General features: G+C 57.4%; 63 protein-coding genes and 1 pseudogene (2 of these 64 cut by a window edge). 32 read left to right on the top strand and 32 right to left on the bottom strand.

Features of this window, described 5'->3' with window-relative positions:
• Positions 1–458, top strand: partial view of an NnrU family protein gene (locus WD823_RS06930; protein WP_368428754.1) — the 3' portion only. The gene continues 118 nt to the left of window position 1, outside the view; 458 of the gene's 576 nt are visible here — the last part of the coding sequence; its start codon lies off the left edge, out of view; the stop codon is at positions 456–458.
• On the opposite strand, the gene WD823_RS06925 is transcribed toward WD823_RS06930, so the two are convergent.
• Positions 451–1206 (bottom strand): Mut7-C RNAse domain-containing protein, encoded by a 756-nt coding sequence (locus tag WD823_RS06925; protein ID WP_368428753.1) that lies wholly within the window; start codon positions 1204–1206, stop codon positions 451–453. The genes WD823_RS06930 and WD823_RS06925 overlap by 8 nt on opposite strands.
• Between WD823_RS06925 and rtcA the strand changes: the two genes are divergently transcribed.
• A complete protein-coding gene (rtcA, locus tag WD823_RS06920) occupies positions 1192–2400 on the top strand; it encodes an RNA 3'-terminal phosphate cyclase (protein WP_368428752.1) in 1209 nt (402 codons plus the stop codon). The two genes, WD823_RS06925 and rtcA, sit on opposite strands and share 15 nt — an antisense overlap.
• Positions 2401–2639: 239 nt before the next feature.
• On the opposite strand, the gene WD823_RS06915 is transcribed toward rtcA, so the two are convergent.
• The 3 genes from WD823_RS06915 to WD823_RS06905 all read right to left on the bottom strand — a co-directional run bounded on the left by WD823_RS06915 (position 2640) and on the right by WD823_RS06905 (position 3517).
• Entirely contained in the window at positions 2640–2834 is a 195-nt protein-coding gene (locus WD823_RS06915; RefSeq protein ID WP_368428751.1) for a hypothetical protein, read from the bottom strand.
• A 66-nt stretch (positions 2835–2900) separates the two neighbouring features.
• Entirely contained in the window at positions 2901–3305 is a 405-nt protein-coding gene (locus tag WD823_RS06910; RefSeq protein ID WP_368428750.1) for a putative toxin-antitoxin system toxin component, PIN family, read from the bottom strand.
• The gene (locus WD823_RS06905) at positions 3302–3517 is read right to left on the bottom strand and encodes a ribbon-helix-helix protein, CopG family (protein ID WP_368428749.1); all 216 of its coding nucleotides are present in this window, start codon (positions 3515–3517) and stop codon (positions 3302–3304) included. The genes WD823_RS06910 and WD823_RS06905 overlap by 4 nt, the downstream gene beginning before the upstream one ends.
• Before the next feature lie 272 nt (positions 3518–3789).
• Here WD823_RS06905 and WD823_RS06900 point away from each other — a divergent pair, with 272 nt between their 5' ends.
• Complete coding sequence (locus tag WD823_RS06900) at positions 3790–5256, top strand: LVIVD repeat-containing protein (protein ID WP_368428748.1); 1467 nt, start codon at positions 3790–3792, stop codon at positions 5254–5256.
• Between the two features lie 155 nt (positions 5257–5411).
• Here WD823_RS06900 and WD823_RS06895 read toward each other — a convergent pair whose 3' ends face one another.
• The 3 genes from WD823_RS06895 to WD823_RS06885 form a co-directional block, all read right to left on the bottom strand.
• Positions 5412–5666 carry a glutaredoxin domain-containing protein gene (locus WD823_RS06895; protein ID WP_368428747.1) on the bottom strand — a complete coding sequence of 85 codons (255 nt, stop codon included), beginning with the start codon at positions 5664–5666 and terminating at the stop codon, positions 5412–5414.
• A gap of 93 nt (positions 5667–5759) precedes the next feature.
• A complete protein-coding gene (locus tag WD823_RS06890) occupies positions 5760–6236 on the bottom strand; it encodes a YHS domain-containing (seleno)protein (RefSeq protein ID WP_368428746.1) in 477 nt (158 codons plus the stop codon).
• Positions 6237–6295: 59 nt separating this feature from the next.
• The gene (locus WD823_RS06885; protein ID WP_368428745.1) at positions 6296–6859 is read right to left on the bottom strand and encodes a carboxymuconolactone decarboxylase family protein; all 564 of its coding nucleotides are present in this window, start codon (positions 6857–6859) and stop codon (positions 6296–6298) included.
• Positions 6860–7015: 156 nt separating this feature from the next.
• On the opposite strand from WD823_RS06885, the gene WD823_RS06880 reads away from it, so the two are divergent.
• From WD823_RS06880 to WD823_RS06870, 3 genes are all read left to right on the top strand, one after another.
• Complete coding sequence (locus WD823_RS06880; protein ID WP_368428744.1) at positions 7016–7945, top strand: cupin domain-containing protein; 930 nt, start codon at positions 7016–7018, stop codon at positions 7943–7945.
• Positions 7946–8424: 479 nt separating this feature from the next.
• Positions 8425–8607, top strand: a complete 183-nt coding sequence (locus WD823_RS06875; RefSeq protein ID WP_368428743.1) for a hypothetical protein — start codon at positions 8425–8427, stop codon at positions 8605–8607.
• Between the two features lie 216 nt (positions 8608–8823).
• Complete coding sequence (locus tag WD823_RS06870) at positions 8824–9426, top strand: DUF1080 domain-containing protein (RefSeq protein WP_368428742.1); 603 nt, start codon at positions 8824–8826, stop codon at positions 9424–9426.
• A 136-nt stretch (positions 9427–9562) separates the two neighbouring features.
• Here WD823_RS06870 and WD823_RS06865 read toward each other — a convergent pair whose 3' ends face one another.
• Together WD823_RS06865 and WD823_RS06860 are read right to left on the bottom strand one after the other, a co-directional pair.
• Positions 9563–12058 carry an ABC transporter permease gene (locus WD823_RS06865; protein WP_368428741.1) on the bottom strand — a complete coding sequence of 832 codons (2496 nt, stop codon included), beginning with the start codon at positions 12056–12058 and terminating at the stop codon, positions 9563–9565.
• A 3-nt stretch (positions 12059–12061) separates the two neighbouring features.
• Entirely contained in the window at positions 12062–12739 is a 678-nt protein-coding gene (locus WD823_RS06860; RefSeq protein ID WP_368428767.1) for an ABC transporter ATP-binding protein, read from the bottom strand.
• A 10-nt stretch (positions 12740–12749) separates the two neighbouring features.
• Between WD823_RS06860 and WD823_RS06855 the strand changes: the two genes are divergently transcribed.
• The gene (locus WD823_RS06855) at positions 12750–13355 is read left to right on the top strand and encodes an arylesterase (protein ID WP_368428740.1); all 606 of its coding nucleotides are present in this window, start codon (positions 12750–12752) and stop codon (positions 13353–13355) included.
• Positions 13356–13480: 125 nt separating this feature from the next.
• Here the strand turns inward: WD823_RS06855 and WD823_RS06850 are convergent, their stop codons facing one another.
• The 3 genes from WD823_RS06850 to WD823_RS06840 all read right to left on the bottom strand — a co-directional run bounded on the left by WD823_RS06850 (position 13481) and on the right by WD823_RS06840 (position 15694).
• The gene (locus WD823_RS06850; protein WP_368428739.1) at positions 13481–13723 is read right to left on the bottom strand and encodes a hypothetical protein; all 243 of its coding nucleotides are present in this window, start codon (positions 13721–13723) and stop codon (positions 13481–13483) included.
• A 160-nt stretch (positions 13724–13883) separates the two neighbouring features.
• On the bottom strand, positions 13884–14300 hold the full coding sequence (locus WD823_RS06845) for a CBS domain-containing protein (protein WP_368428738.1): 417 nt from the start codon (positions 14298–14300) through the stop codon (positions 13884–13886).
• Between the two features lie 158 nt (positions 14301–14458).
• Positions 14459–15694, bottom strand: a complete 1236-nt coding sequence (locus WD823_RS06840) for a sorbosone dehydrogenase family protein (protein ID WP_368428737.1) — start codon at positions 15692–15694, stop codon at positions 14459–14461.
• 380 nt (positions 15695–16074) lie between these two features.
• Here WD823_RS06840 and WD823_RS06835 point away from each other — a divergent pair, with 380 nt between their 5' ends.
• The gene (locus tag WD823_RS06835) at positions 16075–16407 is read left to right on the top strand and encodes a cupin (RefSeq protein WP_368428736.1); all 333 of its coding nucleotides are present in this window, start codon (positions 16075–16077) and stop codon (positions 16405–16407) included.
• A 98-nt stretch (positions 16408–16505) separates the two neighbouring features.
• Here WD823_RS06835 and WD823_RS06830 read toward each other — a convergent pair whose 3' ends face one another.
• Both WD823_RS06830 and WD823_RS06825 read right to left on the bottom strand, forming a co-directional pair.
• Entirely contained in the window at positions 16506–16694 is a 189-nt protein-coding gene (locus WD823_RS06830; protein WP_368428735.1) for a twin transmembrane helix small protein, read from the bottom strand.
• Between the two features lie 141 nt (positions 16695–16835).
• Positions 16836–17072 (bottom strand): hypothetical protein, encoded by a 237-nt coding sequence (locus WD823_RS06825; RefSeq protein ID WP_368428734.1) that lies wholly within the window; start codon positions 17070–17072, stop codon positions 16836–16838.
• Positions 17073–17343: 271 nt separating this feature from the next.
• Between WD823_RS06825 and WD823_RS06820 the strand changes: the two genes are divergently transcribed.
• On the top strand, positions 17344–18963 hold the full coding sequence (locus WD823_RS06820) for a rhodanese-like domain-containing protein (protein ID WP_368428733.1): 1620 nt from the start codon (positions 17344–17346) through the stop codon (positions 18961–18963).
• A 29-nt stretch (positions 18964–18992) separates the two neighbouring features.
• On the opposite strand, the gene WD823_RS06815 is transcribed toward WD823_RS06820, so the two are convergent.
• A complete protein-coding gene (locus WD823_RS06815) occupies positions 18993–19169 on the bottom strand; it encodes a hypothetical protein (protein ID WP_368428732.1) in 177 nt (58 codons plus the stop codon).
• 44 nt (positions 19170–19213) lie between these two features.
• Between WD823_RS06815 and WD823_RS06810 the strand changes: the two genes are divergently transcribed.
• The 3 genes from WD823_RS06810 to WD823_RS06800 are packed head-to-tail and all read left to right on the top strand — an operon-like array spanning position 19214 to position 21774.
• On the top strand, positions 19214–20512 hold the full coding sequence (locus WD823_RS06810; protein WP_368428731.1) for an MFS transporter: 1299 nt from the start codon (positions 19214–19216) through the stop codon (positions 20510–20512).
• Between the two features lie 14 nt (positions 20513–20526).
• Entirely contained in the window at positions 20527–21000 is a 474-nt protein-coding gene (locus WD823_RS06805) for a TerB family tellurite resistance protein (protein ID WP_368428730.1), read from the top strand.
• An 18-nt stretch (positions 21001–21018) separates the two neighbouring features.
• Positions 21019–21774 carry a PD-(D/E)XK nuclease family protein gene (locus tag WD823_RS06800; RefSeq protein WP_368428729.1) on the top strand — a complete coding sequence of 252 codons (756 nt, stop codon included), beginning with the start codon at positions 21019–21021 and terminating at the stop codon, positions 21772–21774.
• Positions 21775–21832: 58 nt separating this feature from the next.
• Here the strand turns inward: WD823_RS06800 and WD823_RS06795 are convergent, their stop codons facing one another.
• Positions 21833–22495 (bottom strand): peroxiredoxin, encoded by a 663-nt coding sequence (locus WD823_RS06795; RefSeq protein WP_368428728.1) that lies wholly within the window; start codon positions 22493–22495, stop codon positions 21833–21835.
• A gap of 151 nt (positions 22496–22646) precedes the next feature.
• On the opposite strand from WD823_RS06795, the gene WD823_RS06790 reads away from it, so the two are divergent.
• The 7 genes from WD823_RS06790 to WD823_RS06760 all read left to right on the top strand — a co-directional run bounded on the left by WD823_RS06790 (position 22647) and on the right by WD823_RS06760 (position 26932).
• A complete protein-coding gene (locus tag WD823_RS06790) occupies positions 22647–22919 on the top strand; it encodes a hypothetical protein (RefSeq protein WP_368428727.1) in 273 nt (90 codons plus the stop codon).
• Between the two features lie 14 nt (positions 22920–22933).
• Positions 22934–23500: a murein L,D-transpeptidase family protein gene (locus WD823_RS06785; protein ID WP_368428726.1), complete on the top strand. Its 567-nt coding sequence runs from the start codon at positions 22934–22936 to the stop codon at positions 23498–23500.
• A 156-nt stretch (positions 23501–23656) separates the two neighbouring features.
• Positions 23657–24676 carry a class I fructose-bisphosphate aldolase gene (locus WD823_RS06780; protein WP_368428725.1) on the top strand — a complete coding sequence of 340 codons (1020 nt, stop codon included), beginning with the start codon at positions 23657–23659 and terminating at the stop codon, positions 24674–24676.
• 292 nt (positions 24677–24968) lie between these two features.
• Positions 24969–25229 (top strand): hypothetical protein, encoded by a 261-nt coding sequence (locus tag WD823_RS06775; RefSeq protein WP_368428724.1) that lies wholly within the window; start codon positions 24969–24971, stop codon positions 25227–25229.
• Positions 25230–25305: 76 nt separating this feature from the next.
• Positions 25306–25791, top strand: coding sequence for a DM13 domain-containing protein (locus WD823_RS06770; RefSeq protein WP_368428723.1), 486 nt, complete (start codon positions 25306–25308; stop codon positions 25789–25791).
• A 68-nt stretch (positions 25792–25859) separates the two neighbouring features.
• Complete coding sequence (locus tag WD823_RS06765) at positions 25860–26120, top strand: DUF5062 family protein (RefSeq protein ID WP_368428722.1); 261 nt, start codon at positions 25860–25862, stop codon at positions 26118–26120.
• The gene (locus tag WD823_RS06760; protein ID WP_368428721.1) at positions 26117–26932 is read left to right on the top strand and encodes a hypothetical protein; all 816 of its coding nucleotides are present in this window, start codon (positions 26117–26119) and stop codon (positions 26930–26932) included. Before WD823_RS06765 ends, WD823_RS06760 begins: the two co-directional genes overlap by 4 nt.
• Before the next feature lie 38 nt (positions 26933–26970).
• Here the strand turns inward: WD823_RS06760 and WD823_RS06755 are convergent, their stop codons facing one another.
• The 3 genes from WD823_RS06755 to WD823_RS06745 form a co-directional block, all read right to left on the bottom strand.
• Positions 26971–27279 carry a hypothetical protein gene (locus WD823_RS06755; protein ID WP_368428720.1) on the bottom strand — a complete coding sequence of 103 codons (309 nt, stop codon included), beginning with the start codon at positions 27277–27279 and terminating at the stop codon, positions 26971–26973.
• Positions 27280–27595: 316 nt separating this feature from the next.
• Positions 27596–28096: a Slp family lipoprotein gene (locus WD823_RS06750; RefSeq protein ID WP_368428719.1), complete on the bottom strand. Its 501-nt coding sequence runs from the start codon at positions 28094–28096 to the stop codon at positions 27596–27598.
• Positions 28097–28131: 35 nt separating this feature from the next.
• Positions 28132–28650 (bottom strand): Slp family lipoprotein, encoded by a 519-nt coding sequence (locus WD823_RS06745; protein WP_368428718.1) that lies wholly within the window; start codon positions 28648–28650, stop codon positions 28132–28134.
• A gap of 259 nt (positions 28651–28909) precedes the next feature.
• Here WD823_RS06745 and WD823_RS06740 point away from each other — a divergent pair, with 259 nt between their 5' ends.
• Positions 28910–30289 (top strand): alpha/beta fold hydrolase, encoded by a 1380-nt coding sequence (locus tag WD823_RS06740; RefSeq protein ID WP_368428717.1) that lies wholly within the window; start codon positions 28910–28912, stop codon positions 30287–30289.
• A 38-nt stretch (positions 30290–30327) separates the two neighbouring features.
• Here the strand turns inward: WD823_RS06740 and WD823_RS06735 are convergent, their stop codons facing one another.
• Both WD823_RS06735 and aceB read right to left on the bottom strand, forming a co-directional pair.
• Positions 30328–31422, bottom strand: coding sequence for a ketopantoate reductase family protein (locus WD823_RS06735; protein WP_368428716.1), 1095 nt, complete (start codon positions 31420–31422; stop codon positions 30328–30330).
• The gene (gene aceB, locus WD823_RS06730) at positions 31422–33026 is read right to left on the bottom strand and encodes a malate synthase A (RefSeq protein ID WP_368428715.1); all 1605 of its coding nucleotides are present in this window, start codon (positions 33024–33026) and stop codon (positions 31422–31424) included. The genes WD823_RS06735 and aceB overlap by 1 nt, the downstream gene beginning before the upstream one ends.
• A gap of 340 nt (positions 33027–33366) precedes the next feature.
• Between aceB and WD823_RS06725 the strand changes: the two genes are divergently transcribed.
• From WD823_RS06725 to WD823_RS06715, 3 genes are all read left to right on the top strand, one after another.
• Complete coding sequence (locus WD823_RS06725; RefSeq protein ID WP_368428714.1) at positions 33367–34380, top strand: LysR family transcriptional regulator; 1014 nt, start codon at positions 33367–33369, stop codon at positions 34378–34380.
• Positions 34381–34464: 84 nt separating this feature from the next.
• A complete protein-coding gene (locus tag WD823_RS06720) occupies positions 34465–35241 on the top strand; it encodes a DUF3014 domain-containing protein (RefSeq protein WP_368428713.1) in 777 nt (258 codons plus the stop codon).
• 14 nt (positions 35242–35255) lie between these two features.
• Entirely contained in the window at positions 35256–35705 is a 450-nt protein-coding gene (locus WD823_RS06715; protein WP_368428712.1) for a hypothetical protein, read from the top strand.
• Between the two features lie 77 nt (positions 35706–35782).
• Here WD823_RS06715 and ggt read toward each other — a convergent pair whose 3' ends face one another.
• The gene (gene ggt / locus WD823_RS06710) at positions 35783–37372 is read right to left on the bottom strand and encodes a gamma-glutamyltransferase (RefSeq protein WP_368428711.1); all 1590 of its coding nucleotides are present in this window, start codon (positions 37370–37372) and stop codon (positions 35783–35785) included.
• Between the two features lie 65 nt (positions 37373–37437).
• Complete coding sequence (locus WD823_RS06705; RefSeq protein ID WP_368428710.1) at positions 37438–38133, bottom strand: SOS response-associated peptidase; 696 nt, start codon at positions 38131–38133, stop codon at positions 37438–37440.
• Positions 38134–38287: 154 nt separating this feature from the next.
• Between WD823_RS06705 and WD823_RS06700 the strand changes: the two genes are divergently transcribed.
• From WD823_RS06700 to WD823_RS06680, 5 genes are all read left to right on the top strand, one after another.
• On the top strand, positions 38288–38728 hold the full coding sequence (locus WD823_RS06700; RefSeq protein WP_368428709.1) for a hypothetical protein: 441 nt from the start codon (positions 38288–38290) through the stop codon (positions 38726–38728).
• Positions 38729–38749: 21 nt separating this feature from the next.
• The gene (locus tag WD823_RS06695; protein WP_368428708.1) at positions 38750–39217 is read left to right on the top strand and encodes a glycine zipper family protein; all 468 of its coding nucleotides are present in this window, start codon (positions 38750–38752) and stop codon (positions 39215–39217) included.
• Between the two features lie 286 nt (positions 39218–39503).
• On the top strand, positions 39504–40808 hold the full coding sequence (locus WD823_RS06690) for a TolC family protein (protein WP_368428707.1): 1305 nt from the start codon (positions 39504–39506) through the stop codon (positions 40806–40808).
• Positions 40805–43939: an efflux RND transporter permease subunit gene (locus tag WD823_RS06685; protein WP_368428706.1), complete on the top strand. Its 3135-nt coding sequence runs from the start codon at positions 40805–40807 to the stop codon at positions 43937–43939. Before WD823_RS06690 ends, WD823_RS06685 begins: the two co-directional genes overlap by 4 nt.
• 175 nt (positions 43940–44114) lie before the next feature.
• Entirely contained in the window at positions 44115–44747 is a 633-nt protein-coding gene (locus WD823_RS06680) for a DsbA family protein (RefSeq protein WP_368428705.1), read from the top strand.
• 45 nt (positions 44748–44792) lie between these two features.
• Here the strand turns inward: WD823_RS06680 and WD823_RS06675 are convergent, their stop codons facing one another.
• The 4 genes from WD823_RS06675 to WD823_RS06660 are packed head-to-tail and all read right to left on the bottom strand — an operon-like array spanning position 44793 to position 48680.
• On the bottom strand, positions 44793–45818 hold the full coding sequence (locus WD823_RS06675; protein ID WP_368428704.1) for an ABC transporter ATP-binding protein: 1026 nt from the start codon (positions 45816–45818) through the stop codon (positions 44793–44795).
• Between the two features lie 27 nt (positions 45819–45845).
• Complete coding sequence (locus WD823_RS06670; protein WP_368428766.1) at positions 45846–46658, bottom strand: carbohydrate ABC transporter permease; 813 nt, start codon at positions 46656–46658, stop codon at positions 45846–45848.
• The gene (locus tag WD823_RS06665; protein ID WP_368428703.1) at positions 46655–47518 is read right to left on the bottom strand and encodes a carbohydrate ABC transporter permease; all 864 of its coding nucleotides are present in this window, start codon (positions 47516–47518) and stop codon (positions 46655–46657) included. The genes WD823_RS06670 and WD823_RS06665 overlap by 4 nt, the downstream gene beginning before the upstream one ends.
• A complete protein-coding gene (locus tag WD823_RS06660; protein WP_368428702.1) occupies positions 47508–48680 on the bottom strand; it encodes an ABC transporter substrate-binding protein in 1173 nt (390 codons plus the stop codon). The genes WD823_RS06665 and WD823_RS06660 overlap by 11 nt, the downstream gene beginning before the upstream one ends.
• A 990-nt stretch (positions 48681–49670) precedes the next feature.
• Here WD823_RS06660 and WD823_RS06655 point away from each other — a divergent pair.
• Complete coding sequence (locus WD823_RS06655; protein ID WP_368428701.1) at positions 49671–50807, top strand: AAA family ATPase; 1137 nt, start codon at positions 49671–49673, stop codon at positions 50805–50807.
• On the opposite strand, the gene WD823_RS06650 is transcribed toward WD823_RS06655, so the two are convergent.
• The gene (locus WD823_RS06650; RefSeq protein WP_368428700.1) at positions 50797–51612 is read right to left on the bottom strand and encodes a pirin family protein; all 816 of its coding nucleotides are present in this window, start codon (positions 51610–51612) and stop codon (positions 50797–50799) included. The genes WD823_RS06655 and WD823_RS06650 overlap by 11 nt on opposite strands.
• A gap of 304 nt (positions 51613–51916) precedes the next feature.
• Here WD823_RS06650 and WD823_RS06645 point away from each other — a divergent pair.
• Positions 51917–52162 (top strand): annotated as a pseudogene (locus tag WD823_RS06645) (cold shock domain-containing protein).
• Between the two features lie 67 nt (positions 52163–52229).
• On the opposite strand, the gene WD823_RS06640 reads toward WD823_RS06645, so the two are convergent.
• The 4 genes from WD823_RS06640 to WD823_RS06625 all read right to left on the bottom strand — a co-directional run bounded on the left by WD823_RS06640 (position 52230) and on the right by WD823_RS06625 (position 54051).
• Positions 52230–52541, bottom strand: a complete 312-nt coding sequence (locus WD823_RS06640) for a hypothetical protein (protein ID WP_368428699.1) — start codon at positions 52539–52541, stop codon at positions 52230–52232.
• Positions 52542–52783: 242 nt separating this feature from the next.
• Positions 52784–53074 (bottom strand): BON domain-containing protein, encoded by a 291-nt coding sequence (locus tag WD823_RS06635; protein ID WP_368428698.1) that lies wholly within the window; start codon positions 53072–53074, stop codon positions 52784–52786.
• 139 nt (positions 53075–53213) lie between these two features.
• Positions 53214–53750 (bottom strand): hypothetical protein, encoded by a 537-nt coding sequence (locus WD823_RS06630; RefSeq protein WP_368428697.1) that lies wholly within the window; start codon positions 53748–53750, stop codon positions 53214–53216.
• A gap of 22 nt (positions 53751–53772) precedes the next feature.
• On the bottom strand, positions 53773–54051 hold the full coding sequence (locus WD823_RS06625) for a hypothetical protein (protein ID WP_368428696.1): 279 nt from the start codon (positions 54049–54051) through the stop codon (positions 53773–53775).
• Between the two features lie 415 nt (positions 54052–54466).
• Between WD823_RS06625 and WD823_RS06620 the strand changes: the two genes are divergently transcribed.
• Both WD823_RS06620 and WD823_RS06615 read left to right on the top strand, forming a co-directional pair.
• Positions 54467–54922: a hypothetical protein gene (locus tag WD823_RS06620; RefSeq protein ID WP_368428695.1), complete on the top strand. Its 456-nt coding sequence runs from the start codon at positions 54467–54469 to the stop codon at positions 54920–54922.
• Positions 54923–54933: 11 nt separating this feature from the next.
• A protein-coding gene (locus WD823_RS06615; protein WP_368428694.1) for an NRDE family protein crosses the window boundary here: on the top strand, positions 54934–55142 show its 5' end (the start). 613 nt of this gene lie beyond the right edge of the window; 209 of the gene's 822 nt are visible here — the first part of the coding sequence; its start codon is at positions 54934–54936; its stop codon lies beyond the right edge, outside the window.

Raw genomic sequence — 55142 nt, 5'->3', positions numbered from 1 at the left:
TCTATTCGCTGGTCTCGCTCTTGGGGTTTGTGCTGATTGTCTGGGGGTATGGCCGGGCGCGCGTGGGCGCGGCTGAGTTATGGAGTTCACCTTCCTGGCTGCATAACCCCGCGTTGTTGCTCATGTTGTTGTCGTTCATTCTGTTTGCCGCGGTGTATGTGCCGCGCAACCGCATCAAGACCTCGATCGGGCATCCGATGGTCGCGAGCGTCGTGGTGTGGGCCTCGGCGCATTTGCTGACGAACGCGCGCGCGGCGGATTTGGTGCTGTTCGGGGCTTTTCTTGCCTGGTCCGCGATCGACTTCCGATCCTCCCGACGGCGGGACCGCTTGGCCGGAACCGGTGCGCCGGCCGGAACCTGGGCGAACGCCGCGGTGGCGGCGGTGATCGGTTTGGCCGTCTGGGTGTTGTTCCTGATCTACTTGCATTCCCGGTTGATCGGCGTGCCGGTCATCTGACCGGATCGGGCGGTGCCGCGAAGTAATCGCGCAGCTTCTCCATGCGGTTGAAGTGACTGCCTTTCCAGTACGCCTGCCCGCAGTCCTGGCAGCGCCGAAACCGGTGGTAATATTTTTTCGTCTTCGGTTCCAGTTGGGGCAGCACCGCTTCCTTGTCTACGTCCTCCAGTGCGCCGTTGCAGCGCAGGCAGCGGGTGAAGGGGCGCAGGGCGCGGTACAGGTCCAGGCGCGCGAGGATTTCTCTTACCTGTTCGCGGGGTTTGACGGCGCGCACGAAGTAGCCGTGGGTGATGATTTTGTGTTGCAGCAGGGCGCGGTCGCGCGTTAGCACGATACGCTTTTCCTGGCTTGCGATCCGCGCCACGTCCCGGTCGGTGAAGTCGTTGCGGTAAATCGCATCGAAGCCCAGCAGCCGCAGGTAGCGCGCCAGTTGACCGAGGTTGGCGTCGACGACGAAGCGGGGGTGGCGCAGGGGCTTGTCCCGCAGCCGGATCAAGGGGCTGACGTCCAGGCTCTCGAACACCGGATAGACGCTGAGGCGATCGTCCGCCTGGACGATATAGGAAAAATCCACCGACCGGCCGTTGACCAGGATCAGTTCCACTTCGGTGTGCGGCACGCCGCAGGATTCGATCAGGTCCTTGACCGAGGTGCGGCGCGTGAGCGCGTGGGTAAAAGCAGTCTTGCGCCGCTCCGGCGGCAGAAAGTCGTTCAGCTCCTCGTAGAAACGTAATTGCACCTGGGCCATGGACCGGATGCCTCCCGGCGGGGTGAGCCGGATCACAGTATAAAAGCGCACCGCAGGCCCAGTCATGGCGCTGAAATAAAATTAAAGGAGCTGGGAGGTATTGTGGCAAAAACCTTGCCCGTGTCGGTGGTGGAACCACAGGGCCCGCAGGATAATACCGGCGGCATGCGTGAAATAAACGGTTCCTACGGCGAAGGCGGCGGGCAGCTTCTGCGCACGGCGTGCGCGCTTGCCGCCATCACCGGCGCGCCGGTACGGTTGCGCGACATCCGCGCGCGGCGCGTGCCGCCGGGCCTCGCGCCCCAGCATCTCACGGCGGTCAAGGCCGTCGCGGCTCTGTGCGACGCCCAGGTCGAGGGACTGGAGTTGCGATCACCGGAGCTGGTCTTTCGCCCGGGTAAATTGCATGGCGGGGAATTCCGCTTCGACGTGGGGACCGCCGGCAGCGTCACGCTGGTGTTGCAGGCGCTGCTGCCGGCGGCGCTCGCCTGCGGCGCGCCGGTGCGCATTCACCTGAGCGGGGGCACCGACGTCCGCGCCGCGCCGCCGCTGGATTACCTGCGCTTCGTGCTGCTGCCCTTGCTGGCGCGCATGGGCGCGGAAGTGGAGTTCACGCTCCAGCGGCGCGGCTACTATCCGCGCGGCGGCGGCGAGGTGACGGTGGTGCTGCGGGCAGGCCGCCTGAATGGTCTGCGCCTCGAAATGCCGGGAGCGGTGCAGGAAATTCGCGGTATCGCGCATGTGTCCAATTTGCCGGCGCATATTGTCGAGCGCATGCGGCAGACGGCGGCGCGGATGCTCGCCGATACCGCCCATGCCGAAATCGAGCAACAGGTACTGGGCCGGGATCAGGCGTTCGGGCAGGGTGGGGCCATCGTGCTGTGGGCGCGCACGGCGCACGCGCTGCTCGGCGGCGCGGAGGTGGCGCAACGCGGCGTGCCGGCGGAGCGCATCGCCGGGACCGCGGCGCAGGCACTGCGCGATGAACTCGCCGCCGGCGCGACGCTCGATCTCCACGCCTGCGACCAGATGCTGATTTATTGCGCGCTGGCGCAAACCCCGTCGTGTTTCCTGGCGCGCACGCTCTCGTCGCATGCGCAGACCACGCTCTGGTTGTTGCCGCAGTTTTTGCCGTTGCGCGTGAGCACCCGGCCGGTGGGTGGCTGTATCCGGGTGGACGTGGCGCCTGGCTGACTGTATGAAAAAAATAGGCTGCGCTGTACCGCATGACCGTTCGGCGCCGGAATAAAACCTCCGGACTGATTAATCAAAAAATGCAGGGCGCGCCCTGCGCACCGATCGATAAAATGGTGCGTGGGACTTGCAGCCCGGGGCGCAACAAAACCCGTTGCACCCGTTCGGCGGCGTGAACACACGTTAAGTGTGTTCACGAAAACCCCGCCTCACCCTACATCGAATTATTCAGACCTTCCTTAGGCGGTACCATGATCAATAACCCACCCTGCATTTCGGCTTAAGTAAGCGCCATTCGGGTCAGAGAGGAATTTTTCCTGATATTCCCGGCTGATGATATTTCGGTAATCCATTAAGAGCCAGGCTTGATTTTCCAAAACCCACCCCAACCAACTCCACCCCGGATGCTTCCGGCCGTTGAGCTTGAGGCCCACGGGCCGGGTTTCCGACTCCTTTCCCCCCACGCTTCGCATCACCGCATCCGCTTTTGAAATTATCGGTTATCCGGTACCCGTCAGTCTTTGCCAAAGCTCGCGCGGTGAGAGCATCGGCATTCCTTCGATCTTGCTGAGATTTAATAGCCCCTTGTCGCCTGTAACGAAAACATCGGCCTTGGCGTAGAGGGCGCAGGCGATAATCGGAACGTCATCGGCATCGGAAACCGATACGCCTAGTGGAGCAGTTGCCGCGGGCGCTTGTTCGAATTCGCGCAGTTTCCTGTCGAGTTCATGCCACAGATCTGTCGGCACACGAAATTTGGTTGTCAGCACTCGGCGCAGTTCCTCGCGTACCGGCTCACCGAGCAGAACCTCATGCCCGATCAGGGCGCGATCCAACAGGTCACGGCACAGTCCATGACCCATCAACGCACTGGCCAATACATTGGTGTCGAAGAAGATCCTCAAGAGATATTCCGGAAGAAATCCTCATCAGTCAGATAGCCCGCCGCTTCCGCGTAGGGCCGAAGCTTGTCGCGGATTCTGTCCAGTTCGCGTACAAGTATGTGCCGACGCAGCAGTTCGCGCGCAACCTCGCTTTTTGTCTTGTGTTGCGCTTTGGCGAGCCGGTTGAGTTCGCGCTCCAGTTTGTCGTCAAGACGTATCGTTAAGGTGCCCATCGGGTTTCTCCAGTATCCGCTCATTGTAAGACATTGTAACACACAAACCGTAGGTTGCCCTTAAATCGGACGACGATAGCAGAAAGCCAAGTTCCGCTCCCGGATGCTTCCGGCCGTTGAGCTTGAGGCCCACGGGCCAGGCTTCCATCTTTACTACCGGCACGCCCGCCCGCAGGGGTAAAGTGGTGGCGTCAGACCATGCCATGGAAACCCCATGTTCCATGCGGCGCTCCGGTTACCTGAGACTAGCCAAACTATTGGAGGGACACGTAATGAGAATAAACACATTTATAAAACCATCCCTCTCAGTAAACATTTTGGCGACCGTCGTAGCCGGATTGCTGGCATTGCCGCTGATGGCCCCGAAGTACCTCGAGGCGGCAACGCCGGGCAAGAAGACGGCCGAGTCCAAGAACATGAGCTTGGTCGGGCTTCACGATCTGCAGGCGCGCAGCGCCTATCAGCCCGTCATTCAGGAACAGGACGGGAGATGGATCGCTTATGTCGGTCACCACAGCGGCAGTGCGCCGAATACGCTGCTGCCGGGAGCGCCCCGGCAAACCAACGGGGTCTCGATCGTCGATGTAACGGTTCCGGCGAAGCCGGTTTATTTACACCACATACCGGGTGCCGGGGGCGCGCAGATGGTGCAGACCTGCCGCGGGGCGGAGCTCCCGCGCGGCGATGCCGCGAAAACGTACCTGCTGCGCAGCAATGGCAATGTGGATCATCAGATCTACGATGTCACCAATCCCCGCGCGCCGGTGTTCGTCACCACCGTGATCGCCGGCGGCCATGCCACGCACAAGAACTGGTGGGATTGCAACAGTGGCATCGCCTACATCAACTACGACGGCCGACAGCTGGGATGGAAGACAAGCCGGCAAACCTGGGTCGTTGATCTCGGCGATCCGGCGCATCCCAAGGTAATCCGGGTGTTCGGATTGCCCGGTCAGGAGCCGAAAGGTTCCGCCGCCGTGGCGCCCGCGGGCGCGCATGAAGCCACTTTGTCTGCGGACGGGTCGCGGCTTTATATCGCCTACGGGACCAGCCACAACGGCGTGGTTCAGATCGTGGACGTGGCGAAGCTGCTGAACTGTCGCCCGAGTTGCCCGGACTCACCGACGGTGGGCGAACTGCTGTTCCCGCAAGTCGGCCGGTTTGACATGCCCGCGTTCTGGGGCGGGCATACGGCGGTGGCCATGATCGGCATGGACGTGCCGGAGCTGGCGAAATTCGGGCAGGGAACCCCGCGCGATTTTCTGGTCGTGGTCTCAGAATCCACATCCGATGAATGCGCGGAGCCCACGCAGCACCCGGTGTTCCTGGTGGAGATCACCGATGAGGCGCGCCCCATGCCGGTGGCCAACTACCAGATGGAGGAGTCGAGCGGGAATTTCTGCACGCGCGGTGGACGCTTCGGCGCGCACTCGATGAACTGGTCGCGCAACCCGGACTTCGACAAAAGGCTTATCGTCGCTTCGTGGTTCAATGCCGGAGTGCGCGCGATCGACGTGCGCAATCCGTTCCAGCCGCTGGAAGCCGGTTTTTTTATCCCGGCCGTCACCGCCAACACGGACACCCGCAATGGCAAGGTCGCCATCCAGACCAATAACGTTGAAATCGACAATCGCGGGTATATCTACCTCGCGGATCGGGCCAACACCGGGCTGCATATCGTCAGACTGACCGGGCCGGCCGCGCAGATCGTGCAGCGACCGTTAAAGCGGCCGAAGTGATTTTAAAAATACTCACCCACCAATTATCTCTACCGGTCCAATTAACTCCGCCTCTCCGGATGCATCAGGCTTGAGATTGGGATTATTGTATTTGTAAGCGCATTCGACGTCGCCAGGGCGAGGCGCTAAGAGGTAGAGATGTGCGTCTATGTGGATCAGCCAGCAAGCATCGATGTCAGCCGGCCATCCCTGATCAGCAAGGCCAATTCGGTATAACCACCGATGAACCGATCTCCGATAAAAATTTGTGGGACGGTTCGTTGCCCGGTCCTGGTTACCAGCTCGCGTTCGATATTCGACTGCGTCGTGAGATCGACTTCATGGAAGGCGAGTCCACGATCCTTCAGCAGACGTTTCGCAAGGCTGCAATAGCCACACGGCGTTCTGCTGTAAATGGTGATATCGCTCATGGCTGCCTCTCGCATTACCTGGGTTGCTTGCCGATCTCTCCCGAAGTACCGCCGGTTATCCGTTTAAAGTCGGGTGACCGGCGGAATACCGCTTCAGTTCTTCAGCGACTTCGGATCCTTGTCCTGGATCTCGGGCCACTTGGCATTGGCCTGTGACAAATGGCCCGGAATGTCTGACAGCCACTTCTTCTGCACGTCCTTGTTGAGGTTCAGGTACAACTTGCCATCGACGATCCGCCATGCCTGCGGGTCCACGTCGAGCTTGAGGCCCATCGCCGTGCCCATGGCGCAGAAACCGCCGAACTGCGGAACGTAGCGACGCGGGTCCTGCTGGAAGGCATCGCGGTTGGCGACCGATGCAAAGCGATAGATCACGCCGTCGTGCGCGACCGTGATGCCAGCCTTCCCGCGTGTTGGCGCGCCCGCTTTGAAGTAGGCGATCGGGTCGTATCCGTGCAGGGCTACGTCGTTGGCATCGGCATTTTTATCGATTGGCGCCGCGCCGGCACTGGCGCTGACAATCAACAGGGCTGTAAGCAACAATCCGGACATCTGATATTTCGGTTTCAAGTGTCACCTCGATTCAATGGACTGGTTAGGGTTGATATAACGTGTACCCGCGTCGCAACTTACGCCGCGTCGTTCCAGCGCTCGGGCTCGAAAGTGGCGTCGAGCGGAGTGTCGGTTATGTGGTTCATGTAGTTCGAGAGCGTTTTGAGCGCGATTCCGGTAATCACCTCGAGCACCGCCCGTTGGTCAAAACCGGCGGCGTAAAACGCGGTCACCGCGGCCGGCGCGGGACGTCCGCGGGTTTCCACCATTTCGCGGGTGAAACGGGCCAGCGCGTTCAGGCGGGCGTCGGGCAAATCGCGGCGCGCACGGAGTGCATCGATGACCTTGCCGTCGGCCTTCACCAGATTACGGGCCACGAACGAATGCGCGGCGGCGCAGTAGTCGCAGCCGTTTACGATACTGGCGCTGATCAACACCACTTGCTGCTCGACCGGGCTCAGCGATGCCTGCTTGAACTGGTCGCTGAGCGCCAGATACCCGTACAGCGCCGCCGGCGCCTCCGCCAGATGGGCGTACAGATTTGGAATGAACCCCATGGTTTTTTCGAGTTTCTCAAACGCAGGCTTGGCTGCGGCCGGCGCCGTGGCCGAGGTATGAAGTGGAAATTTCTGGTACGACATGGCTGTCTCCTTTCTATGAAAGTGAATGTTGAATTTAAAGTCCTGAAGTACATGGTCCTTCTGTGACCGAACGATACCGGGGAAATTCTGGACTGACGATATCGATCCGTCCTAATAACTTGTCTAATCGTCCAAATAGAGCTAGAAAGTGGATCGATGGGAATCCTCGATACCGTTTTCCGGGATATGGCTGTGACGGGCGGCGTCTTTGCCCGCTGCGCCTATCATGGCGACTGGCAGATGGCGCTCGAAGCCCGGGGCGGACAGATGCTGTTTCATGTCATCAAGGACGGCGGGACCGAATTCGAGTTGCTACCGGAGCACCGCAGGCAGCGAGTCTCACTGGCCACCGGAGACATCGTCGTGCTGCCCTATGGCGATGCGCACCGGCTCTGGCGTGGCGAGTCCCAGCCCGTTATCCCCAAGGCGCTGGCCGTGCCTGACCTCAATCGTTTCACCAATCTCGACGACAAAAAGTCAGGCGATCCCACGGTCTTTCTCTGTGGGTATTACCAGCTGGATCAGCTCCGGTCGCACCCCTTGCTGCGTCGCCTGCCGCGCGTGATGCATATCCGCGCCGGGCATGACGCTGGTCAAATGGCCAGTATCATCGCCCTCATCGATCGTGAAGCACACACGAGCACCGATGGATCACAAACGATCATGAACCGCCTCACCGAGCCGTTGCTGATTTATCTCCTGCGGGCATGGACACAACAACAGCAAACGCCCGTGGGCCTGCTCGCCGCATTCGCCGATCCCGTGGTCAGTCGCGCGCTCGCCGCCATGCACAGCAAGCCCGAGCACCGCTGGACGGTGGCGATTCTGGGACGCGAGGCGCGGGCCTCGCGCGCCAAGTTCGCCAAGCGTTTTCAGGACCTGCTCGGTTATGGTCCCATCGAGTATCTCAAGCAACTTCGCATGACCCGCGCCATGGAACTGTTGCGCGATACCCGAATGCCACTCGCCCGGATCGCCGAGCAGAGCGGATACGAGTCCGCCGCCGCGTTTTCCAAGGCGTTCAAGAAACACACCGGTCTCTCACCACAGCAATATCAGCGTGGTCAACTCATCGCCAAGCGCTAGAAGTTTGCAGTTGCTATCGCTTTTGAGATTGCCGGAGTCGGATTACCGCTTTCATTAATAAATATTCGAGTAAACCGCATCAACTGAAGTGTAAGGCGATTTAAAAAAATCACTCCGCTGTTTTAAACCGGATCTGCCAACTCCCCCACCGGATGCTTAAGGCTATTGACCTTGAGGCTGATGGGCAGTGCCGCCATCCCCCTTTCCCGTCACGTCGGGGGCGCCGCGCCCGCCGTCCGTTCTCGCCGCCGACCTTGCCTATCAGGGGGTGACGGAAGAATGAAATACTCATATTTTTCGCACACTTAGCATGTGTCCATGCCATCCCCGGCAGGTTGTTAATGACGCATGGCGTAATCGAATTACCGCGTCTTTACGCGCTGCCGTTTTGAGCGCACAGTATTGCCGCGCAGGGAGGCTGGATTGGTATCCTTGCTATATATCAGTTCTAACCACAACATTTATTTAGGAGCATTAGCATGAAGAAGTTATTGACGGGTCTTATGGCGCTTACCTTTATTGCCGGACTGGGATTGAGCACCACCAGCTTCGCCGCCAAGCACATGGCCGAAGCCATTGCCAAGGCATGTAAGGACAAGAAGCCCGGAGACATGGTGAAGGTCGACGGCAAAGAAATGAAGTGCCCGGAGCCGAAGAAGTAATCAGGGTGAAAAATAAATAGAAATTAATTTTGAGTTGAATACTGTCAGTCTCTTAAAAACGCCCCCCATTGAGGGGGGCATTTTTTGTTACTCAGGACAGTAGCAAAGGATCCCGCTGACAGTTGAAGTTGCACGCCAGTAGCATGACTCACGCAGTACGGTGGACAAACTCAAGTTTATCGCTCGACAAATCCGAAGGATAGAGGAGAAACCGCCATGAAACGATTGTCACTAATAGTAGTGAGCTTGCTTGTTGTCGTGTTTACCGGTTTTGGATGTGCCGGTCAGACTTACACTCAGGAAGGTTGGATCACGCTGATCGACGGCGCATCCGGCCTGGAAAACTGGAATCGCGTCGGAGATGGTAATTGGCGCGCGGAGGACGGCGCCATCGTGGTCGACCGGACGCCCGACAAGGCCTATAGCTACCTGATGACAAAAAACGCCTACTCGAATTTCCAGATCAGGGTCGAATTCTGGGTGAGCCACGACGCCAACAGCGGCGTCTTCATGCGCTGTTCCGACTTGAACAAAATATCCGACAAGACCTGCTACGAAGCCAATATCTTCGACGAGCGCAAGGACCCGACTTACGGCACCGGCGCCATCACTCATATCTCCCCGGTATCGCCGATGCCGAAGGCCGGCGGCAAGTGGAACGTCTACGAGATCACGGTGAAGGGCGATCGCATGACCTTGGTGTTAAACGGTAAGCGCACGGCTGACGCCCGTGACGGTAAGTTTGCCAGCGGGCCGATCGGTTTGCAGTATGCCGCCGGCGTCGTAAAGTTTCGCAAGTTTCAAATCAAGCCGCTGTAGCTAGCGCTAATTTCTCAGGTCAATCGTCGGCGTGACGCGTTGCGGTCCGCATTCAGCGGACCGCCAAAACGCGGCCGCCGTCAGCCCGTTGCGGCCGGCGGGTACCACGGGCGCGTTGCCGGATGTCACGCGGATGCTACGACGCGCGCAGCACGGTCAACGGGCTCTGGTTCACCACCCGCCGGGTGCCGAAGAAGCCGACCAACCCGATCAATGCTCCCCCGGCCAGCGGTGCGGCCAGCCATACCGGCCACTTGAAGCTGTATTCGAGATCGAACGCGCGCGTGTACAACACGTAGGCGATGAGCTCGGTACCGATCGCGGCCAGCAGCCCCGCGAGCACGCCGAGCACGACGAATTCGGCGAGATGCGCGGCGCGCAACTGGCGGCGGTTTGCCCCCAGCGTGCGCAGCAACGCGCCCTCGTAGAAGCGTTCATCGAGACTGGCCGCGAGCGCGGCGAACAATACCGCAAACCCGGCCGCGAGCACGAACGTCAACACCAGCTCGACGGCCGCCGTCACCTGCGCGAGGATCGCGCGCACCTGCGCCAGGATTTGATCCATCTCGAGCACCGTCACCGACGGGAACGCGCGCACCAGCGTCGTGATCAGCGGTTTCTGATCCGGCGCGAGATGAAAGCTCGTGAGATACGTGGCCGGGTAGGGCGCAAGCGCTCCGGGCTGGAAGATCATATAGAAGTTGGGATGAAACGAATCCCACTGCACCGTGCGGATGCTCGCCACCCGTGCTGGCAGCGTCTCGCCGGCAATCGAAAACGTCAGCTCGTCGTCGAGCCCGATGCCGAGCTTGTTCGCGAGCTTTTCTTCCACCGACACCCGGTTGCCCGTGCCCGATGCATCCCACCACGCGCCGCGCGTCAGGCGGTTGTCGGGCGGTACCGTGTCAGCCCAGCTGAGATTGAGCTCGCGCCGGAGCGCATTGTTGTCCGACTCCTCTTTGGTCACCGCCTGCGTCACCGGTTTGCCGTTGATCTCGGTCAACCGCCCGCGCACCATGGGGTAGAGCGCGGTCGTCTTGATTTGCTCGGCCGCGAAATAGCGCTGCACGCCGCCTACTTCCTGCGGCAGGATGTTGAACGCGAAATGATTCGGCGTATCCGGCGGCAGTTGCGTCTGCCAGGTGGTGAGCAGATCGGTGCGCAGCAGCGCGATCACCGCCATGGCCATGAGCGCCAGCCCGAAGGCGAGGATCTGGCCGATGCTGGTGCGTGTGCGCCGCCACAGGTTGTTCAGCCCGAAGCGCCAGGCGACGCCGACGCGCCGGTGCAGGCGCCGGCCCACGGCCAGCAACGCGCCGGCAAAAATCGCGAGCGCCACGGTTGCCGCGAGACTGCCGGCCAGCACCGCCGCCGTGAGCAGCAGGTCACCGGTGAAGCGCCACGCCAATACCAGCACCGCCGCGGCCGCTGAGCCGTACACCGCCCAGGCCGCCGGCGGCAGCGGCGCGAGCTCGCGGCGCAGTACGCGCAGCGGCGACACGCGCTTCAATCGCAGCAGCGGCGGCAGCGCAAAGCCGGCGAGCGTGACGAGGCCGGCAAGCAGGCCGAACGCCACCGGCATGACGCCGGCCGGCGGCAGTCCCGCCGGTCGCAGTTCCTTGAGCAGATAAAAGATCGCCTCCTGCGCGAGCCAGCCGAGGGCGCAGCCGAGCGCGCTCGCCGCGATGCCAAGCACCAGGAACTGCGGCAGAAACAGCGCGACGACGTCGCGCTGGGTGGCGCCGAGGCAACGCAACATCGCGCTCACATCGTAGTGGCGCTCGCCGTAGCGGCGCGCGCCCATGGCGATGGCAACACCGGCAAGAATCACGGCGAGCAGGCTGGTGAGCCCGAGATAACGCTCGGCGCGCGCGAGCGCGCGGCCGATCGAGCTGGTTTCATCGCGCACATCGAGCAGCCGGTGATGGGGCGACAGCCGCGGCGTGAGCCAGTCTTTGAAGCGTGCCAGGTCCGCGTCGGCGCCGGAGAAAAGATAACCGTAGTTGACGCGACTGCCGGGTTGGATCACGCCGGTGCGCGGAACATCGTCCTCGCGCATCAGCACGCGCGGGGCAAAAGCGAAGAATCTGCCGGCGCGTCCCGGTTCGTAGGTGAGCACGCGCGTGACCGTGAGCTTGGCGTTGCCAATCTGGATGGGAGCGCCGATTTCGAGTCCGAGCGCCTGCAGCACGCGCGGCTCGGCCCAGACCGTGCCGGGGGCGGGAGGCTCGCTGATTTTTTCATCCGGGGCGTACAAGGCCGGGGCCGTGCGCAACGCACCGCGCAGCGGAAAGCCCGGACCGGCGGCCATGACACTGGCGAGCTGCAGTTTGTCGCCACGCACCACCACGCTGGTGAACTCGAGTGTAGTGGTCTGTCGGAGGTTGCGCTCGGTGGCGGCCTGACGCCACTCCGCCGGAACCGGCTGCGAACCGCGCAGTTGCAGATCGGCTCCCAGCAAATCGGCCGATTGATAGGTCATGGCGCGGTTGAGACGGTCGTTGAAAAAGCCGATGGCGGTGACCGCACCAACCGCGATCACCACGGCCGCGGCCAGGATGCGCAGCTCGCCGGCGCGCCAGTCGCGCGCGAGCAGACGCAGAGCCAGGCGGAAATGGTGCAATCCGCGCATCGGTCAGCGGCGGTCCACGATGCGCCCGGCTTCGAGGTAGAGATGGCGCTCGCAACGTGCGGCGATGTGCTCGTCGTGCGTCACCAGCACCAGCGTGGTGCGCCGCTCCCGGTTCAGGTCGAAGAGCAGATCGATGACGCGCGCGCCGGTGGCGCTGTCGAGATTGCCGGTAGGCTCGTCGGCGAACAGGATCGTGGGCTGCATCGCGAAGGCGCGCGCGATCGCCACGCGCTGCTGCTCGCCGCCCGAGAGCTGCTGCGGATAATGCGACAACCGCGAACCCAGGCCCACGCGTTCGAGCAGCTCGCGCGCATCCCGGCGCGGCTCCGCCAGGCCGGCGAGTTCGAGCGGCAACATCACGTTTTCCAGCGCGGTCAGGCCGGGCAGCAGTTGAAAACTCTGGAACACGAAACCGACACGCCCGGCGCGTACCCGCGCGCGCCCGTCCTCGTCGAGACGGTCCAGGCGTTCGCCGGCGAGCGTGACCTCACCCTGCGTGGGCGTATCGAGTCCGGCCAGCAGCCCGATCAGCGTCGACTTGCCCGACCCGGACACGCCGATGATCGCGACGCGCTCGCCGGTCTTGATCTCGAGATTCACACCCGACAAGATGTCGAGCGCGCCTTCGGCCGTGGCAACCCGTTTTGAAAGGTCGGCGGCGGAGACGATAACTCCATTCAGGTGCTCAGGCATGCGTCGTGTATTTCTCGCAATACTATGTTTGCTGTGGCTCGCGCCGCTGTCCGCGGCCGAGCGCACGCTGCTGGTCGTTGGCGACAGCTTGAGCGCGGCTTACGGCATGGATGTGCAATCCGGCTGGGTCGCGCTGCTCAAGAAACGCCTCGCGCAGGAACGACTCGACTACCGGATCGTCAACGCCAGCATCAGCGGCGACACCAGTGCCAACGGCCTCGCGCGGCTGCCGCGGCTGCTCGACGAGCACAAGCCGGCGGTCGTCATCATCGAGCTTGGCGCCAACGACGGCTTGCGCGGACTTTCACTCGCGCAGTTGAAACATAACATCACGGCGATGGTCACGAAAGCCAAGGACATCAAGGCGCGCGTGCTGCTGGCCGGCGTGCAACTCCCGCCCAACTATGGCGGTACTTATGCCGGAAAGTTCCGGCGTGTTTACCGGGAAATCGCGCGCGAGCAGGGCGTGGCGCTGGTGCCGGATATGCTCGATGATATCGTCACCTATCGCGAATTGATGCAGCCGGACCGATTACATCCCAATGCCAAGGCGCAGTGGCGGATACTGGACAACTTCTGGCCATATTTGCGGCCGTTGCTGTGAAATAACTTTGAGGCGCGCGTTGCTACCGTGCGACGCGTACCATTATGGATCAAATTACAGGTAGGCGCGGAAAATTAAGCGGTCAAGCTCGGTCATTCTCAGAGAGGACCGGGTGTGGAGCCGGATTAACCCGGCCGGCTCTCGAACAACGTGAGTTCCCAACGGTCGGCGCGAGTGTCGTGCCGCAGAAGGTAGGCGCCGGCATCGTCACCGCGAACCTTGAAATAGCGGTGCTCGGGCGCGAGCCAGCGATCCAGAATCTCCGCGACCGCGACCGGGCGCGCGCCCAGCCAGAAGCGCCGCGGTTCCTGCTCACCACGGTACCCGGCATAACATTCCACACGGATGCCGAAATCCGAAGCACTCATAGTGGTTTCGTGTTCAATAAGGATGAGTAGTGGGCGATGAGGTGATCCGCCGTGGTCACGTTACAGCACTTTGTGAGCAGGCACGCAGTCGCGCGTCGACGCCATACTCTCCCCTCCTCAGCGGAAGGACAGGACCGGGCTTGTTCAGACGCGCGTTCGCTCAGTGGTGCGCGGGCCGGGCGGAATCCAGCACCTCACCGGCCAACTGGCACGAGAAGTGCGCGAGGTCGTCCACCGACAAAAAACCGGCTAAGGTCTTGTCACGGTTCAGCACGGCGAGCCGCCGGATGTGGTGTTCCTCCATCTGCTGCACGGCTTCGGACACGCTGTCTTCGCTAAAGCAGAATTTGACGTCGCGCGACATGATCTTATGAACCTCGGTGTGCTCCGGGTCGAAACCGTCGGCCACGCCCCGGCAACAGATGTCGCGATCCGTGATCATGCCGATCAGCTCGCCTTCCTCCGCCACCGGTAGCGAACCGACCTGGAGATCGCGCATCCTCCGCGCGGCCTCGCGTAACGACGCCGTAGGCAGAATGGATTCCAACTTTTGCGTCATAATTTTCTTTACTTGCATAACCACCTCCTTTGTCACCATCGGCTGGCGACATGGTGATATTTGAATGGAAAATAGCGGTGTTGTCGTTGATCGTAATCAAAATGCCGCGGCATTCGAAATAATACAGGGCCGGAACCGATAAACGCGTCCGCGGGGTCAGACACCCTCAGGTTCGATTACGGCAGCGGGATGATCTTATGCAGCGTGCCGCCAAGGTTGACGACATAAACCTCACCGTCAAGGGATTGTCCGAACGAGACCACCGACAGCCCGCTGCTGATGGCGGATTCCACGAGAGGCGCGCCGCCGGATGTCTCGCGTAAAGTCCAGATGGTCCCGGAACAAAAATCCCCGAACAGATAGACGCCGAACAAACCGGGAATGCTTGTACCGCGATAAACGTAACCGCCGGTGATCGAGCAGCCCTGGGAATGCTCGTATTCGGCGATCGGATCGATAAAAGCCGCGTTACCGCAGGCCGTGGATGAACCTCGCAGATGCGCGCCCTCGCATGGCTTCCATCCGTAGTTGCCGCCGCGTTCAATGATATCGATCTCTTCCCAGGCGCCTTGGCCAACGTCACCCAGCCACAGTTGACCGGTGTCGCGATCGAAGCTCCAACGCCAGGGATTGCGCAGCCCCCAGGAATAGATTTCCGGTGCACCGCCACCGCCGGCGAAGGGATTGTCGCCCGGTATCGCGTAGTTCTTGCCCGCCGCCGGAATGCCGTCGACGTCGATACGCAGCATTGCGCCCAGCAGGGTATTGACGTTTTGCCCGTGGTCCTGCGGATCGTCGCCCGAGCCGCCGTCGCCGAGGCCGATAAACAATTTTCCGAAGCGGTCGAAGGCGATATGCCCGCCGTTGTGATTGGCGAAAGGTTGATCGAGCGTGAGGATTTGCCGTTCGCTGTCGGGATCGAGCGTGTTGCCGCCGTCGTTGCTGGTGAAACGCGAGATGACGGAGGTGAGCGGATGTTGGGCGTCGGGGCCGGTGCGCGTATAGGAGAGAAAAACCTGCGGTGTGGTCGGGAAATTCGGATGGAATGCCACACCCAGCAAGCCACCTTCGCCGGAGGCATCAACAGGAATGCTGATTAACTCGGAGGTTTGCGTCGGTGTGGCGGTGGTATTGTTGGGAAAAACGATCACCTTGCCGTTGACCGAGTTGCCGCCACGCTCGACGACGAACCAGCGCGTGTTGTCGCCCGGCGCCTGCAGCATCGCCACCGGACTCGCAAAATTCAACGACGGAAAGGCACGTTCGAGCGTCAGCGCCGGAATATTCGTCGGTTGCATCTGCGAGTTGGAGCTACTGCTGCCGCCGGTGCTGCAGCCGGTTGCGATCAGCACGGAGACGGCGAGCGCGGCGGAAGTGACGTGGAGGGACGCAGTGGCTGTTCGGTGGGACATGGATTACCGCTCCTGGGACGGCGCGGCGAAAATGCGCCGCGTCAGGCCGTGTATGATTGACGCTAGGATCAGGAAATTTGTTCCATTTGTGAAGGGGCACAGAGAATTGACATGACGTGTGGCGCGAAACAGTGGGCAAGCGGAACATCCGCGTGGACCCTGCAAATCACAGTTTCACCTATTTTTGACTTAACCGGCTGCGTTTTCCAAACCGGCGGAACTCATTCCGCTCGCGGCAGCGACACAATTGCGAGTGAAAGAGTTTAAAAGTCAGTTCGATAAATCACTTGCACCCTCCCGCTGGAGATAATTTGATCTGAACCTGAAAACGAGGCAAGCTGTTCCGGAGGTACAGGGAAAATGTTTCCGGGAGGAACTCTATGGCGCTTCATCATGCAGCATCCGGCGAGATTGTTAACATTCGACCACTGGGCAAGGAGTTGCAGCAATCCATTTCGGTTACCCTCGTGAAAACCGATCAGCTTCAGGTTTTTCGATACATCCTCCTCAAGGGCGAAGAGTTCGCCGAGCACAAGGTGCGCGGCGAAATCACGATTCAATGCCTCGAAGGTGTGGTTGAGCACATCTCACCGGGCCGGAAACAGGTGCTGCATGCCGGTGAGTTTGTGTATCTCGCGGGAGACGATCTGCACGCTCTCAAAGGAATCGAGGACGCTTCCGTGTTGGTAACTATTGTGTCGAACAGGAATTAAAGCGGCCAGGCTCGATGATCTATATTTTCTCACATTTCGTTTTCGCGGACGGGTTGAGATAGAGTCGCTGATGCGGCGGCCCTGTCGTTCGGCACGGCTTATCCCACTATCAGCGCAATCACGAGCAGCATGGCCGCCATGGCTTGAAAAATGATACGCGCGTTCATGAATTGACCACTGTGCTTGTCATCATACTTACCGCCCTTGGCCATGGAGCCGACCCCCATCACGATGGAGACGACGGTAGCGAGGAGGGCCAGGATGATCAATATCGTTATGATTTTCAAAAGTTGCTCCGTTTGTGTTGTGTGATTAATTTAATTTCATTAACCGCCAATCAATTCAGACGAGTATGGCCACACATTTTAGAACGAAAGTTTACTGAACCAATCATTTATTTCCACCGTTTCACTTCAACTTCACCATCATCAAGCCTTGAGTTGCCGATTAATGCCTCGGCTTAGAAATCGCGATGAGCCATAATCCTGGGCCAGCAGCGCGGAAGCGGGGAACAGCAACAATAGAGTCAGCAGAAAAATGCTCAAGGCGACTCGTTGCGGATGCGTGGTATGGTTTAGCGGGTGATGGCGCGCTGACATGGCGCCCGCCTTGGGAGGACGAGCCAGTGGCGGGAAAACACGGTCGCGGTTGAGGTCAATATCCATGAATACTTCCCACGGATTACCGCAAGACTATACACATTCGGGGCCGGTTTGGTAATGATATGGATTAAAGCCGTACCTTGGATGACAGGTCGTCAGCGCTTCCTTACAGACCATGACGGATCTTCTTTCATAAGAATCTCTGTTAAGCCATCATATGTTTTATCAAAAGCCTGCCCACGTCGAGTCGACAGGAGGCGACCATGGCCGGCAAATCCTTAACCCCGATTATTCGATTAATATTTTTTCCATCAATATAAATTACTACCGATCCATGTCCACCGATACACCGCGAACGGTAAGCCCGGCGTTCCTCAAGTCGATCGTTCGCGACGGCGGTGAATTCGCGCTGCTCGACGTGCGCGAGGAGGGCGTCCACGCGCGCGGCCATCCCCTGTTCGCGGTGCCGGTCCCTTTGAGCCGGCTGGAGTTTCTATTGTCGCGGATCGTCCCGCGGCGTAGCACGCGCATCGTCGTGTGCGACGACGCCGAGGGTCTCGCGGAGCGCGCCGCCGTCGAGCTCGCGCGTTTCGGCTACACGGATGTCGCGGTGCTCGCGGGCGGCGTACCCGCATGGCGCACCGCCGGTTTCGAGTTGTTTATCGGTACCAACGTACCGAGCAAGATATTCGGCGAACACGTCGAGCATGTTTACGGCACGCCGTCGATCACGGCGACCGAGCTCAAGGCCATGCTCGATCGCGATGATGACGTCGTAATACTCGACAGCCGGCCTTGGGATGAATACCGCGTGCAGAATATCCCGGGTGGCATTTCGCTGCCCGGCGCGGAGCTGGCGTATCGCGCGCGCGATGCGATTCCATCGCCCAATACCTTCGTCGTCGTGAACTGCGCCGGGCGCACGCGCAGCATCGTCGGCGCGCAGACGCTGATCAACGCTGGGATTCCCAATCGCGTGGCGGCGTTGCGCAACGGCACGATGGGCTGGCATCTCGCGGGATTCAAGCTCGAACGCGGCGCTGATCGCCGTGCGCCGGCGGCGTCCACCGCCACACGCCAGGCGGCGCCGGCGGCGGCGCAGCGAGCGGCGGAACGTTTCGGTGTGCGCGTCGTCGGTGCCGACACGCTCGCTGTCTGGCGCGCGGAGATCGAGGAGCGTTCGCTCTATCTGCTCGATGTTCGCTCACCGGAAGAATATGAGGCCGGACATCCGGCCGGCAGCATTAGTGCGCCCGGCGGGCAACTGGTGCAGGCCACCGATCACTACGTCGGGACGCGCAACGCGCGACTCGTTCTCATCGACGATGTGGGCGTGCGCGCCGTGTTCGTCGCCTCATGGATGCTGCAGCTGGGTTTTCGCGACACGGTCGTGCTGCGCGATATACGCATGGCCGGGCCGATCGAGACTGGCATGCCGCCGGCGCCCGTGCTGGGACTCGACGCGGCGCGGGTCGATGCGATTACCGCGGCGGAGCTTGCAGCGCTGATGGAACGGGGCAAGGCGGTGGTGATCGATCTGGCGCGCAGCCTCAACTATCGCGCGGGCCATATACCGGGCGCCTGGTTTGCCATTCGTGCCCGCTTGATGTCCAGTATCAAAAAAATTCCGCGCGCGCCGCTCGTTGTACTCACGTCGGAGGACGGACGGCTGGCGCGATTGGCGGCGTCCGAGGCGACGCGCTTGGTCGAAGCACCGGTGCGCGTGCTGGACGGCGGAACCGCGGCCTGGCGCGCGCGTGATCTGCCGCTCGCCCAGGATGACGAGCGCATGGCGGACGCGCCCGACGACGTTTACCTGCGTCCATACCATCTGGGCGAAAATCAGCGCGAGGACTTGATGCGCGCTTATCTCGAATGGGAGTTTCAATTGCTGGAACAGCTCGAACGTGACGGCGACCTTACGTTCGCGTCACCGCCCCGGGCGACGGATTAGAAGTCGCGATGGGTTTTGCGTAAACGGCCTTAGGGAAGCGGCAGGTCCACGTGCTGCGCAAACGCCGGGTGTTCGCGCAGCCGTCGATACCACGCGGTCAACGCGGGAAGTGCAGGGCATGAAACGTCGAGCGCGAACCAGCGTTGCGCGACGGCACCCAGCAGTATATCCGCCTTCGAACCCGGAAGACAACGAAGCGGCAGCACCGGGTTTTATGCTAGGATTTCAGAAACAATAATCATTAAATCATGTGAGCACGATTCGGGCCGGAGACGGCAATCCCACGGCGGCGCAAACGGCGTTCCCCATCCTGGCCGCCATCAGCGTCTGTCATTTGCTCAACGACATGATGCAGTCGCTGTTGCCGGCGATTTACCCGATGCTGAAAACTAATTACGGTCTCGATTTCGGCCAGATCGGCGTGCTTACGTTCACGTTTCAATTCACCGCCTCGGTGCTGCAACCGATGGTCGGTTTCTACACCGACCGCAAACCGAAGCCGTATTCGCTCGCGACCGGCATGGGCTTTTCGCTGGCCGGCTTGCTGCTGCTGGCGTACGCTCACAATTACGCCACACTGTTGCTGGCGGCGGCGCTGGTGGGCGCCGGCTCATCGGTGTTCCACCCGGAGTCGTCGCGCGTCGCGCGCATGGCCTCGGGCGGCCGACACGGATTGGCGCAATCGCTGTTTCAGGTGGGTGGCAGTACCGGCTCCGCCCTCGGTCCACTGGTCGCCGCATTCATCGTGCTGCGATACGGGCAGTCCAGCGTCGCCTGGTTTTCGCTCGCGGCACTGCTCGGGATTTTCCTGCTGGTGCGAGTGGCGCACTGGTACAAGGAGCGCGGGCTGGTGCGGATTAAATCGCGCACCGAGAAGGACGGTACGCGGGCCGCGCTTCCGAGCGTCAAAGTGACACTGGCCATCGCCGTGCTGATCGCCCTGGTTTTCTCGAAGTTCTTTTACACGGCCAGCATTAACAGCTACTACATATTTTATTTGATCGATCAGTTTCAGGTTTCGGTGCGCAGCGCCCAGATTCACCTGTTCGCGTTTCTCGCCGCCGTCGCCATCGGCACGTTCGCGGGAGGACCGATCGGCGACCGCTTCGGTCGTAAGCTCGTGATCTGGGTTTCAATCCTCGGCGTGCTGCCTTTCACCTTGCTGCTGCCGTATGTCAACCTGTTCTGGACCGGCGTGCTCAGCGTGCTGATCGGCTTTATCCTCGCGTCCGCGTTTCCGGCAATTGTGGTTTACGCGCAGGAACTGATGCCTTCCCGGGTTGGCACCGTCGCCGGCCTGTTCTTCGGTTTTGCCTTCGGCCTCGGGGGGATCGGTGCGGCGGTGCTGGGTGAGCTCGCCGATGCGACCAGCATCCAGTTCGTGTTTCATGTTTGCGCATTTCTCCCGGTCATCGGCCTGCTCGCCGGATTCCTGCCTGACTTGGCGACAGAAAAGCGGGTTCTGCATTCGCCAGCGGCGGCGGTGGACATCACCGGCAATGTCGAATTGGGTATAAGCACGGAGACTCGGGACGGACCGCTGCGGTAAAATCCGCGGTTCCCATGCTGCAAAACCTGAAACAGTTTTTTGACCAGCGCATTCTTCCGGCCGGACGGGAGGAGGGCGAGAGCGCACATCACGCCTTGCAAGTCGCCACGGCCGCGCTGCTGTTCGAGGTCATGCGCATGGACCGCGAACTCAAGGATGTCGAACGCCATGCCATGACGGACGCAATCCAGGCGCGATTCGAACTCACGGCCGGGGAGACGGCTGAACTCGTGCGCTTGGCGGAGGCCGAGGCGGAGCAGGCCACCGATTACTATCAGTTCACCGCACTCATCAACAAACACTACACCCCGGCGCAGAAGGAGCAGGTGGTCGAGCACATGTGGCAGGTAGCCGCCGCCGACCACGAGATCGACCGCTTCGAGCGCACCCTGGCGCACAAGATTGCTGATCTGCTGCATGTCCCGCGGCCAATACAAATTGCCGCGCGCGAGCGCGCGCTGCATGCCGCCCGCCGGCGAAGAAAATAGGCATTGTTATCCAAGTCGATGTCCACGCCTACCCGCCGTACACGGAACCTATTCGAGCCGGCGGCCCGCAAGCCTTTCAAGCTGTCTCGCTCCAAGCTGGAGGATTATCTGAATTGCCCGCGTTGCTTTTATCTCGACCGCCGGTTGGGCATCGGCCAGCCCTCGGGACCGCCGTTCAATCTCAACTCCGCGGTGGACCACCTGCTCAAGAAGGAATTCGACCTCTATCGGGCTATTGGCGAACCCCATCCGCTCATGCAGGTGCACGGCATCGATGCCATACCTTATCGGGACGCGCGGCTTGCCGATTGGCGCGAAAACTTCAAGGGAGTGACGCACCACCACGCAGCCACCAATCTGATCATATCCGGGGCGGTGGATGATTTGTGGATTGACCCGAAGGGCGAGGTGAGCGTTGTCGATTACAAATCCACCAGCAAGGACAGCGAGGTCAATATCGACGCCGACTGGCAGATTTCCTACAAGCGCCAGATGGAAATTTATCAATGGCTGCTGCGTCGCGCCGGCCTGAACATATCCGCGACCGGCTACTTCGTCTACTGCAACGGCCGCCGCAACCGTGAAAGCTTCGACGGCAGACTGGAATTTTCCGTAAAAATCATTCCCTACGTCGGCGATGACGGTTGGGTGGAACCGTGCATCGAGGCGGCCCACCGCTGCCTGACATCGAACGATATCCCGCCGCTCAACCCTGTCTGCGAGTTCTGCAACTACCGCGCCGCGGCGCAAGAAGTGGAACAAGAGTCAGTTTAGGTATCCGGCCAAACACAAGGGCGCCCGAAGGCGCCCTTGATGGTGTTTCCCGACGAATTCAGTTGCGCGGTTGCGGAACGAAGCGCATGTATGGTTTGGGCGCCTTCCAGCCGTCGGGGAATTTTTTCTTGGCCTCCTCGTCCGACACGGAAGGGACAATGATCACGTCCTGACCCTGCTTCCAGTTCACCGGTGTCGCCACCTTGTGCTTGGCGGTCAGCTGGCAGGAATCAAGCGCGCGCAGGACTTCATTGAAATCGCGTCCCGTGCTCATCGGGTAGGTAAGCATGAGCTTGATTTTCTTGTCGGGGCCGATCATGAATACCGAGCGCACGGTGGCGTTGTCCGCCGCCGTGCGGCCCGTGGCATTGCCGCTGGCGTTCGGGTGGATCATGTCGTACAGCTTCGCGACTTCGAGGTTGGTATCACCGATCAGCGGATAATTGAGCGCATTGCCCGTCGCTTCGGCGATATCCTTGGCCCAGCGCTTGTGATCCTCGACCGAGTCCACGCTCAAACCGATGATTTTGCAATTACGTTTTTCGAATTCCGGTTTGAGTTTCGCCAGGAATCCCAGTTCCGTGGTGCATACCGGCGTGAAATCCTTGGGATGGGAGAACAACATGGCCCAGCCGTCTCCAATCCATTTGTGAAACTCGATCTTTCCTTCCGTGGTTTCGGCGGTAAAGTCGGGTGCATCGTCACCTATGCGTAATCCCATAATACCCTCCTGTAAATCAAGCTGATTTTGTTTGATGGCTGTTTTGATCGTTCGCGCCCGCGAACGGTTCCATTGCGGGCACGTAATGCTACCAAATTTTTCGTCGGCTTATATATCTAACACGATTAGCAAGGCTATCCACGCGTGTCTGATGCGAAAATCTTGCAGATATCGTGTCGATATTGAGCGCGGCAGTGACGACGACCTGCGCACACCGCCGCCCCCGTTCTCTGTTACGGAGTGTTTTGCCGCGCAGCTGCACATGCTGAATGCAAACGAGAGCGATTCCTTCGAAAAAGGCGTGGGTTTCGCGAATATGTTTAAAAACTGGCGGGATTTGATTTCAGGTCACGGTTGTTCGCCCGGCGGCTGCACTCAGTCGATAATCGTCTGTTGCCATGACACAAATTCAGGCTTAACTTAAAGCTGGGACAGGCAATGCCAGGCGAGCGAAATGACAGTTTTAAGCGTCAGTTCATGATGCATTATCCCGCTACGGCTGTGGTTATTCTTTTCCTCGTCCTCAGCGGTTTCTGCCACGCAAGCAGCACCTATTCATACCTTCTTGCAGAACCGTTACCCCAGGCCGACCGGGTGGTGGTCAACAAAGGCGTAAGAACGCTCAAGTTGATGAAGCAGGGTGAAGTGATAAAAAGTTACCAGATATCCCTTGGCCGGCAGCCCTTCGGCCATAAACAACGGGAGGGCGACTACCGTACCCCCGAAGGTACGTACCTGATCGATTGGCGCAACCCGACGAGCCTGTATCATTTATCGCTGCATATTTCTTATCCCGGGACTCAGGACAGAGGGAAGGCGGAGCGCGGCGGTTATTCTCCGGGCGGCGCCATCATGATTCACGGGCGCCCGGTATTCATCGGTTCTAATGATATTCTTTTCAACAGCCGCGACTGGACGGATGGGTGCATCGCGGTCACCAACGCGGAGATCGAGGAAATCTGGCGCGCCGTGCCGGATGGCACGCCGATCATCATTCTTCCGTAGGCACCACCACGCTTTCTAGATTGCAATAAATGAGGCCAGATCGCGCAGATCGGGCGATATGCCGCTCGCACTTGCCTGTCGTTAAAACTGAGTCAATCGGTTGTGTTAATATCTTCGGAACGAATTACATTCCATTTTCTCCGGAGCGGATCAATCATGAATACGAAAGAACTCAAATCCGTAGCCCGATCCATTGTGGCGAAACAGAAAGGCGTGCTGGCGGCAGACGAAAGTGGTCCTACCATCAAGAAACGGTTCGATTCGATCAAGCTCGAATCCACCGAGGAAAACCGCCGCCGTTATCGAGAGATCCTTTTTACCACCGAAGGCATCGAGCGCTATATCGGCGGCGTCATTTTTTTCGACGAGACGCTGCGCCAGACCACCCGGGACGGCACACCGTTTGCCAGACTGCTGTCGAACCGGGGAATTGTCCCCGGCATCAAGGTGGATAAAGGCGCCAAGGCACTGGCGCTCTATCCCGGCGATAAAGTCACGGAGGGCCTGGATGGCCTGCGCGAACGCCTCGCGGAATATAAGCAGCTCGGAGCAAAATTCGCGAAATGGCGCGCGGTCATCGATATCAACGACACCAATCTCCCTTCTGACTACGCGATCCGGGCGAACGCCCATGCGCTCGCGCGCTATGCCGCCCTGTGCCAGGAGGCGGACATCGTGCCGATCGTGGAACCGGAAGTGCTGATGGACGGTGCTCACGGGATTGAGCGTTGCGAAACGGTGACCGCTCGAGTGCTTGAAGAGGTATTCACCGAACTCGACGCCCACCGCGTGATATTCGAAGGCATGTTGCTCAAGCCGAATATGGTGATCGCGGGCAAAAAATGCGCGCGTCAAGCCGGCGTGACGCAAGTGGCCGAGGCCACGGCACGCTGTTTGACTCGCTACGTACCGGCGGCGGTGCCGGGCATCGTGTTTTTATCCGGCGGGCAGAGCGCCGAAGACGCGACCGATCACCTGAACGCCATCAACGCGATGGGTCCGCATCCGTGGCAGGTCAGTTTCTCTTACGGCCGGGCGCTGCAGGCGCCAGTGCTTGCAGTCTGGAAGGGTCAGGAAAGCAATGTCGCCGCCGCTCAGCAAGCATTTCATACACGCTGCTATCTGAACGGCTTGGCCCGCGACGGTAAATATACGCGGACGATGGAAGCGGCGTAACGATTTTGATCGACTCACGTGACAAGTAGGATCGCGGAGGCGACAATCATCCTGCTTGACAGGTTATAACTAATTCTGCTTTCCTAACACTCCCTCCACGATGTCTTCTCCGCTTACCGGCGGATTCCGGTCACACGCAGGTATTCGCGCGCAAATCGGATCGTACGGCACGGCGGCGGATAATTCCTGATTTTGATTGGTGTCACGCAAGGATTGCCGCATTACGGCTGGCTGAACCGGGGCTGAGCCGGCTGGATAACCCTGGATTGATCTTGATACTATTCAGCGCACCATGAATTTAGAAAGCCTGATGCAGGGTGCGCTCGATCTTATCTCCGCCCATCCGTATACGACCGGAGCCATTTTAGCCGTTGTGGGTTTCCTGGCTTATATCAAACTCAAGCTTTTCGTGAAGGCGGTCGCGGTCTGCCTGATTCTCGGAGTCATCGCGTTCATCATTCTTTTCATCTTCAATTTGTCCTCGACAGGGATTAAAAACACCGAGAAGTTGCTCGGCCACCCGAATCAGATAAGCGACAAGCTACAACGTTAGCCTTGGAAACCGAGCAAACCGTTAAGTTGGTTGCAGTATTTTAGTCCACCTCACCAAGTATCAGGAGGGACGAGGTATGAAAAAAATATTCGTATCGCTTTTTATTGGCGCACTGCTGGGCGGCGCGGGCGGTTTTGCACTTGGAATTTTCCTGTACCCGTATATTTTTCTGTCGGATATCGTGGCCAAGGAACAGGTTGTGAATGTGACGGAGAAAAAAGTCATCGCCACCGGCAAGTTCATTCATGCGAATCCGAATGATCCGATTCATCACGGAAAGGGCGGGGTGACGGTATACGACGATAATGTCCACCTGAACGCCGATTTTGAGGTCGGTCCCGGGCCCGCTTTCCACGTCTATTTGGTCCCGCTCGATGCGGTGACGCCGGCCACGGCTGTCGACAAGACCATGTTCGTGGATCTCGGCCGCCTCCGCGCCTTCAAGGGCAGTCAGGTTTATGACATTCCGCCGGGCTTGGACCTGAAAAAATATCCCAGCGTGGTGATCTGGTGTGAGCACTTCAGCGTGCTGATCTCGCCTGCGAAACTCGAATTCCGGTAACGTCGATGCGCGGGCACACAAAAAGGCAACGAAGGTACCGCTCACACACGTGACTAACCGAGACCACCATGAAGAAATTAAAACATGAAGCCGAATTGGTGAAAGGGGCGATTCTCGCCGGCATGAAGTATGGCGTGGAGCGTGGTGCCGTCGTATTCGAACCGACCGATTCGGCCAGCGAGAAAATACTTTTTATCTACCGTCTTCTGGTTCACGACAAACTCATACAACCATTGCCGGAAGATCAGGTCTCGCAGCAATCCATGCGACACAAACTGGCCATTTGGTACTCGAAGCAACTGCCGGAGGATCATCCACTCTTAAAATGACTCTTGCCAACTGCTATCCACAAGGCTTATTGACACGGCTTCCCGCGCTCGCAGTGCGCTGGCGCACGAGCAAGCTCGACGATGCCGTGTTTGCAGCCCAATATTTTCTAATTTGGCAAATTGCGACACATGACAAACCGTTTGCATCACGCCAATGCAAAAGTGATCCGCGACCCGACGCCGCGGAATGGACGGCGGTGATTGAGACGGCAGATGGTGAATGTCTGCGGATGCAGTTGCTCGATTGGCTTGAACGTTATCAGTTCCGCAGTGTAATCGCCAATGTACCGGCCGCCTTGGCGCAATGGTTGCGCGGAGCCTGGCCGCTTGTCTTGCGCGAGGATATTCTCAAGCCTCTGGAAGTGCTGCGCATGCAGGCGCGCGGCAAGCGCGCAGTGACGGTGCTCACGGCCTGGCCTCGCCTGCGCGAACCCGTTTTGAACAAACCCGATGCCTTTGCTTTTTTCCGGCACGATCTCGCGCATGCGTACAAGTTTTACCACACGCCGGCACTTTATGCCGGGCAGCGAGCGTTTTTCACGGCGTTGGAAGCGGCCATCGACGGCGGCATGTTCGCGGCATATTGTGACGATGCCGAGTTCGTCGCCAAGTTTCATTACCTCATGGGCGACATGAACACGCACCCGGTTCACAGCATGCAATATCTGCGCGCCATACTGGTTGAATATTATCTCCGACGTGAACAGAAGAATCCCGTGGTATCGCTGTCTTCAAAGTCGGAACGGATCATTAAAAGCATCATGCACGCGTTTGAGGCAACCGCGCTACGGGTTGCCTGCGCGTATTCCTGAAACGCGTTAAGTTGGATTTATGAGATGTCCGCAGGGTGTCAGCGTCGCGTGCCGTATGAACTTATGATGCGCAGTGCCTTGTATTTTTCCTGCCTGCGTTTTTGCGGTTCTTGATTTTCTCTGTTCACGGATGATGTTTCCCAGGTGGTGAGCACGCTGGCCAGAATCGCATTCGCTTGGGCTTCGGTCACGCCATAGACGGCGTTGAGCTCATCAGCCGTCATCTTGGTGTCCACCCGGTAATAAATCCGTTCGCTATAACGTATTGCGACCGTTTCGCCGGTGTTGGGAAGGGTGGCAAATGCGATGCCGGGAAAACCGGAATCCGGGGATTCTTCCTTACGCATGGTAACCCTCATGTTGCCTGTGATGCCGTTGCATTGAGTCCAGGGGTTTCTTGCCCGATGTCGCGGCGTAATTGGCCGCCGCTTCAAAAAAATTCTAAATGGCAATTGTTATCGTTACATGACAATCTACCGATCATCGCCGGGTAACCGACGATATGTCGATAACGGTTGACGAGCGGGCACGGACATTGACACGTGATCGGAATAACCGAATTTGCCGAAAGTCACAAGAATTCCGCGCCGGGGGGTTTGAAAATATGTTTTTTTCAGGCGCGCGTTACCTATTGTGGTTGCCAATAGAAACTTTGTGAGATGCCTAGCGAATAATCCCGATTCCAATTCCGAAATGAATCGAGGGTTCGTTGCGACCACCGGCAGACCGCGGCCAGAGTTGCAATTTGTTCGCGGCCACAACGGGGTATACGTATTTGGCTTCGCCCACCGTGCCGGTGCGGGTTTCTGTCACCATCCCCACGACCGTGATCAGCCGGCCGGGGGCGTAGTCGGCGGTCTCGAGGTATCCCGACTGGATCACGAGAAACCGGCCGATGGGTGCGGCATCGTAATCAGGACGGTTGCCTGAATCGAGCGGATAGCCCACTACCTCGAGTTCGGTTTTATCCTTCAGATTCTTGGTTGCAGCGATCATCCCGCCCCAGGCCACGTTGTGATTCAACATCCCGGGTACGTTTTGCGCCGCTGCGTGCGGCGTGACACGCGGGTTGGCAGAACCGATATCATACGGAGTGGCGCAGCCACCCGCGAATGGAATGCTGACGATTGTCAGCAGTATTAACAACGTAATCGGGCGGTTCATGTCATTTCCTTCCCTCGGTTTCTCAAACGGATTTTTCAGGGCCACGGCCGGTAGTACGGCCATCTCCAAGGGTCGTAAAATGGGTCGTAATAATACGGGTAACGCGTCAGCGGGAGTGGCGGCGTTTTCCACAGGTGGACGGTATCGGCTACCACGACCGGGTAAGTATAACGGTATTCCCCGATCGATCGATCAACAACTCCCTCGACACGTCCCCGAACGGTCACCAGTCGGTCCCGCTTGTAAATCGTTGGATCGAGGAACCCCTGAACCTTGACGAGAAACCGTCCTTGACTGATATCGTCCGTTTCCGGGCGTCCTTCGCTGCCCAGGTTGCGGCCGACAATTTCCAATTCCGTTCGGTCGGATTCGTTCCGGGCGCTGACAATTTTCCCGCCCCAGCGCACAGTGGCATCGCGGTAAAGCTGTGGTTGATCGTGCACATGGGCAATCTGCACGTTACCCGGCGCCGGGGTGCGAATGGCTTCTGGAACCACGCTCGCGCATCCACCGAGCAACACGGCCACCATAAAATAAACGACTTGGACGCGCATGATTCCACTCCTTAATAAGATGTCTTGCTTAAGCTCTACGACATGATTAGATCAGCATATGCCGACATAGTGCAGCAATTTTGATCAAGGATAATACCCTGACTAATGGAATAGTATTTCAGTAAGGCTGCTGTATTTTCCGCTCACCCGCTTGGTTTTACCTGTGCGCTCAGTCCTCCTGAAATGATGCTATCTTGTAACCAAATAGTAATTTTATTATTTCAATAATACGCCAGGACTCACATGGATCGTGACTGGAATGTTTGACATAGGATTTGAAAAAGTCAGGGTAAAAACGAGCGGTGCAGAAATAAACGTTCTCCACGGCGGGACCGGAAGTCCACTCCTGTTGTTGCATGGTTATCCGCAAACCCATGTGATGTGGCATCGCGTGGCACCGGATTTGAGAAATCACTTCCACGTAATTTGTCCGGACTTGCGCGGTTACGGCGACAGTTCAAAACCGGAAAGCAGGGCGGATCATTATCCCTATTCCAAGCGCGCCATGGCCTTGGACATGATCGAGCTGATGGCCTTTTTGGGTCACCGCGCCTTCTTCATTGCCGGACATGATCGAGGCGCGCGGGTGGCGCACCGGATGGCGTTGGATTTTCCTGACAAGATAACACGCGCCTGCGTCATGGATGTCGTTCCCACCTATCATATGTTCAAAAACGTCGATCAAAATTTCGCCGCCGGGTATTACCACTGGTTTTTCCTGATTCAACCCGATGGTTTGCCCGAACACATGATCGGAGTTGATTCCGATTTTTATCTTAAGGAAAAACTCAAGCGCTGGAGCGCGCCGAATACCGAGTTTGATCCCGATGCCATAGCGGAATACCAGCGTTGTTTTCGCGATCCGCATACCATTCATGCGACCTGTGAGGACTACCGCGCGGCGGCCACCGTAGATCTGATACATGACGAAGAAAGCCGTCAAAAGAAAATAACCTGTCCGTTGCTGGTCCTCTGGGGGAAAGAAGGTTTTGTGCACCGCACTTACAACGTACTTGACGTGTGGAAACAATATGCCGAGGACGTCGAAGGCAAGGCACTCAACGGTGGCCATTTCCTCGCTGAAGAAGATCCGGTAGCCGTGGCGCAGGAATTGCGCCGCTTTTTCGGCGGCGGGGACACGGCAAATGTTTTAAAAACCGGTGAACAGAAAATCCCGACGCAGAAGGCGTCGGCAAATACTGCGGAGGCTGCAGCGGGAAAAGCAGCCGTGAGTAAAAACAAGAGCAAAGCTCGTCCTGAAACCGCAGTCGGTACCGAAACCAGAGAGAAAACCCGCGCCAAAGCCGAACCCAGAGCCAGGGCCACCGACAGGCCTGAGCCCGAATCGGTGAAGAAAATCGTTGAATATCCGGTTGGGCGATATGAATGCAAACGTTGCGGGCAAGGCGTTATATTCTCGCAAGCCTACCGGGAGCTGCCCCCCTGTGACAATTGCGGCAGTCGCGAGTACCTCGGGCACGAGCCCAAGATTACCGTGATTCGATCCCCGCTTCCCAAAAAATACTCCGCCGGCATGTATCAATGCACTGTCTGCAGCACGCGCGTGGCGGTCGCGGAAGACACGGACAAGCTTTCTCCCTGTGATTTTTGCGGGTCGCTCGAACTGAAGAAGTTATAACGGCGAGAGGAATTTATTAGCGGGACAGAGAGATAAAATCAGTCTACTTTTTCGAACAACCTTGTCTCCCGATTGATTTGGAGTCGGCGATTCACCCGCATGACCAGTTCATCGACGACACTATGCCGCAAGCCTTGTTGAAACGCGATTCGCTGAACCAGCAGATCGACACGTTCAATCTGATTTGCGCCGCCGAATATAGCTCTGGCCACGGAAGAGGGTTTCAGTAATCCTTTGGCGGCTGCTGCGTATTTGTCGAAAGGAACCAAGTCCTTGTCCGTGGCGCCCAGTAGTTTGCAGAGATTTCCTACCCAATCGTAAATAGCCCGTGAGGCGTCGATATCCGTGTACACGGCTTCTTTGATGGAAATCATTTTATCGCTTTGGATGCACCGGTAGTTTCCGGTGAGCAACATCAGCCATTTGGCGAGCGGAACGAAGTGCGAGTCGTGTACCTTGAGCTTTACCGGAAGCTCAATTTCGCCATTGCCCGCGTCGTAACGAATTGCTTCGATGTCGTCCTGAAGCTGCGCAAGCATGGCCGTATGTTCTGCGGATTCAAATGACGCCACCTTGAAATTCGTCGGCAATCCGACCTGAAGGACGTTTCGATCTTCTTCCGGTGGTCGATAGGCTTGTGGGTCCGGGCTCGCAAGCGTGACCAATCCGGGAGCGATGCCGTCCCAAACGCCGGGATCCACATAACACGAAGAAAGATCTTTAGTTGCAATTCCGGCAATGCGTTTCAGGAATGGCAAGGGAGGCATGTTCATGATCGCGAGGCATGGTACCTGCGCTACCGCGATGCGCCTCATCAGCTGCTTGACGCCTTCGGAACCGTAATGGGGTTCCTGCATGGCAAACACGACCAGATCGAAATGACGCGGATCCACCGCATCAGGCGCCGATGCCAGAATGTCTAACCCGTTTGCCCTGGAGGAGATCACGACCGGCGTTTGGCGATCCCGGATCGGCAAACGGACAAAGGTGCCTTCACGGTTTATCAATTCCGCCGTGGCCATGGTGCAGACCAGTGTGACGGTATGCCCCGCCAATGACAATTTCGTGCCCAACAAGGAGCCGTAGGAAGCTCCCAAAACAAGCACTTTAAATTTATTTGTTTCCCTGAACATCAGTCGAGATAGTCGTAAGCGACTAGAGTCAGGAAGTCGGCAAATTCATCGCTGGATGTAATTTCATCGAGCAATCTGGCCGCAAGACTATAGTGGCCTTGTTTAAATCGGGACTCACCCACCTGTTCGCGAATTTTTTCCAATTCCTCGGTAATCACGGTTCGGAACAGCTTCAGCGTGATCCGCCGCCCGTCATTGAGCACTCCACCGGGATGACGCACCCATTGCCACAACTGGGCGCGCGCGATTTCCGCTGTGGCCGCGTCTTCCATCAAATTATTGATCGGCACGCAACCCTGACCGCCGAGCCAAGCCTCCAGATACTGGATAGCAACACTGACATTGTTGCGCAGACCGGCTTCGGTAATCGAACCTTCCGGAACCTGCAGGAGATCCTGTTCCGATACCCTTACATCTTCATGCTTGTTGATTACTTGATTGGCTGACGGCATGTGTTTGTTGAAAACTTCCATGGCCACGGGAATGAGGCCGGGATGCGCCACCCAGGTCCCATCATGACCGTTTCGGACTTCGCGTAATTTATCTTCTTCCACCTTTGCCATCGCCAGGTCGTTGGCCGCGGTATCATTTTTAACCGGGATTTGCGCGGCCATACCACCCATCGCATGAGCGCCGCGGCGGTGACAGATCCGAATCAGCAGTTGTGAATAGGAATTCATGAAATGGGTATCCATCGTGACCTGGGCGCGATCCGGCAAAACGAATTCGGGCTTGTTGCGCAGCAGTTTGATGAAACTGAAAATATAATCCCAGCGGCCGCAATTCAGGCCGACGATATGATCCCGCATTTCATACAGAATTTCGTCCATCTCGAAAGCAGCCGCAAAGGTTTCGATCAGTACCGTGGCCTTGATCGTTCCTTGTTTCAGACCGAGATAATCCTGCGAAAAAACAAACACGTCGTTCCAGAGGCGCGACTCAAGGTGACTCTCCAGTTTGGGAAGGTAGAAATACGGCCCGGTGCCGCGTGTCAGCAATTCCCTGGCGTTGTGAAAGAGGAACAGTCCAAAATCGAACAACGCACCCCACATCGGTCGGTTATCGATCAGCAGATGTTTTTCCGGCAGATGCAACCCGCGTGGACGCACGATCAACGTAGCGATGGATCTATTCAGGCTATAGCGTTTGCCTTCGGGCGATTCGTAATTAAGCGTGCGGCGGACGGCCTCCATGAGGTTGATTTGACCTTCCAGCAAATTGCTCCAGGTAGGAGTCGTCGCATCTTCGAAATCGGCCATGTACACGCTGGACCCGGAGTTGAGCGCGTTGATGACCATTTTGCGGTCCACGGGTCCGGTGATTTCGACGCGCCGGTCAAGCAGGTCGTGCGGAGTGCCGGCTATTTTCCACTCGGACTCGCGAATGTGACGCGTCTCATTGAGAAAACTCGGCAGGCTGCCGGCATCAATTTTCGCTTGGCGTTGTTTGCGCGCGGCCAGCAAATCCTGAATGCGTGCACCGAATTTGCGTTGCAGCAATACCAGAAAGGTGTGTGCTTCCAGGGAAAGCAGGTGTTCGTAGCCTTGCAGCGGTAACGTAAAGCGAACATCTTGCCGGAGTTTTTCCGGGGTTTGGACGGGCATCGTCGTGTCTCCTAGATCAAGGAATTAACGGTTTGAAACCATTAATTCCTGTGGCCGGTTTTAATTATCTTTAAGGACTACCGCTAAATCAGCCAGCTACGCTAAAGCCGGTTTTAATATTTGACTAGCCAATATTTGTAATATTTACTATATTATTTTCCAATACTGACTTCGGCCTTAAATACACGCGAAGGGCGAATCACGGGTATGAAATCGCGCGCCAGCGATGCGAAATGGGCGTCAACTCGGTAATAGAAATTTTCCGATAGCGCGCAGGTTGAATCTGAAAATGCCGGACGAAATGCGGGGTTTTAATATTTTTGTCTTGCGGACCTAATCCATGCCAGAGATCGAGAACGCGAATAAACACAACCGCCTGCAAAAATTGCGTGCATTCTGTCACGCGGCGCAAACGGGCAGTATCTCCCGGGCGGCTGAGCGCCTGTTTCTGAGTCAGCCTTCGGTCTCCCAGTTAATCAAGGCGCTGGAAGAAGATCTGGGGGTGGTGTTATTCGATCGTCACGGTCCGCGCATTCAGCTGACGACAGCGGGCGAAACCTTGTTGGCAACGGCACTGCCGTTGGTGGAGGGAATGGACCATCTCCCGGATATATTGGCAGCGCGGTTGGGCGAGGTGGAGTCAGGATCCCTCTCGGTCGCCGCCGGAGAATCGACCATTTTGTATCTTCTGGCCGATTTCATTAAGCGGTTCAATGATGCTTACCCGAAAATCATGGTGCAAATACACAATGTAACCGGCCGGGACGGGCTGGCCATGGTACGAGCCGGCGATGTGGATTTTGCCGTCGGCTCCATGACTGAAATTCCGGAAGATATCGCCTATTCCCCCGTCTTTCGTTACGACCCAATGCTGATTACACCGTTGAATCATCCGTTGGCGGAAAAAAAGCATTTGCGCCTTGAAGATATCGGCCCTTACGGTTTAATCCTGCCACCGCGACATCTGAGTACCTGGCGCATCGTCGATCTGGTATTTCAGCAAAATGCGGTTCCGTACCATGTCGTGCTGGAAGCGGGAGGTTGGGAAGTTGTCAAAAAATTTGTCGAATTGGGATTGGGGATTTCCATCGTAACCAGCATTTGCCTGACGGGAAAAGAAAAACTGGCAGCCAAGCCGCTAAATCAATATTTCCCGCGGCGCAATTACGGCGTTGTAATGCTGCGCAATAAGTTTATTACTCCGCAAGCCGCCCATTTTCTTGAGTTGATGGACTCCGGCTTTCAGCGCAAATACCAACACAACTATAACCACCCTCATCAAGCCGCCAAGGCGAACGCAAAAAACCCGGGCCAAATCGGAGATTTGATGGGCCATGATAAATCTTTACCGTGACCTGAAATTTGATCGGGACACCGGGCGGTTGCTGCGATATGCTGACGGCCTGCTCCGCAATGTTACGACTTATCCGTCTGGTTTATGAAAGAGACCAATTGGTGGTTGATACTAATCCTTGTCCTCGGAGGTATTGTCGCCTTTCTGTATTGGCAATCGCTCGACCAGCCGGAACCGCCGCCACCGCCCCGCACCGAAGCCCCCCCTCAGGCCGAGGTTGAGCCGCAAATACGTTATCCGGTTCAAGCGCCGCTTCAGGAGCCAAAGCCGCTGCCACCGTTAAATGACAGCGATGGCACGATGCAGGAAGCATTGGCCGAATTTTTCGGCCGCAAATCGGTGGCGCAGTATTTTATTCCGAAGGAGATCATCCGGAGATTTGTCGTGACGGTGGACAGCCTGCCGCGCAAAAAAGTTCCTACACGTTACAGCCTGTTCAAACCGGTGAAGGGGAATCTTCTTGTGGCCGGTGATCAGGATAGCTCAACACTAAAACCAGAGAATTACGGCCGCTACACACCGTATGTGTTGATGTCCGAAGCCGTGGATATCAAAAAGATCGTGGCCGCGTATGTCCACTTCTATCCGCTGTTTCAGCAGGAGTACAAAAACCTGGGCTATCCTTCGGGGTATTTCAACGACCGTCTCGTGGAAGCCATCGATGATATGCTGGCCGCCCCGGAAATCCCGGGCCCGGTCAGGCTGATCCGGCCCAAGGTATTGTTTCTGTTCGCGGACCCCGGACTTGAGGCGCTCTCTGCCGGGAAAAAGATCATGATCCGGATGGGTAGCGTGAACGCATCGAGGATCAAGACCAAGCTGCGTGAATTCAGGAGTGAATTGACCGGACAATTGCCGTAGCCACGGACAGCTACATGGATTATAAAAAAAATGCCGTCGGATTGGCGGGAATTGCTGCGGGAATCATTGCCATTTTCACCGCGGTATGGCCTGCATGGATCGGAGAGGTGAGTCAATCCGACAACCGGACAATGGTGCAATCTGCAGCGGATAAAGAAAAATCATTTTGGGAATCTTTTTTTTCCAAGACCGGATCTGAAAAAAATGTCGAACCCATTTCTGAACCAACCGCAATCGATTGGAAGAAAATATTCAAGATCACGGCGACATTCGGTGGATTCTTGGCGGTGGTGCTTGGGATCCTTTCGTTTTCGAGCAGGGAAGATATCCGCATCAGCGGGAGCGCCATCGTCCTCGGCAGTTGGGCAATCGCCGTTGATCATCTTATTATGGTGATTGTCGCCATCGGGTTGGCATTTATCATTTCACTCGTATTATCTAAATTGCACGCCGGCACTGATTGAACGGGGCGCCTGTTGGACGCTGAAATATTTTCCGTTGCTGCAATGAAGTCATTGATTTGTTGCTTGATTATCCTATCTCAATAACCGAGCGCACACCCGTCCTTGCGCGGATCGGAAGCGGCTTGCAAAACACCGTTTTCGGCGTCGATGAAGATGCATTGCGCGCCGCCGAACGGATCATCTGACACCATGGTTTGGTAGCCGCGCTGCGCGAGCGCCTCGCGCGTCGACTCCGGAAAGGGACGCTCGACCAGGAGTTTCCCCGCTTCCGGCATGAAGCGCGCAGCATCAACCGCTTCCTGAAGATCCAGCCCGAAGTCCAGCCAGTTGCTGAGTACGTAAGCATGTCCCATTGCCTGATATTCCCCGCCCATGACACCGTAGGAAAGTATCGGTTGATTCTGGCGATAGACCATGGCCGGGATGATGGTGTGCATCGGCCGTTTGCCCGGGGCGATGCAATTGGCATGGCCCGGAGTGAGATTGAAACCGGCACCGCGGTTTTGCAGCATGATTCCGGTCTGGCCGGCGACCAGTCCGCTGCCCCACGGGTGGTAAAGGCTGTTAATGAACGACACCGCATTGCGCTCGTTATCGACGACGCTCAGATAAACGGTATCGCGTTGTTTCGGCAACCCGGAGGCAACCGGATGTCGCAACGGTCGCGCGGCATCGATGCGCGCCCACTGGGTACGGGAAAAGTTCTTCGACAGCAGCGTGTCGATCGGGATTTCGTTGAATTCGGGGTCGGAGACAAATCGGTTACGCTCGGCCCGTGCCAGCCGGTACGCCTCGGTAATCATATGAACGTGGTCGGCACCGAGGTGTTTTAACTTTCCCAGATCGGTGTGCTCCAGAATATTCAGCACCATCAGCGCCACGATGCCTTGACCATTGGGTGGAATCTCGTGAAGACGAATACCGCGATAATCGGTGCTGATCGGTTCGACCCAGGTAGAAGTGTGCGACGCGAAATCCTCGAGCTCCAGCAGCCCGTTGTTCGCCCGGCTGAACTCGACAATCTGATCGGCAATTTTTCCGGTGTAAAACGCATCGCGTCCCCGGAGTGCTATGTGACGCAATGACTGCGCCAGGCCGGGCTGCCGGTGGCGTGTGCCGGCGGCGGGAGCGCGGTCACCCAGGAGATAGGTCCGGCGCGTGTCTTCACAACCGCCGAGAAACACCGCATTTTTCTTCCACACCTTGGCCACGACGGGAGCGACGGCATAACCCTCTTCCGCAAAGGCAATGGCCGGTTGTAACAGCGCCTCGAGTTCCATCGAGCCGAAGCGTTCCAAGGCGGTACACCAGGCATCGACCGCGCCGGGTACCGACACCGAGAGAATGCCGCGTTCCGGGATTTCATCGAGGCCGCGTCGCTTGAATTCCTCCAGGGTGGCTTTGCGCGGTGCCTGGCCGCTGCCGTTGAGGCCATATAGCTTTCCGGACTTCGCATCGTGATAAAGCAGAAAACAATCGCCGCCGATCCCGGTCGATTGCGGTTCCGTGACACACAGCGTCGCGCTCGCGGCAATTGCGGCATCCAGCGCATTTCCACCGCGACGCAGGATATCCAGGCCGACGGCCGTGGCCATCGGTTGGCTCGTGGCGACCATGCCATGGGTGCTCATCACGACGGATCGTCCGGGAAATTGATTATCGCGCATGATTAGCTTTACCTCGGCTATCTCTGATCGAATTTTTACATGGAAACGACGAAAAAGATAACGATCTATAGCGGTTTGACCAACTCTTCGCCTTGATGCTTCGGGTTGTTGATTTTGAGACTCACGGGGTAGATTTCCATTTCACTTTCAGCAAACGGTTTAAGCAGTGGCACGAGCTTTTCCGTGTCGCGCTGATTCGGGTCGAGCCATTGATGGTAATCATAGGGTGAGAGGATGACCGGCATGCGGTCGTGGATTTTGCCAATCAGGGAATTGGCTGCGGTAACGATGATCGTGCAGGAATCGATGGGCTCGCCGCCTTGCGGCTCCCAATGCTCCCACAAACCCGCCAAGGCAAAAGGCCGGCCCGCTTTCATGCGAATGAAGTACGGTTGTTTTTTTACTTTGTCCGGTTTCCATTCGTAAAAACCGTCGGCGGCGATGAGACAACGCCGGTGTTTGAAAGCAGAGCGATAGGATGATTTAACCACCACGGTTTCCGCCCGGGCGTTAATGGTGCGATAGCCGATTTTTCTGTCATCGGCCCAGGCCGGAATGAGCCCCCAATGCAGCAACGTGAGCTCTCTTCCTGCAGGCAGTTGCCGGCAGGCCAAAACGTCATTGGTAGGCGATATGTTGTAACGGGGTCCGACTTCCAAGTTACCGAGGCGGGCATGGAACATTTCGGCAAACACTTCCGGCGGGCTGACGCGGGCAAATCGTCCACACATGGGCACAGCATAAGCATTCCTGCCAGGCATGAATAGCGCCGGTGCAATCTAATCCCAAGCTGAAGTTTCGATGATTGTCACCCCAAACCGGCAGAATACCTGCTGCACACTTGTCAACGGATTGACGGTATCGGCGTTATTTTCTTGAAGCATGGAGGAAAATCCCGATATGGAGGGAACGCCAATGAAGCTTACCAACCCGATTTGCTGGGCGCTCGCCTGTTCCATTTTGCTGACGGTTGCGCCGTTATCTGCCTACGCCGACGGTAGTGACCGGCGCCATCACCGCGAATCTTGGCGCAGCGATATCCGGGTTAAGCACAGCCATGATTTGCATCGCTGGCGTGGGGGACGCTGGGTCCACGGTCATCATCATCATCGGGTGGGTTGGTGGTGGGTTGTGGGCGGCCTGTGGTATTTCTACCCGCGTATCATTTACCCCTATCCCAATCCTTATATATCTTCCGTCATGGCGAATCCGCCGGCCCAGCCGCCAGTCGCAGCGCCGCCGGTGCAATACTGGTATTACTGCGAAGCTGCCAAGGGCTATTACCCGTATGTACCCTCCTGCCCGGCGGGATGGAAAATGGTGCCGGCGATGCCGAGCGATGTACCGCCGCAATAAATCGCCCAAGGAGTATATAGGATGAAACTCCGCATCTTGGCACGCTGTACCGCGATTACCACGACACTTGCCGCCTGCGCCTCGATCCCGGTCGGCCCCACGGTCGCGGTTATGCCTGGACCCGGCAAACCCTTCGATCAGTTCAATATCGATAACAGCGTATGTAAAAACTTTGCGCGGCAAGAACTGGGTACGAATCCGAACGATGTCGCGCGGGAACAGGTGCTATCCGGTGCGGCGGCCGGAGCGGTGCTGGGTGCGGCCTCCGGCGCGCTCATGGGACACGGTCACGATAGTCCGGTCGGGGAAATGGCGGGGGCAGGGATGATTGTTGGTTCCGCCGTCGGCGCGAACGCTGCCAACCAGAGCGTCCTGAGCCTGCAGCGGCGGTACGATATCGCTTACCAACAGTGCATGTACGCCAAGGGGAATCAGGTTCCCGGCTACGCCACCATGCGTTATTTACCGCCGCCACCACCGCGACGGTAAGGACAACGGCGGAGGGGGGGAATCGCAGGAAGTTTGGCGCGACTTAAATAAATAGGGATCAAATAACCATAGCGCCGAGACGTGTCTTGCCCGATATAATCACAGTCCTTGCTGCTCGTCCGCGGTGCCACCACGGCGGCGTGTCCGCCGCCGAGGGTAAGCGTGTGCGCTTTTTGCCTGCGATGGTGATAAACCGCCGGCATGGTGATGAGCGACAGCATCGCCCGTGTTCAGGCCCCATGGGTAAAACTGTTCGGGAAGACAAGTGAATAAAAGGCAGTCCCCGGTGAAAAGATATTTTGTCAAACCAGTTAGGATCACCATCTGGGTTTTGTTATCGGCAACCATTTTGATCCGATCGGTCTTTGCCGCCGATGGACTGACGCTGGAGGAGTACTTTGCCGCGGCGATGGTACGCAGCGAAGTCGTCGCAACTCAGAGTGAGTTGATCCACCAGACCGAAGAACGCTACCACCAGGCCAATTCGGCTTTGCGGCCTACCGTGAGCGGTGTCGCGACTTACAAGCGACAGGACCCTGTTCCGGCGGGGGCCAGCAGTACTTCAAACAATCCCAATCGGGATTCCCTCGTCAAGCTGAATGCAACCCAGCCTTTATTCCGCGGTTTCCGCGAATTCGCGGCCTTGCGTCAATCGAAGGCCCTGCTCGACGCGCAAAATGAAGATTATCTCCAGGCAAGCTCCCAGCTTTTTAAAGACGTGGTGCAGAACTTTTACACGATTCTGTCAATCGAAAAGGATTTGATAAATCTCGACGTGGAAATTAGTTTGAATCGTGATCGCGAGAATGAGATAAACAGCCGTGTGCGCATTGGCCGCTCGCGGCCCAGTGAGGTACTGACGGTACAGAGCGCGATCAGTACACTGCGTGCTCAGATGGAGCAGTTGCGAGGCCAGCTCGGCGTGGAACGCGAGGTTTTCGCGTTTCTGAGCGGACTGGACAGCACGACCACACTCAGCGATACCGAAGTTATTCCTGCCGGCTTGGCTCCCCAGATTGCGTATCTGTCTCTGGTGCCGCTGCGCCCGGACGTCAAGGCCAGTCAACGGCGCGTGACAGCCGCGCAAGAAAATATGTCGGTAGCAAAAGGCGCCAAACTTCCAACGGTTGATCTCACGGCAAACCGCTACCTGGATCGATCCGGCAGTCTCAAGGACTCCACATGGGACGTTGCGGTTGAACTGAATGTCCCGCTTTATTCCGGCGGTCTCTTGCAATCCCAGGTCCGCGAAGCGATATCGCAACAAACCCAGGCGGAACTGGCCGTCAGCCAGGTGACGCGTCAGGCCGAGCAGGAAATCCGCGCGCTCTATCAAAGTGTTGTGTACGATAGCGCGCAACTGGATGCATTAGAGAAGGCCACCGTGGCTGCCCGGAAGAATTACGAAGCACAGCAACGCGACTATCGATTCGGTCTTGTCACTAACCTGGAGGTTATTCAGGCACTGACCGCGTTCCAGGAAAATCAACGTGCGCTGGATCGCGCGCGCTACTCGGCCAAGCTGAACTTTCTTAAACTCGAAGCTGCCGTCGTTCGCCGCCCAGACTTTCCCAAAGGTACCACGCCGTGATCCTGCCCGAAATCGCCATTCGCCGTCCGGTTTTTGCCTGGATGCTGATGGCCGCGCTGATTCTGTTTGGGCTTATTTCGGCCTCGCGCATGGGCATCAGCCAGTTGCCCGACGTGGACTTCCCGGTCGTGTCTGTCCGCGTGGACTACTCCGGCGCTGCGCCAGAGGTGATCGAGACCAACGTCGTTGACATCATCGAGGATGCGGTCATGACGGTGGAGGGCGTGCGCAGCGTCTCTTCGACTTCGCGCTACGCCACCGCCTCGATCAGCGTCGAGTTCGACCTCGGCCGGAACATCAGCGACGCCCTGCAGGAAGTCCAGAACAAGGTCGCGGCCGCGCAACGCTTCCTGCCGCCCGACATCGACCCGCCGGTCATCAGCAAGACCAACCCGGAAGACCAGCCGATCATGTGGATGTCGCTTACCAGCGACCGGCATTCACTGCGCGAGTTGATGCGCTATGTCAAGGACACTCTCAAGGACCGGTTCTCGTCGGTGTCGGGGGTGGGCGAGATCACCTTCGGCGGCTATGTCGAACCCAATTTGCGCGTGTGGGTCTCGGGAGACAAGCTGTCCCGTTACGAGCTGGCAGTCACCGACGTTCTGAACGCGATCCAGAGCGAGCACGCCGAGCTGCCCGCCGGTCAGATCACCACCGGTCAGAAGGAGTACGACGTGCGCACGCTCGGCGAGGCGCGCACGCCAGCGGAATTCAGTCGAATCGTCATCAACCGGCGCGGTGGCGAGCCGGTGTACACACGCCTGACCCTGAACCAGATGGCGACGGTCGAGGACGGGCTGGACGATATTCGCCGCATCTCGCGCACCGACAGCCAGCGCTCGGTCGGCATCGGCATCCGCAAGCAACGTGGCTCGAACGCGGTGGCGGTGACGCACGGGGTCAAGGCGCGCATGGCCGAGATCGCCAAGCAGCTGCCCGATGGAATGGCCATCGACGTGAACTTCGACACCACCCAATTCATCGAGGATTCGGTGAACGAATTCAAATTCATGCTCGTGGTGGCGGCGCTGGTCACATCGCTGGTGTGCTGGTTGTTCCTCGGCAGTTGGACCGCCACGTTCAACATTATCCTGGCGATTCCAACCTCGATCATCGGTACTTTCATCGTGCTCTATTTCTTCGGTTTCACGCTCAACACCTTCACGCTGCTGGGTCTGAGCCTCGCCATCGGTATCGTGGTGGATGACGCCATCATGGTGCTGGAGAATATCGTGCGTCACCAAGAGAAAGGTGAAAACCGCGTGGAGGCGGCTCTCAAAGGCTCGCGCCAGATCACCTTCGCGGCGCTCGCGGCGACACTAGCGGTGGTTGCGATCTTCCTGCCGGTCGCGTTCATGAGCGGTGTGATCGGCAAGTTCTTCTTCCAATTCGGCATCACCATGACCGTCGCGGTCATGCTGTCGCTGCTCGAGGCGCTGACGCTGACGCCGATGCGCGCCTCGCAGTTCGTCGAGGCCGGCAACCGCACCACGCACATCGGGCGCGCGGCCGACGCGACCTTCCGCGGGCTTGCGTGGCTGTACCGCAAGCTGCTGGAAACCGCGCTGCGCCACCCGTGGACGGTGATTCTCGGTTCGCTCGCTTTTTTCACGCTGACGCTCTTCGCGTACAACTCCATCAACAAGGAATTCATGCCGGCGCAGGATCAGAGTACGTTTATCGTACGCGCCCAGACGCCAATAGATTCCTCGCTGGAATTCACCGATACCAAGACCCGCGAGGCGGAGAAGTTTTTCGCCTCGCGGCCGGAAATACGACGCTATTTCGTGGCGATCGGCGGGTTCGGCAGCGGCGGGCAATCCAACCTCGCCAACATGTTCGTCAGCATGAAGCCGAAAGGGCAACGTGGCATCGACCCGCAGGCCGGCCACGAATTGAGCCAGCAGGAGCTGATGGATGTGACGCGCAAGGCGCTCCGTGAACTCGGCTTCAAGGTGTCGATCCAGGACCTGTCGCAACGCGGCTTCACTGCCTCGCGCGGCTTCCCGGTGGAGCTGGCGGTGCAGGGCCGCAACTGGGAAAAGCTGGTGGAGTATTCGGAGACCATCATCGAAAAGCTCAATGCCTCCGGACTCGTGACCGATACCGACAGCGATTACCTGCTCGGCAAGCCTGAGGTTCGGATCATCCCGGACCGCGCGCGCGCCGCCGAGCGCGGCGTGAGCATCCAGGCGATCGCCCAGACGGTCAACGCCATGATCGGCGGAATCGTCGCCGGCCAGTACTCCTCCGAGGGACATCGCTACGACGTGCGTCTGCGCCTGCGCGACCAGGACATGGACCGCATCGACCAGGTCAAGCAGCTGTACGTGCGCAACAACCGCGGCGAGCTGGTACGGCTCTCGGAAGTGGTGCAGGTCCGGGAGGGCAAGTCGCTGGCGCAAATCAACCGCCACGACCGCGAGCGTTCGATCAAGATTTTCGCCAACGTCAGGTCCGGTAAGTCCCAGCAGGAGGCGCTCGCGAAGGTGCAGGCAATCGCGCACGAGGTCCTGCCTCCGGACTACAAGGTACGCTTCGTCGGCGGCTCGCAGTCGTTCCAGGAGTCGTTCGCGAGTCTGTGGTTCGTGCTGGTCCTCGGCGTGATCGTGGCCTATATGGTGCTGGCCTCACAATTCAACAGCTTCATCCATCCGGTGACGGTGCTGATGGCGCTGCCTTTCAGTATGTCGGGGGCGCTGCTAACGCTGCTCGCCTTCGGCCACTCCATCAATATCTTCAGCTTCATCGGGCTAATCCTGCTGATGGGCATCGTCAAGAAGAATTCGATCCTGCTGGTTGACTTTACCAACCAGGTGCGCGCCCGCGGCAACGTGTCCGTGCGCGATGCCCTGCTCGAGGCCTGCCCGATCCGACTGCGTCCGATCCTGATGACCTCATTCGCCACCATCGCCGCCGCCACGCCGCTCGCACTCGCGCTTGGCCCCGGCGCCGAATTGCGCGCACCGATGGCGATTGCGGTGATCGGCGGCGTACTGGTCTCGACACTGCTGACGTTGTTCGTCGTCCCATGTGTCTACGAAGTCTTGGCGCGTTTCGAAGGGAGCCTTGCCGCCGAGGTGACCAGGGCGAAAGAAATTTCCGAAGCCACCAAAAAATTGGCATAGGAACGCCGTCAAAAAAGCCGTCGGGACATTACTGCCAATACCGTGTGTTCGGGGCGGATATAAACACGGTTAATTGAAATTCTCACCTCGCCGGTCCCGCGGTCGATATCAATTGTTTCCTGACAATGCAGAATGATTCATTGCTTTCGTTCAGAGGCAGGAGGCGTCAATCCGGATGATACCGCCGCGGATACTTTGGTACTTCGCCGACCCCATGTGTTCCTGGTGCTGGGGTTTCGCCCCTGTGATCAGCGCGATCCACGATGCCTACTCGGAGCACGTGAAAATCGCTTTGATGCTGGGCGGGCTGCGACCGGGCACAACCGAACCGGTCACGGCGTCATTTCGCGAAGAGATTCTGCATCACTGGCATGATGTGCATCGCGTTACCGGCCAGCCCTTCCGGTTCGACGGCGCGATGCCCGACGGATTTGTCTATGACACGGAACCTCCCAGCCGCGCGGTCATCGTTGTAAGCGAACTTAATCCGCGGGAGATTTTCCCGTATTTTAAATCATTGCAAGAAGCGTTTTACGTGCACCAGAAGGATATTACGCAAGCGGAAACGCTCGCCGCACTGGCGTCTGAAGGTGGTATCGATGCCGGTTCATTTCTTGATCGTTTTCATTCCGAAGCAGCAAGGAAAAAAACGCAGTCGCATTTTAAAATATCCCGGCAGGCGGGCGTCCGGGGCTTTCCGACCGCTATTCTGCAAAACGAAAAGAGTGGCAAGCTTTTGACCAGCGGTTATCGTCCGTTCGAAGAACTCCGGCCTGTTATGGATGCCTGGTTGGCTGAAACGAAGTAAGCGACGTCCATTGGCCGTTGTGTGTCGAACGCGATGATCGTTGTATCAGCTCCGGGGGATACGGTCGCCGCTAGCGGCATCAAAAACATGCAAGCGGTCAAAGTTAATCTCGAAGAAAGCCTTGTCGCCAACAGTGAAACGCGTGCCGGCCCCGGCGCGTCCCCGGATACGCTGCCCCTTCCACACACCGACAATCCACAGGTCGCTGCCCGTAGGTTCGAGCAACGCAATATCGGCCGGGACCGCCCCCGCCTGTTCGCGGGAATACACCGTGATATCGGCCGGACGGATTCCGACAATAACACGGCGGAGGTCGATTCGGCCGAAAGTGGAAGGCAGCAATGGGCCATCCTGCAGCAAATCGCCGGAAAACATATTCATCGGTGGACTGCCGATGAACCCGGCGACAAAGCGGTTGGCGGGCGCGCGATAGAGATCCTCGGGGGTCCCGCATTGCTGTAAGCGCCCGCGATCGAGCACCGCTATACGGTCGGATAGCGTCATGGCTTCTTCTTGATCGTGTGTCACATACACGGTGGTGATGCGGTAATCCGAATGCAGATGCTTCAGCTCTACACGCATCTCAAGGCGCAATTGCGCATCGAGATTGGACAACGGTTCATCCATGAGAAACACCCGCGGATGACGAATCAGCGCCCGGCCGAGCGCGACACGTTGGCGTTGTCCTCCGGAGAACTCCTTCGGTTTGCGTGTCAACAGTTCCTGCAGCCCAAGGGTAGCTGCCAAGGTATTTACCTCTGCGGCGATTTTTTCCTTAGGCACTCCGCGATTGGCCAGCGGAAAGCCAAGATTGTCGCGCACGCTCATGTGCGGATACAGCGCGTAACTCTGGAACACCATCGCCACGTCGCGATCTCGCGGCGGCAGATCATTAACCAAGTTATCGTCGAAGTAGAGGCGCCCCACGCTGGGCGTGTCGATGCCGGCAATCAGGCCGAGCAGCGTCGACTTGCCGCAGCCGCTTGGTCCGACAAAAGTGAAGAATTCTCCGTCATCGATCGTCAGGTCGATACGGTCCAGGACAACCGTGTCTCCGAAACGTTTAGTCATCTCTTGCAATTTTATTTGCGCCATCGTCTAGCCCTTAACGGCACCCGCTGTGAGTCCGTCCACGATGCGCCGATGAAACACCATGGCCAGGACCAGCAGCGGCAGAGTGACCACCACGGAAGCCGCGGCAATATCTCCCCAGGGAACCTCGTGCAAACCGGGGAACAAGGCGATGGCTACCGGAACGGTGCGAGACGCGGCGGTGGCCGTGAAACTCAATGCATACAAGAATTCGTTCCACGAGAAAATAAATACGAGCAACGCTGCCGCCGCCAGACCCGGCGAATCGAGCGGCAGCATCACGCGGTAAAACGACTGGAATGGCGTGCAACCGTCCACGAGCGATGCGATGTAAAGCTCCTCCGGGATGCTACGGAAAAAATTGGTCAGGAGCCAGATAGCGAGGGGCAACGAGAAGGTGGTGTAAGTCAGGAAAAGCGCCAGCAAGGTATCGTGCAGACCGAGCGCGTTGAGCAATAAAAACAACGGGCTCACGGTGGCGATCGGCGGAAACATCGACACCACCAGTACCCCGGCGAGGATTGCGGCGCGCCGCCGGACTCTCAAACGGGCGAGTGCGAAACCGGCCAGGGCTCCGATCACGAGCGCTAACAGCGTGGTTCCACCTGCGACGATCAGGCTGTTGACGACGGCGCGCAACAGCGGCGAATCGCTAAAAATGGCGAGATAGCTCGCAAACTCGATTCGGCTCGGCAACAGTGGGGGCAGCGACGTGAGCTCGTGTGCCGGCTTGAGCGAAGTGACAATTTGCCACAGAAACGGAGCGAGGGAGTACAACGCCACAAGGACCAGCGCGAGTCCGCGCGCCGCCGATCTCATGGCGACACCCTGCGTAGTAGCCATGCGTAGACGACGGTGGCCAAGGCAACACTCATTAAAATCGCGACCGCCACGGCCGAGCCGTAGCCGAATTCCAGTGTTTGGAACAGCAATTTGTAGGCGTAAATCGACACCGTTTCGGTGCTGCTTCCGGGACCACCGCCGGTGAGGACATAAATGGAATCGAACACGCGGAACGCATCAATGGTGCGAAAGATCAGCACCACCAAAATCAAAGGCAGGAGGGCAGGCCACGTGATGCGTCGAAACATGGTCCAACGCGAGGCGCCATCCACCGCCGCCGCGTGGTAAAGCTCACGCGGGATGCTTTGCAGGCCGGCGAGCAGCAGCAAAGCCACGAACGGAGTGGATTTCCATACATCCATGGCAATCGCCGCGTGCATGGCCCAGACGGGATTCCCCAGCCAGTTAATGCGGGCCTGAAACAGGTAATTCAAAACCCCGAAGTCCGAGTTGTACAGCCATTCCCACATGCGCGCTGAAACCACGGTGGGTATGGCCCAGGGAATCAGGATGATGGCGTATAGCAGGCCGCGACCCCTGAAGGGGCGACGCAGTAACAACGCCATCAGGAGTCCGAGGACGAGTTCGCCTTGAACCGACACAACAGTAAAGTAAACGGTGTTGACGAGCGCGTTCCAGAATTGCGGGTCGTGTGCCAGGCGCAGGTAGTTGTCGAAGCCGATGAATTGCGGGGTACCGAAAATCAGCGAGCGGCGTTCCAGGCTGAGCCAGAGAATATAAACCGCGGGGAACAGCATCACGGCTGAGAGCGTGATTCCGGCCGGCGCCAGAAATAACGTCGCGCGTTCCTCGCGGTTTCTCCGGTCAGTCGCCATGCGCGAGAATTTTCTCCACCCGGGTTTGCGCCGATTGCAGTGCCATGTCTGCGGGTTTGACACCGGCGATCACGGCGCTGAATTCGGATTGCAGCACCTGTGAAATCATGATGTAGAACGGCGTCACCGGCCGGGGCCGGGCTTGTTCGAAAATATCGTGCAGCTGACCGAGCAAAGGTTGTGCCTGCAATAATTCGGTCTCGCGGTACAACGACTTTCGTGTTGGATGAAAGCCATAGGCTAGACTGAGCGCGCGCTGCGCACGCGGTGACGTGAGGAACTTCACCAATTTCTCCGCGGCTTCGGGGTGAAGCGAGTTGCGGTTGATGCCGAGTTGCCACCCTCCCAGCGTGGACACGGAGCGATGACCCGGAAAATGCGGCAGCAACGCCACACCTACTTTGTTTTTCACCATCGAGCCTTCTTGCTGAAACAGATTCCAGGCATACGGCCAATTTCGCAGAAACACGGCCCGACCGCTGCCAAAGACGCGCCGGGAAGTTTCCTCGGTATCGGTGGTTACAAAATCCGGTGTTACGCGATGGCTAACAACCAGGTCACGCATGAATTCGAGTGCCTTGCGGTTCGAGGCGCTATCCAGCACGACCCGCCTCTCATGCAGCACATCGCCACCGTTGCTCCAGATATACTCCAGAGCGTTGCAGATCAGACCCTCATATTGCTTCCCCTGCCAGACAAAACCGTATAATTTCGTCTCCTTGCCGACAATGGTTCTGGCGATGTGCACCAATTGGTCCCAAGTCTCGGGCGGCGAGAAACCGTATTGCTGCAACAAATCTTTGCGGTAATACAGCAGCCCCGCGTCGATGAACCAGGGGATCGCAAAAATTTTCCCTTCGTATGTAACCGCACGAGTCGGTCCACTGAAAAATGCCGTAAACTCACCCGACGGAAGCAAGTGGCTAAGATCGCGCAACCATTTAGAGCGGGCGAATTCTGCCACCCAGATCACATCCACCGCCAGGACATCGAAGGCCGAAGATCTGGCCTGGAAATTTATGGCATAAAACTGATGCTGGGCATCGCTCGATGAGGGGAGAGTTTGTCGTTCGACACGGATACCGGGGTTTCCAAGTTCAAATTCTGAGATGAGCCGATCGAACGCGGACGAGTCTCCAAACAGCTTGCTGTGTTTGAACACTACATTAACGGCGGATGATGGCGAAACCGGCGCTGGCCTGTCACAGGCTATCAGCAGTGCGCAGCATAACAACAGGATTCGACAAAACGGGAAAATCATATTTCCAGAAATTTCATGGTTACGTCTAAAAAATGATTCTTAATTGCGCTAGGCTACTCTCCGGCGTGGATGTCGAGGCATAATAAATTCAATGTCTGTGGAGTATAGGGCGGTCATCGTGAGGCATCAACGCTGCATTTTGCTTTCAAAAACTTTTCCTTGCCGCCGTGAGCGACACATACAGGACATACCGTGACTGATTTGAAAATTCCGGTGAATAATTCTGCGCTCATCAGAAAAGAATCCTTCATTTCTCCTTCAGTCAGGCAAAGGCGAAATTGTTCTGGTCAAGTTCAGTTCGGCCGATGACTGTTGGAGCGAGATTTACCTTATTCCGAAAATCCGCATTGCGCCTGCATTATTCTGTCTTGGGGATGCCAATCGATTCTAAGCCAATGTTCCGCTTCGATATTTCTTGACTTTTCTCCCTGGGTTCTTAAAAATCAAGCACTAGTTGCTTCCTTGGAGGTTCAAAGGATTGGCCCACACAGGGTTGCAAGCAATGCTGTCATCGAAGCGGCCCGCGAGGCGGGGAGGTGGCACGTTCGCCATCGAGTAACCGATTCGGTGTCATGCCCCCGCCCAATGTCTGGGCGATCCCCCTTCCGCCTTTTTCACCTAGCTGTTTTTTCCTTCCGTTCATTACCCGAGCAGTTTGAGGCGTATCTTTTTCGATTCAAGCTGCAGTGTTTGCCAATTTGTTTCCAATTCGGCGAAGGGGAGCGCTCGGCGATTTTTGGACAAGCGCGCATGTTTTTCCGGTTACCGCGCCAAATGGAGCCGCCTGGAATGGTGCGCGGGTGGCGAATGCCGGGAGACTTACCGGGATGCATCACACAGGGGGCCGCATCGCCCCCTTTTGTTTGAGAGAAATCTGGAGGTATTCTGATTATGAAGATCATTGCCATCGCCAATCACAAGGGTGGTTGTGGGAAAACTACCACAGCGATCAATCTTTCCGCCTGTCTCGGGATAAAGGGGCAACGCGTGCTGCTTCTCGATTTGGATCCACAAGGCCACTCATCGCTGGGTTTCGGAGTTTTCAACGAAGACGCGCGCGACTTGTATGATGTTTTTACCGGCGAGGTCAGCATCGAAGAAATCATCTTGCCCGGAGTGTTTACAGGCGTGGATGTGGTTCCCGCAACGTTGACGCTCGCCGCCGCGGAACATTTGCCGGTGCGAAACGAAGAGCGCGACGAGCAACTCAGGATTCATCTCCAGCCGATTCGGGAACGTTATGATTACGCCGTTATCGATTGCCCACCGTCAACAGGCCTGCTTTCTTTGAATGCACTGGCCGTGGCGGATCTGGTATTGATTCCTGTCGAGATGAGCTTGTTCGGTCTCAGTGGAATCGATCACATGTATAAGACCATTGCACTGATGCGCGCGCGCCACAATCGCGACATCCCGATCCGCTTATTGCCCACGCTTGTCGACAGCCGTACTCGCCTGTGCCGGCAATTCCTCCATGAGGTCGGCGAACGGTTTGCCGACGATGTGTCATCGGTAATGGTCCAATCCACTGTGCGCCTCAAGGAAGCCGTCCGCCAGGGCGCGCCGATTATCGCGTACGACCCGACTTCGACAGTCGCGGTGCAATACAATCGCCTGGCCGACGAGCTGATGTTGGTCCTGGACGCAATTCCGGCAAGCGGGGAGGATCGAGAGCGCAAGTCTCCTATCGGCCAGATGAAGAGCGCAATTGAGAATGCGCGGGCACAACTGCGAAAATTCAGTGGCGAACAAAAAGTGACTCTGCGTTTTTATGATCTGGCGGGAAAGGACGTCCGACTCGCAGGAAGTTTCAATGACTGGGTACCGGATCAGGGTGTTATCACCCGGTGGGCGGATGGCGTCGTGGAAAAGAACGTGATGCTGATGCCGGGGTCATATGAATATCGTTTGATCATAGACGGGGTGTGGCAGGAGGATCCTTCCAACCCCGAACAGGTGTTGAATCTTTCAGGAGGATACAACTCGATACTGCACGTCGAAGAAGAACACGAAGAAATCAGCGTCTAGCGAATCGCGCCTTTTTTTGCACCAACCGGTTGTTACGATAATCGGAAACGGCCTGTTCGATTTCGTGGTGAGTAGTCATTACAAACGGTCCATGCTGCACAATAGGTTCCTTGAGCGGGAGTCCCGCCACGAATATTAAGCGTGCCGCCCGATCAGCCGCTGTGATTTCAACGCTTGCGCCCGAACCAAGGACGGCAAGAGAATGATGGGACAGGGATGTCCCGGAACACCTTACCGCTCCTTCGAAAACGAAAAGAAATGACGTCATGTTGGTCGCGAGGTGGTGAGAGAAACGATGCCCCGCATCGATTGACACGTCCAGATACTGCACGTGCGTGTGGGGATCTGCTATCGGCCCTTCCTTGCCTCCGTAGTGCCCACTCAGGAGCTGTACGCGTAGTCCGGCAGATTCCACCACCGGAATAGCCTCAGGGGTAATTTCCTGGTAAACGGGATCGGTCATTTTCTCGCTCGCGGGCAGATTAATCCACAGTTGAAAACCGCGCATCAAGCCTTCACTTTGCTGTGGCATTTCCGAGTGAATCACGCCGCTGGCGGCTTTCATCCACTGTGCACCACCGGATCGCAGGTCGCCGCGGTTGCCCATGCTGTCTTGGTGCAGCATATGTCCGTCAAGCATGTATGTCAGGGTAACAAACCCGCGATGCGGGTGATCCGGAAACCCGGCGATGTATTTGTCGGGGTCATCGCTGCCGAAATAATCAAGCATCAGAAACGGGTCGAGATGGCGCAGCGCCGGGGTGCCGATGGTGCGGTACACGGTGACGCCCGCGCCCTCCGACACGGAGCGCCTGGATGCGCTGCTGAACTTGGCAATCGGACATGGATAAGAGTCCTAAAATTATTAAATCATCCGGTAGACCGTTGGCGATTGTCCAGCGGCTGTTACGAGACCAGGCTTTAACCGAGGCCGGCCCGGATTCTGCCCGGTACCATTGAGTGGTCCATCGGAAACGGAAGCAGCGAATTAATTGTGGCTATTGGGCTGACTTCGCGTACAGTGCCGGCCTGCAGTGCAAATCTAATAGCCAGTGCAGCGTGCTCTCCGTTTTTTTTCGGCAGTAACACCCGGATTTCCACTTGCAAGAATGGACGGCGAACTATTGTCATTCAACTACAGAGGATTTTTTGCGACTACAGGAACAGTAAAGTGGTTCAACGATGCTAAAGGCTTCGGTTTCATTACGCCGTCGGATGGCGCCTAAGGATGTCTTCGTGCATCATTCCGCCATTCAGGGCGCAGGATCAAGTCACTCGCCGAAGGCCAACAGGTAATGTTTGAGCTTGTCCAGGGGCAGAAAGGCCCGTCGGCAGCGAACGTTCAACCGGTCTGATCCGCTAGACGGCGTTGAAGGAGTAAAAGACCCTGCCTCCCGGTGGGGTCTTTCTTTGTATTAATCATCAACGGTTTGCCGCAGCGGCGGGTTTCCGACCGCGTGGACTCCAGATGGACTGACCCGTTTGCCCGCGGGTATTCAGTTGTTCAGCGCATTGCGCGGCGTACGCCTGTACGTCTTTGCGCGAGCCGCGGCGCTGACCGGAGATCATCGAGCGGCCGCTATCGAGCACATAACGGTACCAATCCTGGCCCTCACCGCCGTCGGGAGGGCTGATTTTTTCCACAGACGCCACCTTGAACAGGCGCAGCTTGGCTTGGTGTGTGTCTGCTGGGGATGTTTTGGTTTTCGTTCCGTCGATAGTTTGATGGGTCATGAGCATGCCTGCGGCAGGGTCGCGATTTATTAACGATGATTGGCCAGGGAAAATACGAAACAGGCCTGCTGAACAGCACTGAAACAACCAACAAACGTACTATACCACAATAACAGGATTTTAGGGAGTTTTTGTGCTTTTTGATTGCCACCAAGGATGTTGAGAGTATTTAGCGACGCGATAGACGTCTGGCTCGAAGCAATTGGTTCGGAAGCGAAGCCGCACAATAAGTGTTTCAGCCCTTATTTAATGACAAGATCGTTCTTCACTGACTTTACACCGGGAACGCTGCGGGCAAGCTCACCGGCGCGGTCCTTCTCCTTGGATGACTTCACGAAACCGGCCAACTGCACCACGCGGTTATTCGTGTTGACGGTTATTTGCCAGCCGCTCGTTATCGGATCATTGAACAGTTTGGTCTTCACTTTGGAGGTAATGGCCGAATCGTCGATATATTCGCCCGTGGATTGACCGGCACAGCCGAGCAGTCCCGCCATCAAAACAACTACAACAAGCTTTTTGATAAATGACATGTTTTCTCCTCAGTATGGCCAGAGTTAAGTTCGAAAAATGAATTATCCTATCTGGTCGGGAGCCTGAAACGGATTCCTGCGCCAAAGAATTGGCGTGCATCGAGAATCCATTTTCCCGATAACACGATTATGTAACGGTTTACATTATCAGTTCAACGCGGGCTATGGCCTCAGGTTCCATTTCGACTTCCGGATCACACACAAATAATCTGTCACTAGCCACCCCAAAAGAGCCGGTGAAATAATCCTTGGTGGCCTCGGCACGGCGAGCGTCCAGCGTCCTGGCCGCCTCTTCCTCCAATCCATCTTTTGGCACTGCTTTCCCGCACAGCTTGAGGCGTAAATCCCCGCGTTCCTGCAGGAGTTTCCCGACTTTCATCAAATATTCCTGCGTTTCGGAGGTTGGTGAGGCGGTACCAGCCGAAAACGAAACCGGATCGAGCTTTAACCGCACGGCTTTACCGGCGAGTCCGGCGACCGCGTTCAATGTGTCGAAGGGTTGAAAATAGAACTTGAGATAACTCACACTACCGCGGGGCAACGCCCCGGTCAGCGCTTGGTTGATGGCGTCAGTCAGGTCGAACTTCGGATCATTCACGTCGCCGGTGATGTCGATATCGAGATGAATATCGTTGTTTTCATCGCGCGATATTGCCAGCGCACTTTCAAACGGCATGGCCTGTCTGGTCTCGAGTAGTTCAATGGCCGTCGGTAGCTCGCTCGACGATCAACATGCTGTCGCGCAGGTGAATTTCATCGATCACTAACAGTTTGCGGAGCAAGGGCGGCAGAGCGAAATCCATATTTGCCTGCGAGACCAGCAGGGTCCGAGACGACCCAACCGTCAACTGAATATTGCGTACCGCGAAGTGACCGATGAAGTGGTTGAAATAAGCGTCTTCAACCCGCGCTTGCTCGGCACCTTCGTTGATGAGCCAGCGTTCCAGTCCGCGTTGAATCTTATAAGGCAGCAGCACGTGGCAAGGATGACGAGCAGTACGATGACGACCGGTATCCGGACCGGGGAACGGGCGATAAAACGGCCGGTTTTTTCAATAAGTTTTTCGATTTCATGATGAATCAAGAAAAAAAGCGAGCACATCGACCCAGAAAATTTCCGGAAAAATGATAAACTTGATACTAACCCATATTTCCGGCGATGTTCTGCTCTCAAGGTTCCAAGTAAGCTGCACGCGGTTTACAATCTCGCCAGAAGTTGTGTCAATGAGCCAGTTTTTATGTTCATAAACCCACACAACAGCGCGCTCAATGCGGGATACAACCGGAACTATGAGATTCTGATTTTATTAAACATTTTCTTTGCCAGAGGCAAGACAGGAAAGACATGCGGGCGGGACAACGCGGAAAATACATGATGGTTCGAAAGTAAAAATGAATCCAAATGGCCAGGGCTTTGTTTTCCTGCAGTGGTTTATCCCCTTGCTTCTCCTGGCGTGGGTGGGACTGCTGGCGTCGCGGTCGTTTTTGGGTGGCTGGAATCAATTGGCGCGCCGGTTCGGCACTTCGGCGGCCATCGAGGGGGAAAAATTCAGATTTACCTCATTGTCAGTCGGATCAGGTTATTTCCCGGTCAAGTATCGGAACTGCATGTTCGTGACAGTAGGCCAATCCGGATTGGCTTTGTCGGTAAATATTTTATTTCGTGTTTTTCATTCGCCGTTGATGATTCCGTGGTCCGATATCGAAACCGTCCAACCGGAAAAGGTCTGGTTGGCGCCGCACATTGCCGTGTATGTTCGTGGCTTCGACAAGCGCTTGCTGTTCCGCTGGAATGTGGGTATGAAAATCAGCGATTATTTCTATGCGCAAGCAAAAGCATCAGCCTGATTACCCAATTCGTGTCGGCTTCCGTCGCGGTATACAATCAACTCATTTTCCCGGTAATTCATAAACTCGTGTGCACCCTTGTTGTATTGCGACGACCGGATCATCCCTGGCCATTGCTCGTGGCCGGTAATCGCGATGAAAGGCGAGATCGCCCCTGGCTTCCTCCTGCTAGGCATTGGGTTGACCGACCTGAAGTGGTGGCAGGCCTCGATCAGGTGGG

The sequence above is a fragment of the Sulfuricaulis sp. genome, assembly GCF_040901545.1.
In the GTDB taxonomy this organism is placed as follows: Bacteria; Pseudomonadota; Gammaproteobacteria; order Acidiferrobacterales; family Sulfurifustaceae; genus Sulfuricaulis.
Note: the sequence above shows the minus strand (reverse complement) of the source record. Positions and strands in the feature narration are given on the sequence as shown.

Excerpts from the sequence above, each read along its gene's own strand:
- WD823_RS06725 (WP_368428714.1), top strand. The coding sequence starts at position 33,367 with ATGCCAGAGATCGAGAACGCGAATAAACACAACCGCCTGCAAAAATTG.
- WD823_RS06825 (WP_368428734.1), bottom strand. The coding sequence starts at position 17,072 with ATGGATATTGACCTCAACCGCGACCGTGTTTTCCCGCCACTGGCTCGT.
- WD823_RS06770 (WP_368428723.1), top strand. The coding sequence starts at position 25,306 with ATGAAAAAAATATTCGTATCGCTTTTTATTGGCGCACTGCTGGGCGGC.
- WD823_RS06820 (WP_368428733.1), top strand. The coding sequence starts at position 17,344 with ATGTCCACCGATACACCGCGAACGGTAAGCCCGGCGTTCCTCAAGTCG.
- WD823_RS06735 (WP_368428716.1), bottom strand. The coding sequence starts at position 31,422 with ATGTTCAGGGAAACAAATAAATTTAAAGTGCTTGTTTTGGGAGCTTCC.
- WD823_RS06900 (WP_368428748.1), top strand. The coding sequence starts at position 3,790 with ATGAGAATAAACACATTTATAAAACCATCCCTCTCAGTAAACATTTTG.
- WD823_RS06790 (WP_368428727.1), top strand. The coding sequence starts at position 22,647 with ATGCGAAAATCTTGCAGATATCGTGTCGATATTGAGCGCGGCAGTGAC.
- WD823_RS06865 (WP_368428741.1), bottom strand. The coding sequence starts at position 12,058 with ATGCGCGGATTGCACCATTTCCGCCTGGCTCTGCGTCTGCTCGCGCGC.
- WD823_RS06720 (WP_368428713.1), top strand. The coding sequence starts at position 34,465 with ATGAAAGAGACCAATTGGTGGTTGATACTAATCCTTGTCCTCGGAGGT.
- WD823_RS06670 (WP_368428766.1), bottom strand. The coding sequence starts at position 46,658 with ATGAGATCGGCGGCGCGCGGACTCGCGCTGGTCCTTGTGGCGTTGTAC.
- WD823_RS06740 (WP_368428717.1), top strand. The coding sequence starts at position 28,910 with ATGTTTGACATAGGATTTGAAAAAGTCAGGGTAAAAACGAGCGGTGCA.
- WD823_RS06755 (WP_368428720.1), bottom strand. The coding sequence starts at position 27,279 with ATGCGTAAGGAAGAATCCCCGGATTCCGGTTTTCCCGGCATCGCATTT.
- WD823_RS06620 (WP_368428695.1), top strand. The coding sequence starts at position 54,467 with ATGAATCCAAATGGCCAGGGCTTTGTTTTCCTGCAGTGGTTTATCCCC.
- WD823_RS06655 (WP_368428701.1), top strand. The coding sequence starts at position 49,671 with ATGAAGATCATTGCCATCGCCAATCACAAGGGTGGTTGTGGGAAAACT.
- WD823_RS06855 (WP_368428740.1), top strand. The coding sequence starts at position 12,750 with ATGCGTCGTGTATTTCTCGCAATACTATGTTTGCTGTGGCTCGCGCCG.
- WD823_RS06775 (WP_368428724.1), top strand. The coding sequence starts at position 24,969 with ATGAATTTAGAAAGCCTGATGCAGGGTGCGCTCGATCTTATCTCCGCC.
- WD823_RS06905 (WP_368428749.1), bottom strand. The coding sequence starts at position 3,517 with ATGGGCACCTTAACGATACGTCTTGACGACAAACTGGAGCGCGAACTC.
- WD823_RS06760 (WP_368428721.1), top strand. The coding sequence starts at position 26,117 with ATGACTCTTGCCAACTGCTATCCACAAGGCTTATTGACACGGCTTCCC.
- WD823_RS06835 (WP_368428736.1), top strand. The coding sequence starts at position 16,075 with ATGGCGCTTCATCATGCAGCATCCGGCGAGATTGTTAACATTCGACCA.
- ggt (WP_368428711.1), bottom strand. The coding sequence starts at position 37,372 with ATGCGCGATAATCAATTTCCCGGACGATCCGTCGTGATGAGCACCCAT.
- WD823_RS06845 (WP_368428738.1), bottom strand. The coding sequence starts at position 14,300 with ATGCAAGTAAAGAAAATTATGACGCAAAAGTTGGAATCCATTCTGCCT.
- WD823_RS06640 (WP_368428699.1), bottom strand. The coding sequence starts at position 52,541 with ATGACCCATCAAACTATCGACGGAACGAAAACCAAAACATCCCCAGCA.
- WD823_RS06870 (WP_368428742.1), top strand. The coding sequence starts at position 8,824 with ATGAAACGATTGTCACTAATAGTAGTGAGCTTGCTTGTTGTCGTGTTT.
- WD823_RS06635 (WP_368428698.1), bottom strand. The coding sequence starts at position 53,074 with ATGTCATTTATCAAAAAGCTTGTTGTAGTTGTTTTGATGGCGGGACTG.
- WD823_RS06680 (WP_368428705.1), top strand. The coding sequence starts at position 44,115 with ATGATACCGCCGCGGATACTTTGGTACTTCGCCGACCCCATGTGTTCC.
- WD823_RS06665 (WP_368428703.1), bottom strand. The coding sequence starts at position 47,518 with ATGGCGACTGACCGGAGAAACCGCGAGGAACGCGCGACGTTATTTCTG.
- WD823_RS06885 (WP_368428745.1), bottom strand. The coding sequence starts at position 6,859 with ATGTCGTACCAGAAATTTCCACTTCATACCTCGGCCACGGCGCCGGCC.
- WD823_RS06795 (WP_368428728.1), bottom strand. The coding sequence starts at position 22,495 with ATGGGATTACGCATAGGTGACGATGCACCCGACTTTACCGCCGAAACC.
- WD823_RS06800 (WP_368428729.1), top strand. The coding sequence starts at position 21,019 with ATGTCCACGCCTACCCGCCGTACACGGAACCTATTCGAGCCGGCGGCC.
- WD823_RS06675 (WP_368428704.1), bottom strand. The coding sequence starts at position 45,818 with ATGACTAAACGTTTCGGAGACACGGTTGTCCTGGACCGTATCGACCTG.
- WD823_RS06765 (WP_368428722.1), top strand. The coding sequence starts at position 25,860 with ATGAAGAAATTAAAACATGAAGCCGAATTGGTGAAAGGGGCGATTCTC.
- WD823_RS06805 (WP_368428730.1), top strand. The coding sequence starts at position 20,527 with ATGCTGCAAAACCTGAAACAGTTTTTTGACCAGCGCATTCTTCCGGCC.
- WD823_RS06750 (WP_368428719.1), bottom strand. The coding sequence starts at position 28,096 with ATGAACCGCCCGATTACGTTGTTAATACTGCTGACAATCGTCAGCATT.
- WD823_RS06715 (WP_368428712.1), top strand. The coding sequence starts at position 35,256 with ATGGATTATAAAAAAAATGCCGTCGGATTGGCGGGAATTGCTGCGGGA.
- WD823_RS06695 (WP_368428708.1), top strand. The coding sequence starts at position 38,750 with ATGAAACTCCGCATCTTGGCACGCTGTACCGCGATTACCACGACACTT.
- WD823_RS06705 (WP_368428710.1), bottom strand. The coding sequence starts at position 38,133 with ATGCCTGGCAGGAATGCTTATGCTGTGCCCATGTGTGGACGATTTGCC.
- WD823_RS06880 (WP_368428744.1), top strand. The coding sequence starts at position 7,016 with ATGGGAATCCTCGATACCGTTTTCCGGGATATGGCTGTGACGGGCGGC.
- WD823_RS06780 (WP_368428725.1), top strand. The coding sequence starts at position 23,657 with ATGAATACGAAAGAACTCAAATCCGTAGCCCGATCCATTGTGGCGAAA.
- WD823_RS06850 (WP_368428739.1), bottom strand. The coding sequence starts at position 13,723 with ATGAGTGCTTCGGATTTCGGCATCCGTGTGGAATGTTATGCCGGGTAC.
- WD823_RS06630 (WP_368428697.1), bottom strand. The coding sequence starts at position 53,750 with ATGCCGTTTGAAAGTGCGCTGGCAATATCGCGCGATGAAAACAACGAT.
- WD823_RS06840 (WP_368428737.1), bottom strand. The coding sequence starts at position 15,694 with ATGTCCCACCGAACAGCCACTGCGTCCCTCCACGTCACTTCCGCCGCG.
- WD823_RS06875 (WP_368428743.1), top strand. The coding sequence starts at position 8,425 with ATGAAGAAGTTATTGACGGGTCTTATGGCGCTTACCTTTATTGCCGGA.
- WD823_RS06925 (WP_368428753.1), bottom strand. The coding sequence starts at position 1,206 with ATGGCCCAGGTGCAATTACGTTTCTACGAGGAGCTGAACGACTTTCTG.
- WD823_RS06700 (WP_368428709.1), top strand. The coding sequence starts at position 38,288 with ATGAAGCTTACCAACCCGATTTGCTGGGCGCTCGCCTGTTCCATTTTG.
- WD823_RS06895 (WP_368428747.1), bottom strand. The coding sequence starts at position 5,666 with ATGAGCGATATCACCATTTACAGCAGAACGCCGTGTGGCTATTGCAGC.
- WD823_RS06785 (WP_368428726.1), top strand. The coding sequence starts at position 22,934 with ATGCCAGGCGAGCGAAATGACAGTTTTAAGCGTCAGTTCATGATGCAT.
- aceB (WP_368428715.1), bottom strand. The coding sequence starts at position 33,026 with ATGCCCGTCCAAACCCCGGAAAAACTCCGGCAAGATGTTCGCTTTACG.
- WD823_RS06745 (WP_368428718.1), bottom strand. The coding sequence starts at position 28,650 with ATGCGCGTCCAAGTCGTTTATTTTATGGTGGCCGTGTTGCTCGGTGGA.